This is a genomic window from Bittarella sp. HCP28S3_D9 (assembly GCF_052065655.1).
In the GTDB taxonomy this organism is placed as follows: domain Bacteria; phylum Bacillota; class Clostridia; order Oscillospirales; family Ruminococcaceae; genus Bittarella; species Bittarella massiliensis.
Genome location: NZ_JBQHTP010000002.1, coordinates 226,662 through 283,442 on the forward strand (window position 1 = coordinate 226,662; position 56,781 = coordinate 283,442).

A 56,781-nucleotide genomic window follows, 5' to 3' on the forward strand; every position below is an offset into this window, starting at 1 on the left:
CCAGGCGGGCGGTCTGGTTGCGGATGCTCTCGGTCCACTGGTTGGCCCCGCCCTCCAGCTCCAGCACTTCGGTGTTGGCCGAGATGACCGCCAGAGGGGTCTTGATTTCGTGTCCGGCGTCGGTGATGAACTGCTTTTGCTTCTCCAAACTCTCCATCACCGGGCGCACCGCCCGGCGGGAAAAGACGCTCACCAGCACCAGCACCACCAAGAAACTGGCCGCCGCCACCCCGCAGGAGACCGCCAGATAGAAAAGCCCGGTGCGCATCTGGCTGCTGCAGTCGACAAAGACCACCATGCTCCCGCCGCCGCTGGCGGTCTTCAGGTATTTGTAACTGCCCTTGTAGCCGCCCGTCCGCCCCGAGGCGAGCACCTCCTCTGCCAGGCTCCGGGCCTCCTGGGAGGAGAGTGCGGCAATGTGGCTGGTGTCCAGCTGGGAGACCTGCCCCACCCCGTCGGCCCACACCACAAAATAGCGGGTCTCAAAGGGGGTCTCCTCGGTCATGCCGGGGCCCAACAGCCCCTCTTTCAGGGGCTTCTCTCCCCGGTGGGGCTCCTTCCCCCCTGCCGGGAACCCGCCCCCATTTTGGGAGATCAGCTCCAGCAGCCGGTCCGCTCGCCGGTCCATCTGCACAAAGTTCACGGCGTTGATGGCCCCCACCAACACCACCATCACCGCCAGAAGGGAGCCCATGGCGATGAGGACGAACTTGCGCTGCAGCCGCTTGATCATCCCCTCTCCTCCAACCGGTAGCCGATGCCGCGGGCCGCCTGGATCTGCACCCGACTCTCCAGGGCCGCCAGTTTCTTGCGCAGCCCCGAGAGGGTGACCCAGACCACGTTGACCTCGGCCTCCGCGTCAAACCCCCAGACGTGCTCCATCAACTGCTCGGTGGAGAGGTAGCGCCTGGGGTTTTGCAGCAGCATTTCAAGCATCTGAAACTCCTTGTTGGCCAACCGCTGGGCCCGCCCTCCACAGCGCACCTCAAAGCGCTCCCTGTCCAGGGAGAGATCGCCAAAGGTAAGGGTGTTGGGGGCGTATACCTCCCGGCGGCGGGTCATGGCGCGGATGCGGGCCAACAGCTCCCCCATGGCGAAGGGCTTGCTCAGGTAGTCGTCGGCCCCGCCGTCCAGCCCGGCAATGCGGTCCTCGATCTCGGCGCGGGCGGTGAGGAGGAGCACCGGCGTCGAGACCCCCTGCTCCCGCAGCCGGGCCAGCACCTGCAAACCGTCCATCTTCGGCATCATGATGTCCAGGACAATGCCGTCGTACTGGCCGCTCTCGCCATAGGCCAGGGCGTCCTCCCCGTCGTAGACGGCGTCCACCTCGTAGCGGTTGTGGCGCAAAATGGCCACCAGGGCGGCAGAGAGCTCCCGCTCGTCCTCGGCCAGCAGCAATCGCACAGCGCCTCTCCCCTCTCCTCTCACCGCCCCGGCCGGCAGCCCCTCTCTCCTGTCGGGTGCCCCCGGGGGACATCTCCCCCCGCCCGCGGCGTTTTTCCCATTATACCCCGGCGGCGGGGAAAACCCAAGGCCGCGGCAATCGATTTTTTCTTTTCATCCTACCACCCCCACCTAAAATCAACTTAAAAAAAATGCCCGTTCTCATCCCTTGTCTTCCCTTGTCTTCCCTTGCCCTCCCTTGCCCTCCCTTGCCCTCCCTTGCCCTCGTCCCCCGCGCCGGGTATAATGGAGAAAACAAAAGTTTGCCCACACGGCACAGAGGAGGGAGAGCCGCTTGAAACAGCAGAGCTTTTTTGATTCCCGCACCCAGTCGCAGCCCCTGGCCGCCCGCCTGCGGCCGGAGACGCTGGAGGAGTTCGCGGGCCAGCGCCACCTATTGGGGAAGGGGAAGATCCTGCGCCAGCTCATCGACCAGGATTTGATTTCTTCCATGATCTTCTGGGGGCCGCCGGGGGTGGGCAAGACCACCCTGGCCCGCATCATCGCCCGCCGCACCCAGGCGGAATTTGTGGATTTCAGCGCCGTCACCAGCGGCATCAAGGAGATCAAAGAGGTGATGGCGGCGGCCGAGCGCAGCCGGATGATGGGGGACCGGACCATCCTCTTTGTAGACGAGATCCACCGCTTCAACAAGGCCCAGCAGGACGCCTTTCTCCCCTATGTGGAGCGGGGGAGCATCACCCTCATCGGCGCCACCACCGAAAACCCCTCCTTTGAAATCAACTCGGCCCTCCTCTCCCGCTGCAAGGTCTTTGTGCTCCAACCCCTAAAGGAGGAGGAGATCGCCGAACTGCTCCGCCGCGCCCTGACGGACGAGCGGGGCTTTGGCAAGTTGCAGGTGGAGATGGCCGACGAACTGGTGCGGGCGGTGGCCGCCTTTGCAAACGGCGACGCTCGTACCGCCCTGGGCACCCTGGAGATGGCCGTCCTCAACGGAGAGCGGCAGGGAGAGCGGACGGTGGTCACCCGGGAGAGCCTGGAGCAGTGCATCAGCAAAAAGTCCCTCCTCTACGACAAGGGGGGCGAGGAGCACTACAACCTGATTTCGGCCCTGCACAAGTCGATGCGCAACAGCGACCCCTCGGCGGCCATCTACTGGCTGGCGCGGATGTTGGAGGCCGGGGAGGACCCCCTCTACGTGGCCCGGCGGCTCATCCGCTTTGCCAGCGAAGATGTGGGGATGGCCGACAGCCGCGCCCTGGAGGTGGCGGTGGCCGCCTACCAGGCCAGCCACTTCATCGGCATGCCCGAGTGCTCGGTCAACCTGGCCCACGCGGTGACCTACCTCTCGCTGGCCCCCAAATCAAACGCCCTCTACGCCGGGTACGAGAGCGCCAAGAAGGACGCCCTGGGGATGTTGGCCGAGCCGGTGCCCCTGCAGATCCGCAACGCCCCCACCCGCCTGATGAAGGAGCTGCACTACGGCGAGGGGTACGAGTACGCCCACGACGCCGACGAGAAGGTGACCGCCATGCAGTGCCTGCCCGACTCCCTGCTGGGCAAGCGATACTACCAGCCCACCGACCAGGGCTCGGAAAAGCGCTACCGGGAGCGGCTGGAGCAGATCGAGCGGTGGAAGCGGGAACACGGCTGGAAGGGATGACCCCCTCCCCCCCTGCAAAATCTCTGTCATTTTTCTCCCCGATCGGTTGCCATTTCGGGCAGCTGTGGTAGGATAGGGGTGACCCCGTGCTGGGCGGCCCACCTGGCGTCGCCCCCGGCGCCCGTCTGGAAAGAGGCGTCTCAACAATGACCCACTGGCAGATCGCCCTGGTCTGTGCCACGGGCGCCCTGGCCCTGCTGGGCGGCGTCCACACCGCCTTTGCGGCGAGGGGCCGCGGCCCCATCCTTTCAAACACCTATCTCTGAAAGGGGAAAGCGGAGCGGCGCCGGGCGGACAAACGGGGCGAATACCGCCTGGTGGCGGTGATTTTTGGCGGGCCGACCGCCTTTTTCGCCCTGGAGACCGTCCCCATCCTCACCCTGTCAAAAATCCCCTTCCTCTGCGCCCTGGGCTTTGACATGGTCTAAGCCGTCGCCGACGCGGGGAAGAGCGGGAAAAAATAGCTGGCCGCAGCTCTGCGCGGCGAAAAAAGGAGTGCTGTCGTCTTGAAGACCATTTTGCTTGTATTGCTCGACCGGTGGGCCGACTGGGAGGGCGCCTATCTCGCCTCCGCCCTGGGAATGCTGGCCCCCGGCAAATACGCCGTCAAAACCGTCTCTTTGACCGGGGAGCCCGTCTCCTCCATCGGCGGGGTGCGGGCGCTGCCCGACTTCTCTGTGGACGGGGCGCCGGAGGAGTACGAGGCCCTCTTTTTGATCGGCGGCCTCTCCTGGCGGGAGGAGAGCGCCCGCCGGGTGACCCCCCTGGTGAAGGACTGTCTGGCCAAAGGGCGGGTGCTGGGCGGCATCTGCGACGCCGCGGGCTTCCTTGGGACCGTCGGGGCCCTCAACCAGGTGCGCCACACCGCCAACGACCTGGGGGACTTGAAGCGCTGGGCAGGGGATGCCTACACCGGGGAGGAGCGCTACCTCACCCGGCAGGCCGTGCGGGACCAAAACATCGTCACCGCCAACGGCACCGCCGCCCTGGAATTTGCCAAAGAGGCCCTGTTGGCCCTTGACGCCGCCCCCGAGCCCCTCATTCAGGAGTGGTTTGCCTTTCACAAGCTGGGCTACTACAACGCCCCCCTGTCGACCATGTCGTGATCGACCCGGCCCGCCAAAGGCGGCGGCCGCCTTTCCCCCCGCAAAAAATGAGAGAGAGACGAGGGTATCGCAATGGGACTGTTAAAGGGTTACAGCAAAGAGGAAAAGAGCTGGATGATGTACGACTGGGCCAACTCGGCCCACAGCGTGGTGGTGGTCACCGTGCTGCCCATCTTCTACGGCACCGTGGCCGGCTTCACCCGGGACTCCGCCAGCAGCATGGCCACCTGGGGGTACTGCACCAGCATCGCCATGTTGCTGGTGGCCCTGTTGGCCCCCATCCTGGGGGCGCTGGGCGACTTCTGGGGCTGGCGCAAGCGGCTGTTCTGCATCTTTTTGGCGGTGGGGGTCCTCTCCTGTGCCGGGCTGGCCATCACCCCCCTCACCGGCTTTACCGACACCGCCGTGGCCGAGCGGGTGGGCCTCTGGATCTTGGGGCTCTACGTTGTCAGCCAGGTGGGCTTCGCCGGGGCCAATCTCTACTATGACAGCTTCCTCGTCGACGTCACCTCCCCCGAGCGGATGGACCAGGTCTCCCTGCTGGGATACGGGCTGGGCTACATCGGGGGGAGTACCATCCCCCTACTCCTCTTCCTCCTCCTCAACTTGGTGGGGGTGGAGATGATCTACTGCCTGAGCTTTGCCTTTGGCTTCACCGCCCTTTGGTGGCTCTGTTTCAGCTGGCCGCTGCTCAAAAATGTCCGCCAGAAAAGCGGTGCGCCCTACCGCCCCGGGGCGGTGGGACAGGCCCTGAAGGGGCTGGGCAAAACGGTGAAGGAAATTGTTCGCCACCGGCAGATGCTGGTCTTCCTGCTGGCCTATTTCTTCTATATCGACGGGGTGAACACCATCATCCACATGTCCACCAGCTACGGCGACACCCTGGGCCTGGGCTCCACCGAAATGCTGTTGGCCCTGCTGCTGGTGCAATTGCTGGGGCTGCCCTTCGCCCTGCTCTACCAAAAACTGGCCGGCCGCTTCGGCGCCCGGACCATGGTGGGGGTCGGCATCGGCATCTACATGTGCATCTGTGTCTTCGGCTTCTTCATCCGCTCCATCTGGCAGTTCTGGGTGCTGGCCATCCTGGTGGCCACCAGCCAGGGGGGCATCCAGGCCCTCAGCCGCAGCCTCTTCGGAAAGATGATCCCCGACCGCTCCCGCTCGGGCGAATTCTTCGGCTTCTACGACATCTTCGGCAAATTCTCGGCCATCATCGGCCCCAGCGTGGTGGCCCTGGCCTCCTCGGTGGCGGCCTCGGTCATCCGCTCCTCCCGGGGGATCGCCGCCGACGCCCCGGCCGCCGTGCTGGAAGGGGTCGCCCAGGAGGCCGCCCCCTGGGGGGTGCTCAGCATCCTGCTGATCTTCCTGGTGGGGGCGACCCTCTACTTTGTCGTCCTCCCCCGCTGCGAGAAGCGGTCGGCCGCCCCCTCCCCCCTCCCCGCCGAGGCGGGGGAGCCGACCCCCTGACCCCGCGCCTCGCTGGGCGCTGGACGGCAGCTCCAAAAGGGCATCGTACGAGCTCAGCCGCTCAGGGCGCAGCAGGGTCTCACGGCCGCATTCACCCGCCGCCAGACCGGCGATCCCGGACACCACTTCGCGCCACCCCCTCCCCAAAATCGCCTTCTTTTCCACCCCTCCAACACCCTTTCAGAAAAGGCTTCCGCCAAATCGATTTGACTCCCCCGGTAAAATCGGGGGGCGCGAAGCGACAAAAAGAGGGCCGCGAGAGAGATCCTCTCGCGGCCCTCTTTCTCTGCGAGGCCGGCTTTTAGGCGGGGGGCAGGGCGATCCAGTAGCGCTGGGTCACACCGCCGTCCTCCCGCTCCCGCTCGTCCTCCAGCACCCCGCCGCAGGCGAGGATGGTCCTCGCCGAGGCGCGGTTATCCCGGTCGCAGGTGACGAGCACCCGCACAAGCCCCATCTCCCGGCAGCGCACCAGCCCCTGGCGGAGCATCTCCTTGGCGTACCTCCGCCGCCGCTGGGAGGGGCGGACGCTGTACCCGATGTGGCCGCCAAACTGCAGCAGGTAGTCGTTGAGCCGGTGGCGGATGTCGATCATCCCCACCAGCCGCCCGTCCTCCGACCGCACCGCCAGCAGGGTGGTGGCGGGCACCATGCCGGGGAGAGCGGTCTCCTCCCGCCGGTTGCGGCGCACCGCGGCCAGCCAGGCGGCAAAGCTGCCCGCCTCGGCAAGACCGGCGGTGCCGGCCAGGCTGTTGTCGCCCGCCTCCAAACATTCGGCGCGGTAGCAGAGCACCTGGTCGCCCCACTCCTCGCTGGGAAACACAAGCTGTAACGCCATCAAAAGCCCTCCTCTTTCCTCCGCCGGGCGGCGGGTGTTTGGGGCATCATACCATCTGCCCACGGGGCTGTCAAGACCGCGGCACCTCCTCCCCGCCCCGGCGGGCGACGGTGCTGCGGTTTTCGGTGCCGGCCAGCTTGTCGTAGGGCAGCCGGTGCTGCCGGGTGAGCCCGGCGGCAAAGAGGGAGAAGACGAAGAAGGCCGAGACCAGCCCCAGCAGGGAAAAGAGGACCAGCACCGGCAAAGTGAGCCCCTGGGAGAGGGCGGCGCGCCGCTCAAAGAGCCGCAGGGCCACCACCGGCGCGGGGAGAAAGACCAGGTAGAGCATCCCCTGCCTGACCAGGATCTGCCAGAACCGGGGGCGCTCTCCCCCCTCCCCGGCGAGTTTGAGCCCCACCAGGGCCTTGCCCAGGGTGCGCCCGCCGGTGAGCCAGGGCAGCGCCACAAAGTAGAGGAGCACCAGCCCCAGGTAGAGCAGGGCCGCCCCCCAGCTGCGCAGCCCCAGCAGGTCGCGCAGGCCGGGCCAGCCCGATCCCCGGTGGGCCAGGGTGACAAGGCCCGCCAGCAGCCCCCAGTCGAGGCAGAAAGCCACCAGCCGCTGGGGGTAGGAGACCCGCCGCCCCTTGCGGTAGGAGAGGGTGTCCAGCTGCTGCCGGGTGGGGAGCAGCCAACTGAGGGCCGGGGTGAGCCAAAAGCCCAACATCCCCCCCAGGGTGTTGAGAAAGAGGTCGTCCACGTCAAACACCCGGTAGGGCCGGGGGTAGATGCCAAAGAGGGCCGAGTACTGGATGAGCTCAAAGCAGAGGGTCACGGAAAAGACCAGCAGCAGGGTGGAGGCCCAGCCCCGCTTGAAGTAGTAGCGCAGGTAGACCCCCAGGGGGAAGAGGAGGAGCAGGTTGAAGGCCGGTTGGTAAAAACAGCCCTGGCGCAGGGCGGGCAGCCAGGTGGAGGGGTCGCCGGGCACCAGGCAGCTCTCCTGCAAAAACACCTGTACAAAGTGAAAGGGGTGCAGCTGGCGGATGGGGGTGGTCATCTTCGCCACCTGGGAGATGGGCGGCAGGGGGAGGGCGGTGAGGAAAAAGGCGCACATCAGATAGAGGATGAGGGAGTAGACGACGAGCACCCGAAAGAGCAGCAGCGCCCCGTACCGCCGGTACTGGGCCACCACATAGGGCAGGGAGAAGAGGGCGGCCAACACCGGGAAGAGGAGGAAGGCCGCCTGGATGGGGACGAGGTAGGAGCGCACAAAAAACACCGCCTTGCTGCGTGTACATTGGAAAACATCACTGCCCTATCTTTGCACACCTGTAGCGCCAAATCAAGGCGCAATTTTTAAAGTTCCAAAACCCCACCAAAACAGCAGGCAAAAATTTGCCAAAACTGTGCAGTCTGCGCCCTCTTGCCCCCCATTTTGCAACCTGCATAAAAGGGGCACAAGTCGCCGCCCGATCGGGCGGTCCGCCGTAAAAATTGCGATCTGCCGCTTGACAACCGTCCAAATCGGGATATAATAACCTCATTCACAACAGAGAAAGGTGACGACGGGAAGAGTAGCCCCGCAGTCCGACGCGACAGAGAGCCGGGAGAGGTGAGAGCCGGTGCAGAGGAAGCGGGGGGAAGAACATCCCCGAGCCGCTGACCGAACCCGGCGCTGCCGGCAGTAGGCTCAGACGCGGGCGGCGCGTTACAGCCGCAGACCATAGGCCGAGAGGGAGCGGATCTCTCCCCTTTCGGACACAGTGTGTGACGAGTGGGCCGCAAGGGCGCGGCTTATTTGGGTGGTACCGCGGAAAGTGAAGAGAGCTTTTCGTCCCAATTTGCGGGGCGGAGGGCTCTCTTTTTCCATCCTCTGCCCGGCGGCATTTGAAGCGCCAAGCGCAAAAGGAGGAGCGATCGTTGTGAAGCGAACCGATTACTGCGGCGCCCTGCGGGAGCGGGACACCGGCCGCACCGTCACCGCCGCCGGCTGGGTACAGACCAAGCGGGACATGGGCGGGGTCATCTTTGTGGACCTGCGGGACAGGGAGGGCATCTTACAGGTGGTCTTTGACGCCCGCAACCTCAGCCCCGCGGGCTTTGCGGTGGCCGACCGGCTGAAGAGCGAGTCGGTCATCGCCGTGCGGGGGGACATCCGCATCCGCGGGGAGGAGACCTACAACCCCAAGCTGGAGACCGGCACCATCGAACTGGCGGCGCGGGAGATCGAACTGCTCTCCCAGGCCGAAACCCTCCCCTTTTCCCTGGAGGAGGGGGAGCGGGTGCGGGAGAGCGTGCGGATGAAGTACCGCTACCTGGACATCCGCCGCCCCCAGCTGCAGAAAAACCTCCGCTTTCGCCACCGGGTGGTGCGGGCGGTGGAGGATTTCTTGGACGGGGCGGGCTTTCTGCGGGTGGAGACCCCGATGCTCACCAGATCCACCCCCGAGGGGGCGCGGGACTACCTGGTCCCCAGCCGGGTACACCCCGGCTCCTTCTACGCCCTGCCCCAATCCCCCCAAATTTTCAAGCAGCTGCTGATGGTGGGCGGGGTGGACCGGTACTACCAAATCGCCCGCTGCTTTCGGGACGAGGACCTGCGGGCGGACCGCCAGCCCGAGTTCACCCAGGTGGATATGGAGCTCTCCTTTGTCGACCAGGAGGACATCTTGCAGCACCTAGAGCGGCTCTTCAAAGCCCTCTTCTCCCAGGTGCTGGGGGTGCAGATGGAGGAACCCTTCCCCCGCCTGACCTGGCGCCAGGCCATGGACCGCTACGGCACCGACAAGCCCGACCTCCGCTTCGGCCTCCCCATCGTGGAGCTAAGCGACCTGGCGGCCGGCTGCGGCTTCTCGGTCTTTGCCCGGGCGGTGGCGGCAGGCGGCCTGGTGCGGGGCATCAACCTGCCCGGCGGGGCCTCCCTCACCCGCTCCCAGATCGAGGAGCTGACCCGCCGCGCCCTGGGTTACGGCGCCAAGGGGATGGCCTGGATCGCCGTCCGCCCCAACGGGGAGATCAACTCCATCCTCACCAAGTACTTCACCGCCGCCCAGCTGGACGCCATCCTGCAGCGGGCGGGCACCCGGCCGGGGGATCTTCTCCTCTTCTGCGCCGACTCCTTCGCCACCGTCTGCCGCACCCTGGGCGGCCTGCGGTTGGATTTGGCCCAGATGTTGGATCTGCGGCGGGAGGGGGACTACCGCTTCTGCCTGGTGACCGACTTCCCCGAATTTGAGTGGTCGCAGGAGGAGGGGCGCTACCTGGCCACCCACCACCCCTTCACCATGCCCTATCCCGAGGACCTGCCCTATCTGCAGAGCGACCCCGCCCGGGTGCGGGCCCAGGCCTACGACGTGGTGCTCAACGGGGTGGAGCTGGGGAGCGGCAGCATCCGCATCCACCAGCCCGAGGTGCAGCGGCAGATGTTTGCCGCCCTGGGCTTCTCCCCCGCGGAGGTCGAGGAGCGCTTTGGCTTTTTGGTGCGGGCCTTCTCCTACGGGACCCCGCCCCACGGGGGCTTTGCCTTCGGTCTGGACCGGCTGGTGATGCTGATGCTGGGCGCCCCCTCCCTGCGGGAGGTCATCGCCTTTCCCAAAAACAAAGACGCGATCTGTCCCCTCACCGAAGCCCCCTCACCGGTGGACCAAGGGCAGCTGGCCGAGCTGGGGCTGGACGCCCTCCTCCGCCCCGGCAGCCGGGGGGAGGGGGCGCGGCCCGCCCCTCAAATCGACGTGGAGGCGGTGGCCGAACTGTCGAAACTGCGCATCGCCGAGGGGGAGCGGACCTCCCTCGCCCGGGAGATGGAGGGGATGATCGCCTTCGCCGACGCCCTCGCCCAGGTGGACACCGAGGGGGTGGCGATCACCTCCCACGTGGTGCCGCTGGAAAATGTCTTTCGGGCTGGGGGGCCTCGCCCCTCCACCGGCCGGAAAAAACTGCTGCAAAACGCGCCCGAGGCACAAGACGGCTACCTCTTTGTGCCCTCGGCGGTAGAATAGGAGGAGCGCGCCGTGAAAGAGTTGACAGAATACACCGCCTGGGCCCTGGCCGAGGGGATTCGGGCCGGGACCTTCACCGCCCAGGAGGTCGCCCGGGCCCACCTGGCACAGATCGCCGCAGCCGAGCCCCAGGTGGCCGCCTTCCTGACCGTCACCGCCGAGCGGGCCCTGGCCGCCGCCGGGCAGATAGACGCAAGGCGGGCCGCCGGCGACCCCCTTCCCCCCCTGGCCGGGGTGCCCATGGGGGTTAAGGACAACCTCTGCACCGAGGGGGTCGCCACCACCTGCGCCTCCAAGATGCTCGAGACCTTCGTTCCCCCCTACACCGCCACCGCTGTCGAGCGGGCCGAGGGGGCCGGGGCGGTAAGTCTGGGCAAACTGAACATGGACGAGTTCGCCATGGGCTCCTCCACCGAGAACTCCCACTTTCAAATCACCCGCAACCCGCGGGATTTGAGCCGGGTGCCGGGGGGGTCCTCCGGCGGGGCGGCGGCTGCCGTGGCCGCCGGGGAATGCGCCTTTGCCCTGGGCTCGGACACCGGCGGCTCCATCCGCCAGCCAGCGGCCTTTTGCGGGGTGGTGGGGATGAAGCCCACCTACGGCGCAGTCTCCCGCTACGGGCTGGTGGCCTTCGCCTCCTCCCTCGACCAGGTGGGACCGCTGACGCGCACGGTGCGGGACAACGCCCTGGTGCTAAACGCCCTGGCGGGAAAGGACAGCCGCGACGCCACCAGCTTGGACCGGGACTGGGGCGACTTCACCGCCCAGCTCGACGGCGGTGTCAAGGGGATGCGCATCGCCCTGCCGCGGGAGTATTTCGGCCGGGGCCTCGCCCCCGAAATTGCCGCCGCCATCCGCGGGGCAGCCGACACCTTTGCCCGCCTGGGCGCCCAGGTGGAAGAGGTCTCCCTCCCCACCCTGGAATACGCCCTGCCGGCCTATTACGTCATCTCCTCGGCCGAGGCCTCCTCCAACCTGGCCCGCTTCGACGGGGTGAAGTACGGCTACCGCTCCCCCCACTACAGCGACCTGGACAGTCTCTACAAGAACACCCGCACCGAGGGGTTTGGGCGGGAGGTCAAGCGGCGGATCCTGCTGGGCAGCTTCGTCCTCTCCTCGGGCTACTACGACGCCTACTACAAAAAGGCCCAGCAGGTGCGCACCCTGGTGAAGGGGGACTTCGACCGGATCCTCCGGGACTTCGACTGCATCCTCTCCCCGGTGGCCCCCACCACCGCCTACAAAATCGGCGAAAAGACCGCCGACCCGCTGCAGATGTATCTGGGAGACGTCTACACCGTGCCCGTCAACATCGCCGGGGTGCCGGCCCTCGCCCTGCCCTGTGGGGCGGACAGCCAGGGCCTGCCCATCGGGATGCAGCTCATCGGCCGCCCCTTTGGCGAGGGGGACCTCTACCGGGCCGGACAGGCCTTTGAACAGGAGCGAGAGGGGGAGAAATCATGCATGTGAACACCTATAAAGGGTATGAGATGGTCATCGGGCTGGAGGTGCACGTCGAACTCAAGACGGCCGCCAAGATCTTCTGCGACTGCCCCACGACCTTCGGCGCCCCGCCCAACACCCAGTGCTGCCCTGTCTGCATGGGGATGCCCGGCACCCTGCCGGTGCTCAACAGCCAGGTGGTGGAGTTCGCGATAAAGGCGGGGCTGGCCACCGGCTGCCGCGTCTCCCCCCGCTCCCGGCAGGACCGAAAAAACTACTTCTACCCCGACCTGCCCAAGGCCTATCAGATTTCCCAGTACGACCTCCCCCTCTGCGAGGGGGGCGCCCTGTCCATCGAGACCGAGGGGGGGCAGAAGACCGTCGGCATCACCCGCATCCACATCGAGGAGGACGCGGGAAAGCTGGTGCACCTGCCCGGGGGCGGCACTCTCATCGACTGCAACCGCTGCGGGGTGCCCCTCATCGAAATCGTCTCCGAGCCGGACATCCGCTCGGCCGAAGAGGCCAAGGCCTACCTGCAAAAGCTGCGGGCGGTCATCCTCTACACCGGCATCTCCGACTGCAAGATGCAGGAGGGCTCCCTGCGCTGCGACGTAAACCTCTCGGTCCGCCCGGCGGGGGAGGAGGCCCTCGGCACCCGAACCGAGATGAAAAACCTCAACAGCTTTCAGTCGGTCACCCGGGCCATCGAATACGAGTTTCGCCGCCAGGTGGACGCTCTCGAGGCCGGGGAGGCCATTGTCCAGGAGACCCGCCGCTTTGACCAGAACAGCGGCAAGACCCTCTCCATGCGGCGCAAGGAAAATGCCAACGACTACCGCTACTTCCCCGACCCCGACCTGCCGCCGATCCGAGTCGACGAGGCCTATTTGGCCCGGCTGCAGGGGGAGATCCCCGCCCTGCCGGACGCGCGCAAGGCCGACTATGTGGCCCGGTTCGGCCTCACCCCCTACGCGGCCGAACAGCTGACCGCCCGGCGGGAGGTGGCCGATTACTTCGAGGCGGCCGCTGTCCGCTGTCGCTACCCCGCGCTGGCGGCCAACCTGATCCTGGGCGAGGTCCTCTCCCTGCTGGGGGAGGACGGGGGCGAGATCCCCCTCTCCCCCGCCCATCTGGCCGCCCTCTGCGAGCTCTGGGGGGAGGGAAAAATCAACAGCTCCACCTGCCGCCGGGCGCTGGAAGCCCTCTGGCGGCAAGACGGCCCGCCCGAGGAGTGGATCGAAACCCAGGGGCTGTGGCAGATCACAGACGAAACCGCCCTCGCCCAACTGGCCCAAGAGGCGGTGCGGGCGGCCCCCCGCTCGGCATCCGACTACCGCCGGGGCAAAAAGGCCGCCCTGCAGGCCCTGGTGGGGCGGGTGATGAAGGCCACCCAGGGCCGCGCCGACCCCGCGCGCACCCAGGACATCCTGCGCCGCCTGCTGGACCGCTGACCCCGCAGAGACCTGCCCCAAAAAGCCGCCGCCAGAGAGCTCTCCGGCGGCGGCTTTTTTTAGGGGGAAACGATCTCCTCCCTATTTGAGGTGGGCCATGTCGGGCACATCGCACCAGCGCACCGGATAGCCCGCCCCCCTGGCGCAAAAGACCGAACCGGGCGGGTTTTCCAGATCGCGCTCCGGGTCGTAACCGGCGGCAGCCACCACCTCGTCGGCGTTGTGGCAGGGCCGATACCCGCCGTAGACCGCCGAAAAGTGCCCCCGCCCGTGGGTGAAGGCGGGCAGTTCGGCCGCGTAGTGGAGGAAGGTGGCGACCGGTCCGCTGCCGCTCACCACCGCCGTGTCCCCGGCGATCTCAGTGGGCGAAAAGCTGCCCTGTAACCGCTGGATGTCGGCCAGCACCCGGCCCAGCTGGTCGGCGGGGAGGGTGGCGGTGAAGTCGTACCACGGCTCCAAAAGAACGCTCTTGGCCCCGCAGAGGCCCTGGCGGATGGCCCGGTAGACCGCCTGGCGAAAATCGCCCCCCTCGGTGTGTTTGAGGTGGGCCCTCCCCTTTAAAAGCACCACCCGCACGTCGCAGAGGGGGGCGCCGGTCAGCACCCCCCGGTGCTCCTTCTCCAAAACGTGGGTCTCGATGAGGGATTGCCAGTTGTGGGCGAGCGCGTCGGTGGAGCACTCGCTGGCAAAGGTGACCCCGCTGCCCGGCGCCCCCGGCTCCAGCCGCAGCCAGACCTCGGCGTAGTGGCGCAGGGGCTCAAAGTGGCCGATCCCCACCGCCGGGGCGGCAATGGTCTCGCGGTAGCAGATCTGCGCCGGGCCAAAGGCGACCCCCAGCCCAAAACGGCGCTCCATCAGCTCCTGCAGCACCTCCAACTGGATCTCCCCCATCACCCGCAGCTGCAGGTCCCGCAGGGTCTCGTCCCAGCGGACTTCAAGGGCCGGGTCCTCCTCCTGCAGCGCCAAAAAGGCGTCTCGCACCTGGCCCGGCGGCTGCTCCCCCCAGCAGGCCGACACCTGCAGCACCGGCTGCAGCGCCGGGGCGGGCAGGTCGCCCACCGCCCCCAGGCCGCCGCCCGGCAGGGGGCGGCGCAGCCCTGTCACCCCGCAGACCTCCCCCGCCAAGGCGCGAGGGGCCTGGGTGTAGCGCTCCCCCTCGTAAAAGCGGATCTCGTTGACCTTTTCGCCCCCCACTTCCCCCTTGACTTCCAGGGACCCGGAGAGGATCTTGAGAAAGGTGACCCGCCCGCCGCCGGGGTCCCGCCGCACCCCAAAGACCCGGGCGGCAAAGGGGGCCTCCCGGCGCTCCTCATAATCGGTGGGGAGAAGGGCCCCCAGCCCGGCCAGCAGGCCCTCTAACCCCTGCCCGGTGAGACCTGACCCGGCAAAGACCGGAAACAGTTCCCCCCGCGTCGCCAACTGCGCCGCCCGCCGCAGCCAGAGGGCGGGGTCGTATCCCCCGTCCAGATACCGCTCCAACAGCTCGTCGTCCCACTCGGCCAGGCTCTCCACCGCCGCCGCGGGCAGTTCCCCCGCAAAGCCGCCGCTCAAGTCCAGCAGCCGGGGCGAGAGGCGGGCGCGCAGCTGGGCGAGAGCGGCGGGGAGATCGGCCTCTTTCCGGTCGCACTTGCCCACAAAGAAAAAGGTGGGCACCCCCCGCTGCCGCAGCAGCCGCCAGATCAGCTGGGTGTGACCCTGCACCCCCTCGGTCCCGTCCACCAAGAGGACGGCCCCGTCCAAAACCGAGAGGGCCCTCTCCATCTCGGCGGCAAAGTCGGCGTGGCCCGGGGTGTCGATGAGGGCGTACTCGTCCCCCCCAAAGGAAAAGTGGGCCTGCCCGGAAAAGACGGTGATTCCCCGCGCCCGCTCAATGGCGTCGCAGTCCAGGAGGGAGGTCCCCTCTTCCACCCCGCCCCGGCGGCGGGTGGCCCCCGCCAGGTGGAGAAGCCCCTCCGCGAGGGTGGTCTTTCCCGCATCCACATGCGCCAAAATGCCAATGGTCTTTTTCACGCTATACGCCCCCTGTCCCCGCGGCGATTTCCCGCCGCACAAGAGCTATTTTACCACACCCCGCCCCGCTGCAAAACCCCTTGCGCCCCGCCCGGCGCGAGGGGTATACTGGCAGTGGAGGTGAGCTGCCATGACCGTTATGGAAGCCATTGAGAAGAGAAAGAGCATTCGCGCCTACCTGGACCGCCCCATCCCCCCCGCCGCGCTGGAGGCGGTGCTGCAGGCCGGCCAGCTGGCCCCCTCGGCCCGCAACCAGCAGGCCTGGAAATTCGTGGTCGCCACCGAGCCGGCCCTGCGGGAACAGCTGGCCGAGGCCTGCTGCGGCCAACCGTTTGTGGCCCAGGCCCCGGCGGTGCTGGTCCTCTGCGCCGACCAGGCCGCCCAGATGCGCTGCGGCCAGCCCGCGCGGACGGTGGACTGCTCCATCGCCCTCTCCTTTATGATGCTGGAGGCCGCCGAGCAGGGCTTGGGGACCTGCTGGCTGGGCGCTTTCGAGCAGGAGGGGGTGCGCCGGGCGCTGCACATCCCGCCGCAGTACGACATCGTCGCCGTGAGCCCCCTGGGCTACCCCGCCGAAGAGGGGCGGCCCCGCAGCCGCAAGCCCCTGGAGGAGCTGGTGGTGCGGGAGCGCTGGGCCGACTAGGCAGAAGAGGGCCGGGGCAAAGCGGTTGCCCCGGCCCTCTTTTTTTGCACACTTCGCCCGTTTAGTCGAGCTTGCCCGCCTGCCAGCAGTTGTAGCACATCCCGATGTAGGCGTCGTTGCCGCCGATGAGGATCTGCTCCCCCTCCTTGACCACCCTGCCGTCCTTGATGCGGGCGTTGACCTCGGCCTTGCGCCCGCAGCGGCAGACCGACTTGATCTCGGTCAGGCTGTCGGCGATCTCGAACAGGCGCTTGGAGCCCTCGAACATATAGGTGCGAAAATCGGTTTTCAGCCCAAAACAGAGCACCGGCACAAACTCCATGGCAATGTCCTTGAGCTGTTCGACCTGGGCGGCGGTGAGGAACTGGGCCTCGTCGATGACCAGCACGTCGTAGCGGTTTTGCAAAAACCAGTCGTAGAGGTCCAGGTCGTTTGAGATGACGATCCCCCGCCCTTCCAGCCCGATGCGCGAGCGGATGACGTCCGCCCCGTCCCGGTCGTCGGTGGCGGGCTTCATCAGCCCCACGGTGTAGCCCTTCTCCTCGTAGTTGAACTTGGTCATCAGGGCCTGGGCCGTCTTGGAACTGCCCATGGCGCCGTACTTGAAATAGAGTTTTGGCATGCCTTCTCCCCCCGCAAAAAAGGGGCTGCCCGCAGGCGGCCCCGGCTGTCTTTCAGTATACCGCCTCCCCCTCGGTTTGAAAAGACCCGCGCGCTGGAAATTGATGAAATGGACAATTTTTCAAAAGAGGGGTTGTACAACTCGCTCATTTTCCTCGAAACAATTGCCATCCCCCCAACATCAGTGGTATACTGCAGACGAAATAAAAACGTTTTTATAGAGGGCTCACCGAGCTCTCTGCAGCGAGAAAGGTAGGCGCATCAACATGGTCAAACACGAATTTTACGACACCTGGTCCAGCCAGAAGACCCGTCACGGCTTCGTCGCTGACGAGGTGATCTCCGCCCTGCAAAAGGAGATCCGCCGGGGAAACGAGGACAACGCCATCCGCCTGGGGTACGAGATGTACTGCACCAGCAAAGAGATGGAAAACCTGCTCTGGATGCGCCTGGCGGTGATTTCGGTGGAGGACATCTGCTTTGGGGAGCCCAACGCCCCCCTGATGATCGACGCCCTGGACCACCTGCGCCAGAAGTTTGACTACACCCCCGGCGGCAGCCGCGCCCTCTTCCCCATCCACGCCATCCGCTACCTCTGCAAGTGCAAGAAGGAGCGCTCCAGCGACATCCTCAAAAACATCATCTTCCGCGAGTTCGACGAGGGCATCTACCCCACCATCCCCGACTACGCCATCGACATGCACACCCAGAGGGGGCGGGAGCTGGGCCTGGGCTTCGAGCAGTTCCTCGACCCTGAGGGCCCCGGCAAGGTGGAGCCCCACATGGACCTCTACGACAAGGAGCTCAAGCCCATCTTGATGGAGATGCTCGCCAGAGAGGACGACGAGGCCAAAAAGGCCTTTGTCAAAAAACAGCTGGGCAAATAGCGTTTTTCACGCTCCATTTTCACCCCTGTTCTCACAGCAAAAAGGCCGGGACGGCGTCTGCCGCTCCGGCCTTTTTGCGCCCTTTTTAAAGGGCTTCCCCCCGCGGCCCGGCCCGGTGGAGCAGGGTGTGGCAGCTGGCGTCCATCCCCAGGGCCCCCAGCGGCGCGGTGAGGAGGATGGAGAGGACGGCCACCGAGAGGACGATGTTGCCGCAGGGCAGCCCCAGGGCCAGGGGGACCGAGCCGATGGCCGCCTGCACGGTGGCCTTGGGCAGGTAGGCGATGGCGCAGAAGAGCCTCTCTTTTTTGTCGAGCGGCGTGCCCAGCAGGCAGAGAAAGACCCCCGCCGAGCGAAAAAGGAGCCCCAGGGCGATCAGCCCCACCGCCGCCAGTCCGGCCCCCAGGGTGTAGCGGATGTCCACCGCCGCCCCCACCAGCACGAAGAGGATGACCTCTGCCGCCAGCCAGAGCTTGCCGAACTTCTCGGCGAGGCGGCGGCCCACCAGTGGGTCGCTCTCCCGCTGCAGCACACAGGCCATGGCCATCACCGCCAACAGCCCCGAGAGGGGGAGGACCCCCGCCAGCCATCCCTCCGCCGCCACCAGCAAGAAAGAGACCCCCAGCACCACGATCACCTTGAGACTGCCCCGCACCAGGTGGCCGCGGGCAAAGGCGCCCTCGAAAAACCGGGCCAACAGCCAGCCTGCGGCGGCCCCCAGGGCGATGCCGGCGAAGATGGAGAGGGGGATGCCGGCGAAGTCCCAGGCCGAGGCGGAGCCGCCCTGGGCCATCCCCACAAAGGTGGTGAAGAGGACGATGACAAAGACGTCGTCCAGGGATGCCCCGGCGAGGATGAGCTGGGGGATGCGCTTGTCGGTGCCCAGCCCCTCCTCCATCAGCTGCACCATCTTGGGGACCACCACCGCCGGGGAGACCGCGCCCAGCACCGCCCCTATCAGGGCCGCCTCCAGCCGGGTGACGCCCAGCAGCCGGGGGGCAAAGAGGGTGACGGCGCCGATTTCAAAGAGGGCGGGGAGAAAGGAGAGGAGGAGGGCCGGTCGCCCCACCGCCTTCAAATCCCTTAGGTCCAGGGAGAGGCCGGCCTTGATGAGGATGACGATCAACGCCATCTGCCGCAAATCGGCGGAGACGGCGAGGATCGAGCCGTCGAGGAGGGCCAGGGCATAGGGCCCCAACAGAACGCCGGTGAGCAGCATCCCGATGATGCGGGGCAGGTGCAGCCGCTGGCAGATGGCGGCCAGCGCCAGGCCGGCCAAAAAGATGAACGCGAGGGAGGTGAGCATAAAAAAGTCTCCTTTTTGCGCAGAAAAAGCCGATGGCCCTCTGCGACGGTAAAATCACAGAAGTCATCAGCTCGTAAAAGCGGTTTCGGTTGCCCGGGGGAGCACTTCATTCCCCAATCTTCTCTTTGCACACAAGCATACCAGGTCCGTCGGCGGCTGTCAACCGCCGACGAACGGCTTTTCGCCGAAGACCTCCCAACCGGCCCCCGCCAGCACCGCCAGCACATCGCATAGGGGCCCTCGCTTGGCCAGGATGGGGAGAGGGCGATGAGAGCGATCCCCGCCCCCGCCGACAGGGAGAAAATGGGGACGGGGATCCCCGCCGGGGGAAAATCCGATCTCCCTGCGATTCGAAAGGCCCGCCAGCCGTCCTCCCGGGCGAAGGCGGGTCCCGGCGCGCCCCCGGTGGAGCAGATTGACGAACACTCCTCGCCGGCTTTCTAGATAAAGCAAAAGGGCCACCACCCATCCACCGCCGAAAGGCCGCCGCTTGGCACCTCGACCGCCCTCTCTCCAGCTCTCTTGCCTCGGCGTGTAAACCCGCCCCTCCCCCCTGCCATCATCCCATCCGCCCGCGCCGATTGCCGGCAAAACCGGGCCGCGCCATTAGCCTGCGCTAAAGAATTCCCACCCTGACCTGCTACAATAAAAATATCCCCCTCCCCCCAGGGGAGGCGGGCGATTTTGTGTGCTGGGAGGCAATGCACTATGGCGGATTACGACGTTGCAATTGTCGGCTGCGGCCCTGCCGGAATGACGGCGGCCATCTACGCGGCCCGGGCCAACATGAAGGTACTGCTGCTGGACAAACTGGCCCCAGGCGGCCAGATCGTCAACACCTTTGAAATCGGCAACTACCCGGGAATGGAAAAAGTCGGCGGGGCCGACCTGGCCATCTCGATGTTTGAGCACACCCAGAAGCTGGGGGTGGCCTTTGACTACGCCACGGTGGAGGAGATCCTCGACGAGGGGGAGGAGAAGATCCTCTCCTGCAAAGAGGGGCAGCGCATCTCCTGCAGGACGGTCATCCTGGCCACCGGCACCCGGCCGCGGATGCTGGGGGTCCCCCACGAGCTCGACTTTGCCGGCAGCGGCATCAGCTGGTGCGCCGTCTGCGACGGGGCCAACTACCGGGACCGGGACGTGCTGGTGCTGGGCGGCGGCAACTCGGCGGTGGAGGAGTCGCTCTACCTGGCCGAACTGGCCCGCCGCCTGACGGTGGTGACCCTCTTTGATTTGACGGCCGACCCCTCGGCCTGCGACAAGCTGCGGGCCCTGCCCAATGTGGAGGTCCACGAGTTTTACGACATCAAGGAATTTCTGCCCGGCGAGCACTTCACCGGCCTGCGGGCGGTCTCCACCAAGACGGGGGAGGAGTTGGTGGTGCACGCCGACGGCGCCTTTGAGTACATCGGGCTGCAGCCCACCACCGAGCCCTTCGGCTCCCTGGGGATCTTGAACGACCACGGCTACATCCAGGCCGACCGGGAGATGAAGACCGCCCGTCCGGGCATCTTCGCCGCCGGCGACGCCATCGAAAAGGGGCTGCGGCAGATCGTCACCGCCGAGAGCGACGGGGCCATCGCCGCTGAGAGCGCCGCCCGCTATGTGCGCGCCCTCACCCGATAAACGCTTTTCAGGGGGGCGACGGCCCCTCTGTTTGCAGGAATCGAACAGGGGCCCTTGCGCCCCGACCGACAAAGGGAGGAATTTTTATGGCAGTCACTGTGAAAGAGATGGACGGCGCCGAACTAGAGCGCCTGATTGAAACCGGCGCCAAGGTGCTGGCGGACTTCTACTCCAAGACCTGCGGGCCCTGCAAGATGCTGGGCTTCGTCCTGGGCGACGTGGCCAAAGAGGTCGACGGGGTGGAGATCATAAAGGTCTGCTTTGAGGAAAACCCCGAGGCCGTCAAGGCCCACGGGGTCGAGGGCTACCCCACCATGATCCTCTTTGAGGGCGGGGCGGAGAAGGCCCGCCTCAAGGGGCTGCAGCAAAAGCCCCTCATCGTCTCTACCATCGCCGGATAGCCCAAACACATCCCAAACGGCCGACCGCTCATTTTTCTTCCGCGGCTATGCTATAATGAAGAGAGATGAGAACGCCCGCAAAGGAGAGAGAGCCATGATGATGCTGGAAGACCTGATCGCCCAAAACCCCGCCCTTTTCAAAAAGGAGTACAACCACTTCTACCGGCGGGGGAGTTACCTCCTCCACCAGGGGGAGCCGCTGCAATCCCTCTTTTTCATCCTCAAGGGCTCGGGGATCGTGGGCTGCGTGGACGAGGACGGCGGGGAGCGGGTGCTCCACTACTTTCACCGGGGGGACTGCGCCGGCAAGGCCGCCCTCTACCGGGAGCGGGGCAACTCCCCCATCTTCGAGGGGGCCAGCATCGTCGCCATGACCGACTGCCTGTGCTACAAGGTGCCCCTGGAGGAGTGCGTGAATTACGCCCAGCAGCACTCCGGGGTCTTTCGCTACCTGATGGAGGTGCTGGGCCGGGAGGTCGGCCGGCTGGAGGAGAACCTGATGCTGCTGCGGGAGAACAAGACCGCCGCTGTCCTCTGCCGCTTCTTTCAGGACAACGCCTACGACCAAAAGGGGGTGCTGGCCCTGGACCGGTGGTTCAACTACGAGGAGCTCTCCCGCATCCTGGGCATCCACAGCGTCACCATCTCGCGGATGGTGCGGCGGCTGATGGAGGAGGGGGTGGTCGCCCGGGAGCCCCACCGCTTTTTGATTTTGCGGCCCGCCGCGCTGGAGAGTTACGCCGCGGGAAAGCAGCCCCTCCACTACCTGTAAACCCCAAAGAAACATCCATACCCCGCCCGCTGGGCGGTTTCAGGAGGCAGATCACAATGGAAAAGACCATTTCCTACACCCGGCAGGAACACATCATCACCCGCCAGGCCCGGGCCGAGGAGGCCCTTCTCTCCCAGCTGGACGCCGGGGACTACACCCCCGAGCACCCGCTGGTCCAGCTCAACCCCTACTTCTTCGCGCCCCTGTGCGCCCTGGTCCTCTTTCACACCGTGACCCCCTGCGAGGTGACGGTGCGGGTCCTGGGCAAGGAGCCCGCGGGGGACATGGTGCACCGCTTCCCCCGCGAGACCCGCCACGTGCTGCCGGTCTACGGCCTCTACCCCGACTGGGACAATCAGGTGGAGATCACCCTGGAAAACGGGGAGAAGAGCCGTCTCTCCATCCCCACCGACCCGCTGCCCGACGAGGTGCCGCAGGCCACCTCCATCGACACCACCGCCGCCTACATGGGGGACAACGTGATGGTCCTCACCGCCGCCATGGCCGCCACCCCGGTGGCCTTTGACTACCGGGGGGACATCCGCTGGTACTCCACCGAAAAGCTCAACTTCGACCTCAAGCGGCGCCCCAATGGCCACCTGCTGGTGGGGACCGAGCGCTTGGTGGGGATGCCCTACTACACCACCGGCGTCTACGAGATGGCCTTCTCCGGCAAGATCTTCAAGGAGTACCGGGTGCCCGGGGGCTACCATCACGACCACTTCCCCATGGAGGACGGCAACCTGCTGATTTTGACCCAGCAGCCCGAGGCCGCCACCGTGGAGGACTGCTGCGTGCTGGTGGACAAGGACACCGGGGCGATCCTCAAGATCTGGGACTACAAAAAGGTCCTGCCCCAGGACAAGGGCGGTTCCGGCAGCCAGGACGAGCACGACTGGTTCCACAACAACGCCGTCTGGTACGACAAAAAGACCAACTCCCTGACCTTCTCGGGCCGCCACCAGGACGCCATCATCAACCTGGACTACGACACCGGCGACCTCAACTGGATCATCGGCGACCCCCAGGGCTGGCCGGAGGAGATGCAGCGCTACTTCTTCACCCCGGTGGGGGAGGACTTTGAGTGGCAGTACGAGCAGCACGCCTGCATGGTGCTGCCCGACGGGGACATCATGTGCCTGGACAACGGCCACTACCGCTCCAAAGACCCGGCGCACTACCAAAAGGCGGCGGACAGCTATACCCGCGGGGTGCGCTACCGCATCGACACCGAGAAGATGACCATCCGCCAGGTCTGGCAGTACGGCAAGGAGCGGGGGGCGGAGTTCTTCTCCTGCTACATCTCCAATGTGGAGTACTATAAAGACGGCCACTACCTGGTGCACTCCGGCGGCATCGGCACCCTGGACGGGGCCCCCTGCGAGGGGATCCCCGCCCAGATGAAACAGGGCCCCGACGGGGACCGGGTGCAGCTTGGCTCCATCACCTGCGAGCTGGTGGACGACCAGCTGGTCTACGAGCTGCACGTCCCGGCCAACTGCTACCGGGCGGAGAAACTGCCCCTCTACTACGCCGGCGAACAGGCGGAGCTGGGGGCGGGCAAGGTGCTGGGCAGCCTGGGGGTCACCGGCGAGTTCGACACCGCCATCCCCGCCGAAGAGACCGGCGAACTGGTGCCCGAGCACTACAGCGCCCGCCTGGTGGAGGAGGACGACCGCTTCACCTTCAGCGCCACCTACGAAAAGGGAGAGCTGGTGCAGCTGCTCCTCTGCGGGGAGGACGGCAGCACCCACCGCTACTTCATCAACACCGCCAAACAGTCCTTTAAGGCCATGTGCGTGGGGACCTTCCAGAAGGCAGACCCCCGGGACGTGGACAAGGTCATCAGCAAAGAGGGCCTTTCGGGGCGCTACCAGGTCAAGCTCGTCTGCGACGACAAGCTCTACGAGACCGGCGTCACCATCACCGCCTAGCGGGGGCTTTCGCAAACAGGGCGGGGCAGCGATTGGCTGCCCCGCCCTGTTTTTTTTGCACACCGGCGGCAGAGGGCGGCAGGGCAAGCCTCGCGCCTTGTCATTTATTGTGATTTCCAAGAGCGGGGGATATGGTATAATGGATTTCATTCTACCGGCCGGCGAGGGGGCCGTCCCCTTCCGTTCAAAGGCCGCCCACGCCCCTCTCGCGCCGCCGCGAACAGATGCCGTCTTCACAAACCCGCGGGGCCCCGCCCGAAGGGAGGGCAACCCGCCAAAAGCAGATGGGGGGATCTTCTGCATGTACCGACTGCTCGCCGTCGACGACGACCCGGCTGTCTGCCGGGCCCTCTTCGACTACTTTTCCAGCCGCGGCTTCTTCGTGGCCACCGCCCGCAGCGCCGAGGAGGCGCTGCGCCTGTCCCAAACGCCCCCTCCCTTTGACTGCGCCGTGGTCGACGTGCTGCTGCCCGACCAGAGCGGGCTCAAGCTCTGCCAGGCCATCAAGGAGACCGGGGCGGCCGTCGTCTTTCTCTCGGCGCTGGGGAGCGAGGACGACCGGGTGCAGGGCTTTCTCTCCGGCGGGGACGACTACCTCTGCAAGCCCTACAGCCTGGCCGAACTGGAACAGCGGGTGCTGGCCCGCACCCGCGCCCGGCAGGGCACCAGGGCCCAGCGGGACCTGCGCTTCGGCCCTGTCTGCATCCGCCTGGACCGACGCCAGGTGGAGGTGGAGGGCCGGCCGCTAGAGCTGACCTGCAGCGAATTCGACATCCTGGTCTTCCTCGCCCAGCACCGGGACGCCCCCTACACCCAGGACGCCATCTACCGGGCCATCTGGAACCAGCCGGGGCTGGACGGCACCCACACCGTGCAGGTACACGTGGCCCAACTGCGCAAAAAGCTGGCTGCAGCGCTGCCCGGGCACTCCCTGATCCAGACCGTCTGGGGGAAGGGCTACCGGTTTTCCCCGCCGCCCACAGCGTAAAAAAGAGGGGGGATCGGCCCGCAAGGCCGGTCCCCCCTCTCTCGCCCTATTTGCGCCGGGCTCGTCGCAACAGCAGGATGGCCGCTGTCGCCGCCCCACAGGCAGCGGCGGCCCCCGCCACCGGCCAGAGCCAACTGCCGGCAGGGCGCTCCTCCCCCGCGGGGGAAAAGACGGGCGCGGCCGCACCCTCTCCCTCCGGGGGGGCCGTCCCGCCGCTGTGTCCCTCGCCTTCCTCACCTACACCGGGTCCAGCGAGCTGCGGGGCCACCTGCCCCTCCGGGCGGGTCGAGCCGGAGACAGTGGGGCTGCTGGGGGCTGTCTCCTCCTTTGGGTCGGGGCTGGGCAGCGGGGTTTCGGGGTCCTGCCGGCCCCCGCCGCCCCGGTTCCCGTCAATGTCCTCATGCTCTTCCTCCTCCGGCTCCCCGCTGGGCGGAAGGGGATTTCCGTCGGGAGGCAGGGGTCCCTCGTCGGGGAAGAGGGCCGCCCTGTCCCAGGTAAAGCGGCAGGTGTTGCTGACCCCCGCCCGGGGAGAGCGGGTGATCCGCACCCGAAACTGCCACTCCCCCTCCTCCAGATCGCAGAGGTCGATGGCCAGCCTCGACTCGCCCTCTGCCGGGTAGGCGACGGCCCGCTCCTCTTCCCAGGTGAGACCCCCGTCCCGGGAGGATTGCAGGTAGATGCCCCCAAAGGTGAGGGGGTTTGTCAGCAAGAGGACGGGGGAATCTTTCTCCCTCTCCGGCGGGCGGACGCAGAGGTCGCCGATGGGGGCCGCGCCGGTCACCTCCACCTCGGCAGTGACGGCTACGGCGCCCCCCGGCAGCAGGCCGTCCATCCCCGGCAGTTCCACCGCACCGGAAAGGGTAAAGCTGCCGCCCGTCGCCTGCCCGTTCCAGTAGGCGTTTTCATCCCAGCGCACCGGGAAGCGGGGGGACTGATAGTTGTCCTCCTCCTCGCAGAAAAGGTCGACCGGGACCGCGGTGGGCAGCCCGCTCTCGGCCAAGCTGGCCCCGGGGAGGACCGACGCCGGGCGGCATTCCGGCGGCCCCAACAGCTGCCAGGCCCGGCGGACGACCTGCTGGCCGGAGAGGGCGGGGTCGGGCCGGGCGCTGCTGCCGCTGAGGGTGATCTCCCCCTGGCAGACGACCGACTGGGCCCCCTCCCCCTGGGCGGCAAAGGTGCAAAACTGGGCGCAGACCGGGAAGGCGGACCGCAGGGCGGCGCTGTCTCTGCCCTGAACGGACAGCTCGGCCTGAAAGAGGTCCAGCTGCCCCTCGGCCCCCTCCCCCGCCCAGAGAAGGGCGGTGGCGCCCTCGCCCCGGGACGAGATGCGGGTGGGCCCGCTGCCGGAGCCGATGAACACCCAGGCGGGGGCCCCCTGCCAGATGGCCACCCCGCTCTCGGCGGCGACCTCGACGCCGTACAGGCTGAAAACGCTGTCCTCCACCCGGATCATCCCGTCGGGCCGGCCCTCCCCCACAATGCGCAGCCCGCCGCCGCTCTGGCGCAGGTAGGCCGACTGGACGGGGTCGTCCATCAAGATCTGGTGGGGGCCGCAGTCGATAGTGATCTCCCCCACCAAATCGGCGGTGTCCAGGTACCACTCCCCCTCCTCCAAGAGCAAGTCCCCCCGCAGGGCAAAGGTGCCGCCGTCCACCCGGTGCTCCTCGTACCACGCCTGAAACCGCTCGTACTCCCCCTCGGCCGGCGCGGCGGCGGACGCCGTCAGCCCCCCCGCCGGGAGGAGGAACATCAGGGCCGCCATCAGGCCGGACAATCCCCTCTTTTTCATTTCCTCTGTCTCTCCCTCTTCTCAAACACTCTGAAAGGCGGTGACACCGTGTCCCCTTCTCGCCGCGGCGCCCTCGCAAGCGCCGCCCTTCTGCTGGCCCTGGCGCTGGTGGGCGGGCTGTTCGCCCTGGCCTACCGCTTTGACAACAAGTACACCGCCCCCCTGGCCACCGGCAGAGTGCAGGGGGCACAGCCGCTGGATTCCGCCGCCCTGCAGGCGGGGGAGCTGGCGGTCCTGGCCGGCGGCTGGGAGCTCTATGACGGGCTCTACACCCCGCAGGAGCTGGCCGACGGTCGGGGAGGGGCCCCGGAGCAGACCTATATCGGCCAGTACCCCGACTTCTCCCGCCGGCAGGCGGAGCGCAGCCCGTATGGGGCCGCCACCTACCGGCTGGTGCTCACCGGCGCCCAGTCGCTGCCCGCCCTCTCCCTGCAGGTGCAGGAGGTCTTTTCGGCCAGCCGCATCTGGGTGGACGGGGTGCTGCTCTGGCAGCAGGGCCGGCCCGAGGCAGAGGGCTACCGCCCCGGGGTGCAAAACGCCCTGCTCACCTTCTCGCCGGGGGCGCGCACCGAAATCGTGGTGGAGGCGGCCAACTACAGCCACTATTACAGCGGCCTCTACTATCCGCCCCTGCTGGGGACACCGGAGGCCCTCTCCTCGGCCCTGGCCGGGCAGCTGCTCTTTTACGGGGCGATCTCCCTGGGCGCCGTGACCCTGGCCCTCTTCTCCCTGGCCGTCTGGGCGGTGGACCGGCGGGAGCGCCACTATCTCTCCTTCGGCGGGTTCTGCCTCCTCTTCGGCCTGCACGCGGCCTACCCCCTCTTCCACTGGCTGGGCGGGCTGGGTGGGCGCTGGCCCTATGTGCTGGAAGACGCGGCCTTCTTTGGGGCGGCCTTCTGCCTGTGCTCCCTGGTCTCCCGGCTGTCCCGCCTGGAAACGAGCCGGGCCCAGCGGTGGTTGGCCGAGCCCCTCACCCTCTTTTTCGCCCTCTTCTCGGCTGTCTGCAACGCCTTTGTGCTGCCGCGGGCGCCGGGCTTTCTCCCCCTCTACGGCGCACTGGTCGACCTCTGCCGCCTCGGAGTGGGAAGTTATCTCATTATAACATCCTTCCGGGGGGTCCGCAAACAGCGCCCCTCGGGCTGGCTGGTCTACCCCGGCTGCTGCTGTTACGGGGTCGCCCTCTGGCTGAGCGCGGTGCAGGCCAACCGCTTTGAGCCCATCCGCGGCGGCTGGCCGGTGGAGTACGGCGGCCTGGGACTGGTGGTGTTGCTGGCGGCGGCCATGGTGCGGGAAAATGTTCGGATCGCCCGCCAAAACCGCGCCCTCACCGCCCACCTGGAGGAGACGGTGGCCCAGCGCACCCGTCAGCTCACCGAGCTGCAAAACCAGCGGCGGCGCTTTCTGGCCGACCTGGCCCACGACATCAAGGGCCCAGCGGCGGCCATTGCCACCTATGTCTCCCTCATCCGCCAGGGCGAGGGGGGCGACGACCGGGAGCTGGGCGAGTACCTGGACATCATCGGCCAGAAGAGCGGCGAGGTGGCCCAGCGGCTGGGATACCTGCAGCGCTACACCGCCCAGGAACTGACCTCCGGCGGGCGGCAGCGGGTGGAGTTGGCCCCCTTCCTGCGGCGGCTCCACCGATCCCTGCTGCCGGACACCGACGCCTCGGCCATCCATTTCACCCTCGTCCCGCCGCCGGAAGGGGTCTCTGTGCTGGCCTTCCCCGACCGGCTGACCCGGGCGCTGGAAAACCTGGTCTACAATGCCATCGACTTCACCCCGGCGGAGGGGGAAATCGCCCTTCGCGCCGGGGTGCGGGGGAAAAGCGCCTGGATCGAGGTGATCGACAGCGGCCAGGGGGTGGAGGGGGACGACCTGCCCCGCCTCTTCGAGCGGCACTTCTCCACCCGGCAGGATAAAGACAGCCGGGGGCTGGGCCTCTTCATCGCCCGGGAGGCGCTACTTGAAATGGGGGGCGACCTCACCGCCTCCTCCCGCCCGGGGGAGGGGGCCACCTTTACCCTGACCCTCCCCCTCTGGCAGCCGCCAGAATAGGGCGGCCTTCAGGCCCGATCAGGCTCTCCCTCCCCCAATGCCCGTCATCCCCTCGCGGCAGTTCCCTTTTTAGCAGGGGCACTCCGGGGCAAAAAGTGCTCCAGGACAGGGGTGCACCAAGGCAGGGGGCGCGTCGGTGCAGGGGTGTGCCAGGGCAGAAGCGAGCCAAGACAGGGGGCGCGTCGAAGTAAGAGGCATGCCAGGGCAGAAGCGGGCCAGAGCAGAAACCGCTTCGGTACAGAGGCCCACCAGAATAGACGCGCGCCGGAGCAGGGGCACGCCACAACAGGGGCGTGCCGGGGACAAATCCGCACCGAGGCAGGGGCGCGCCGGAGTATTGATATGCCGAGTCAGGGGCACGTCGAGACAGAGGCGCATCGAAACGGGAGGCACTGGGGCAGGTAGGCACGCCGAAGCAGGAGCACGCCGGGGCAGAGACCCGTCAGAACAGGAGCGCGTCGAGACAGAGACCCATTCAGAACAGGAGTGCATCGAGACAGAGGTGCGTCAGGGCAGGGATACGCCAGAGCAGGAGCGCGCCGGGGATAGAGCGCCCGCCCGGTTGTCGCCGTCCCCCTCGCACGGGGCAAAGTTTTCCCTCCACTCCCCCTCTCTGCATCCCTGCGCAAAAGGGACAAACAAATCGGGGGTCCCCGGCAAAGCCGGGGGCTTGAAAAAGCCCTAGAAGGGCAGAATGCCGGCAAGCCTCTCAAGAGGCACCGAAAATCCCTCCACCTGTATCGCCTTCCCCTTCCCCCTGCCCCACAGCCCGTAAAGAGGCAATTGCACACAAAGAAAGTGTTTTGATATCGTGAGATCCCCCTTCATTTCTCGCTCCGCTTGGCGCTTGCATCTAGCGCCGCTTTCCCCTCCCCGGCTTAGCCGCGGGTCGTCATTTCACGAAATCGTAGGAGTGGCAGAGACGCCGCCGCACGGCAAATCGGGGGGCGCCGTCTCTTTGTTTGGGGTGCTGTTTTCGATCGGGTGCTGTCCTGGGGGTGGGGCCCTCCCGCGCCGGGGTGCCCTTTTGGGCCGAAATAGGGCGCATGCAGAAGCGCCATCGGCACTTCGTCCGCCCGCCACAGCAGTACACGGGCACAGCTCGCACCCTTCATCGGTGTATAGCCGTGTTTCGCTGCGCCTATATTGGCGAGCAGGCGTGGGCGCGGGCAAAACAAACTGTTTGGGAAGGCGGAAAAGTTCGCCACCACCCCCCTACACATCCGTCCGCAACCGGGCCCAAAGACCCTTTTACAGCGGATTCAAGGTCCTTCCCAGAGAGTAGGGGGAACCCTCTCGCCGTCGCCCGCGGCGCGTGCCTCGGCCAGCAAGTTCCGGTAAAAGGCGGCGGCAGCGGCGCGGCGCTGGGCGGCCAGGGCCCGCCCGCGCGGGGTGTAGAGCCTGTCGCCGAGCCCCTCCAGCTTGCGGCGGTACTCGCGAAAAAAAGAGGGGGCCTTCTCCCCCTGCCCGTCGGAGATGTGGCCGTCCGGCCGCAGGGTGTAGAGGGGTTGCCCCATCTGCCCCTGGTAGAGCAGGGTGCGGGCCACCCCCATGGCCCCAGAGCTGTCGATTTTGTCGGCGTCGAAGAGGATCTTGGCCTCCAGGCTCTCGGGCGGAGCGCTGCTGCGAAAGCGGTGGGTGCGAATGCAGTCCCCCACCCGCCCGGCAAAGGCGGGTGAAAAGCCGTTTTCCCGCAAAAAGCAGGCGGCCTGCACCGCACCGGCGTCGGCGTGGTCGACCCGGCTGTCGGCAAACTGCGCCGGCCGGCCGATGTCGTGCAACAGACAGGCGGCCGCCAACACCTCCCGATCGCAGCCCGGCTCGGTGGCGGCGATTTCCAGGGCCAGGTGCAGCACCCGGTAGATGTGCTCCCTGTCGTGGGCGCTGTCCTCTGTGCAGGCGAGCATCTTCCCCTCTATCAGGTCGTACTGCGCGCGCGTCAAACGCCTTTCCCCCCTCACAGCCCCCGCAGGTGGCGGTAGATGGCCTCCTCGCCCCCCAGGTCGTCGTAGTCGCCGGTGAGGGCGCCCGGGTGGTGGTAGCGCATCCCCGCCCGCTCATCCGCCTCGAGGCGCTCCAGAAGGGCCGCCTCTCCCCGGTCCTTGAGGAAGCGGAGAAAGGCCCTGTTGCGGGGCCTCTGCAACATCAGCTCCCCGCAGGGAAACTGCTCGCACTGCCAGCAGCCGGCCAGCCCCCTGTCCAGACAGCACCGGCGAAGGGTGCAGTCCGTCTCCTGTGGGCAGCCCTCTCCCCGGCAGCCGCGGCAGTCCCCCACCTCGCAGAGGCAGCAGGCCAGCCCACAGCAGGCAAACGACTTTTCTCTCTCCATCCCTCTTCCCCTCTCTCATTCAAAAAGGGGTGCAGCCGCCAAGCCACACCCCCATCTCCCCCCTCCCGAGAAGGGGGAGCGCTTCCTCTTTGCCAGCTTTTACGCAGCGCTGCCCCTGCTGCGGGGGGCCAGCTGGGGCCGAAACGCGCCCCCTGCCGACCGGGCGGCGGGCTGGGGACGGCGGGCAGGACGGCAGCGGCGAGCCGGGCGCAGCAGGCTGCTCCAGCAGAGGACGGCGACCGAGGCCAGGCAGGTGATGAAGGCCTGTCCCACCGAGAAGAACCCGGCGTCAAGGGCGCCGGCGGCAAAGAAGAGGGCGGCGATGGCCAGCCCGGTGAAGATGGATCTATATGTTTTCATACGTCTCTCTCCTTCTTGTAAGCAAAGGGCATGTACAAGTTTCTTGTGTGACCTCAGTGTACCGCAAGAAACTTGTGTTGTCAATAGAAAAATCAAATTTCTTGTACTTTTTCCTTGACCGCGGCTGGAGCGCATGTTAGAATATGAACAAAAGGAGGGCTTAACAGTGGGCATTGGCAAACAGATACGGGCCGGGCGGGAGCGCCTCGGCCTCACCCAGGGCGAACTGGCCAAACAGCTTGGCATCACCAAATCTGCCGTGGGGAACTACGAAAATGAAGTCAGCCACCCCAAGGAACCTGTACTCTACAAGCTGTTTCAGGTCCTGGGGTGCGACGCCAACTACCTCTTTGCCGGGCACTACCCCGCCGGTCCCGCAGGGGTGCAGGCAGCCCTCACCGCGGAGGAGGAGGCCCTGCTCAGCGGCTACCGCCAGCTGGACGACTACAGCCGCGAACTGGTGGAGACCATCCTGCAAAAGGAGGTGGAGCGCTGCCGCCGGGCCAAAACCGCCGCCCGCCGGGCCAGCACCAAGATCATCCCCTTTTACGCCCTGCCGGTCTCGGCCGGCACCGGCGTCTACCTGGACTCCAGCGATACCGAGGACCTGGAGGTCCCCCTGACCCCCGCCTCGGCCCGGGCCGACTTTGCCCTGCGGGTCTGCGGCGACAGCATGATGCCCGACTACCTGGACGGCGACATCCTGCTGGTGCGCCAGCAGGAGGCGGTGCCGGTGGGGGAGCTGGGGGTCTTCACCCTGGACGGCGAGGGCTACTTCAAGCGCTTTGGGGGCGACCGGCTGATCTCCCTCAACCCCGCCTACCCGGACATCCCCCTGGCCCGGTTCGAGCAGGTCTCCTGCAGCGGCCAGGTGGTGGGGAAGCTCTGATTTTCCCCTTCTGCAAAAAAAGAGAGAGCGCCTGTCCTTTTCCCCCTCTCTGGGAAAAGGACAGGCGCTCTTTTTTGCGCTCTCTACCGCCCGTCTCGCCGCACGTAGGGCACCAACTTCTGCAGTCGGGGCCAGGCGTACTCCAAAAACCGGCGGGTGGCGGCGCACCAGCGGTATTCCCCCAAGCCGCCCGGGGTCTCCCGCTCCCGGCGGCAACCGCCCCCGCAGAGGGGCCGCCAGCGGCAGCCGCCGCAGCGGGGCGACAGGGGCAGCGGGGCGGTGAACTCGCCCGAGCGGGGAGACTGCAGCAGGTCGGAGAGGTCGTCTTCGCCGATCTCCCCCAACTTCCACTGGGGGAGAACGTAGAAGTCGCAGGGGTAGACCGACCCGTCGGACTCCACCACCAGCTGGTTGGCGCAGCGCCCGCAGAGGCCGCACTCCTCTGGCGGGCGGCCGGCGGCCAGTCCCAGCAGGTTTTCAAAGTAGCGCACATTGACGTACCGCCCCCGCCGCAGGTCGCTGTGCCAGCGGTCGAAGATGCGGCAGAGAAAGTCGCCGTACTGCTTTTGGGTCAGGGCCTGGGGGCCGGCGGCCGGCTGTCCCAGGGGGGCCATACAGGGGATGAACTGCAGGTAGTCAAACCCCTGTTCCCGGTAAAAGTCCCAGACCCTGTCGGCCTGGCGGGCCACCGCCGGGGTCACCACCGTCAGGATATTCACCTCGGCCCCCGCCTCGCACAGCAGCTTGTGGGCGGCCAGCACCCGGCGAAAGGTGCCCTCTCCCCGGCTGTCCCGGCGAAAGGCGTCGTGGCTGGCGCGGGTGCCGTCGAGGGAGAGGCCCACCAAAAACCGCTCCCGGGCCAAAAAGGCGGCCCACTCGGCGTCGATGGAGCAGCCGTTGGTCTGAATGGCGTTCTCCACCCGCAGCCCCTCTCGCGAAAACTCCCTCTGCAGGGCCACCGCCCGGCGGAAGAAGTCCAGCCCGGCCAGGGTGGGCTCCCCCCCCTGAAAGGCAAAGCGGCAGGCCCCCTCGGCGGCGGCCATCCCCTTTTGGATGATTGCCGCCAGGGTCTCTTCCGACATCCGCTTGCCGCTGGGGCAGCCCCCCTTTTCGGCCAAATCGGCGTAAAAGCAGTAGCTGCAGCGCAGGTCGCAGGTGTCGGAGGCGGGCTTGATGAGCATACTCACAGCGGGCACGGCGCGCTTCCCCCTCTCTCTAAAGAACGCCCCGCCAAGGGGCCACGTCGCTCCCGCCGGGCGGGAACGGGTTTTCTGTCTTGCCGCCGGGCCCCCTCGCCCCGCCGCCGTCTGCCCGGACATCCGGGGCACAGGCGGCCGAGAGGCGGCCACGGCTTTTGCCCTTTATTATAGCGGATTCTCCCTCCGCTGAAAACGACAGCTGTCTATTTTTTCTCTTTCAAATTATTTTTGCAAAGTATGCTTGACATATTTTGCAAAGCATACTATACTAAAAATGCAAAGCAAACTTTGCTAACAAAAAGGGAGGGATGCCTGTGAAGAGCATCATCCGCCAGCTGCGCCGGGAGCGCAAACTCTCGCAGGAGGAGTTGGCCGCCGCCGTGGGCACCACCCGGCAGACCATCACCTCCATCGAGGTGGGGAAGTACACCGCCTCTCTGCCGCTGGCCTATAAAATTGCCCACTACTTTGGGCTGACCATCGAAGAAGTTTTCGACTTTTCAGATTGGGAGGAGAATTGAAATGGAAAAGAAACTCGAACGGATGCGCGCCACTCTGCGCCGCCGGCTGGCCTTTTTTGCCATGGGCAGCGGCTGCATCCTGCTGCTGGCCGTGCTGGCGGCGACCCGGACCCTGTCGCCCCTCGTCGGCGACACCCACTACGCCGACTTCTTTGCCGGCTTTCAGACGGGCATGATCTTTGGGCTGGAGGCGGTGGCCATCTTCTTTGTGGTGCGTTACCTCCTCGCCCTGCGCGACGACGCCCGGCTCACCGCCCTCCTGCTGGAAGAGCAGGACGAGCGCACCCAGTACGTGGAGCAGATGGCCGGCCGGTACAGCTGGCGGTGGATGACCATCCTGCTGCTGGCGGCAGCGGTGGTGGCGGGCTATTTCAGCATCGGGGCCTTTGTGGCCCTGGTCTGTGCCGCCCTGGCCGAGGCCCTGCTCACCGGCATCCTGCGCTTTCACTTCAACCGGCAGACCGGCGGGACCGACTGATCCTCGGCCGCCGCACAAAACAAACAAAAAAAGAGGGGATCGGGGCTGACAGCCCCGGTCCCCTCTCGCCGTTTTCCCATCTCAAAAGGTCGGCTCTAGTAGTTGCCCTGCTCTTTGGCCCGCTCCATCAGCGCGTCGATGCGCTCTTCGGAGTAGCCCGCCCGCTGCAGGATGTCGCGGGTGTGGTTGAGGCTCAACTTGACGGTGGGCTCCTTCTCAATGGCCCAGAGCACCTCGTCGAGCATGTCGTTGAGGGCCTCTTTCTCCCCCTCTTTGACCAGCATCTTCACAAAGTTGGGGAAGTTCTCCTCCCAGTAGAGGATCGGCTGGTAGCGGGGGCGCTTCTCAAAGTCGCCGTTCACAATGCCGCCCTTCAGCCCGTAGCGCGCCTCGTAGCGGATCAGCCGCTGGCGCAGCCGGTCAGCCACCGCCCGCATCTCGGGGGTGCCGCCGCCATATAGGAGGTTCTCGGTCTCCTGCGGGTCGGCCACCATGTCAAAGAGCTGCTCGTCGTCGCCGTAGGAATAGACGTACTTGTACCGCTCGTCCCGCAGCATGCACCAGCGCTTGCTGTCCCTCTGGTGCTCCACATACTGGTAGCGCCGGTCCTTGACCCCCTCGCCAAGGACGCTCTCCCCCGGCAGGTCGTAGACGTCGGGGTACTCGGCCCCGGCGGCGTCCAGGAAGGTGGGCAGCACGTCGTTGAGGTCGACAAAGCGGGGATCCCTCTCTCCCGCCCCCACCTGTTTGGGCCAGTGGACGATGAAGGGGATCTTGCAGGAGGGGTCGTAGGGGAGGAATTTCTGGTAGGTGCCCAGGTCCCCCAGCATCTCGCCGTGGTCGCTGGTGAAGAGGATCAGGGTGTCGTCGTAGAGGTCCAACTCCTTGAGTTTCTCCACGATCCGCCCCACCTGGAAGTCCACGTAGGAGATGGCCGCCGCGTACATCTCCCGCATCCGCTGCACCGCCTCGGGGGTGGGCAGGTCGCCCAGGGTCTTGTTCTCCTCGGCCAGCAGGCCCAGGGGGGTCTTGGGGACAGAGGGAGCCGGCAGCTTGCCCTTGTACATCTCGGCCCACTCGTCGGGGATGTGCAGGGGGGGATGGGGGTGGATGAACCCGGTCCAGAGGAGGAAGGGCCGCCGGCCCCGCTGCTCGTCCAGATACTGGATCGAGCGGTCGGCCACCCAGTGGGAGCCGTGCAGCTCTTCGGGCATCAGGGCCCGCTGGGGCTGCATGTAGAGGCAGTGGCGCACCCCGTTGATGCTCTGCAGGTTGCCGTAGCCCTTCTCCTTCAAAAAGAGCATGTAGTCGTCGGCCTCCCTGTCGGGGGGGACCTCGTCCATGTTGAAGAAGTGGTCAAAGCCGTTCATCCGCCGCTCGGGCTGAAAGTGCATCTTCCCCACGGCGCAGGTGTCGTAGCCGTTGTCCGAGAGGATCTGGGGGAAGGTGGGCAGGTAGTAGGGCAGGGGCTTGGCCTCGTCCCCGAAGTAGTTGTCGTCAAAGCCATGGTGGCGGTCGGTGAGCCCGGTGAGCAGGTTGTGCCGGGCGGGGATACAGACCGGGTTGGGGGAGTAGGCGTTTTCATACACCCTTCCCTCGGCGGCCAGGGCGTCGATGTTGGGCGTCTGCATGAAGTCGGCCCCGTAGCAGCCCAGGTAGTCGCTGCGCAGCTGATCGCAGGTGATGAGGAGGATGTTGGGACGCCGGTCCTCCTGGTTGACTCGGTAACGCATGGTAACCATCCTTTCCATTGATTCAGATCCGCTGGCCGGGCCGGGTGGGCGCGGAGAGGCGGTCTTCGCGGGAAGTGGGCGGGGCGGCATACCGCCCCAGCTTTGCCTCCATTATAGCTTCCAGCCCCCGGTCGGAAAACGACACCTGTCATCTTTGCCGCAAAAATTTGCCCGACGCCCGGGGCAGATCGCCTGTCAAAAGCGGGGAATTTGCCCGGTATTTCTTGTATAAATCGGCCGCCTGTGCTAATCTGGTGGGGAGAGAAACACCTTAATAAAAGGCGGTGATAGAGATGGGCGAACCACTGGAGCGCTGGCCCTGGGCGGCCAACCTCTTCTCCCTCCTCCCCCCCGAGGAGAAAGAGAAGATCACCCTGGTGGAGCAGGCCGCCCGCCAGACCCTGATCGAAAAGGACAGCTTTGCCCCGCCCGACCTGTTTTTGGTGGTCAAAGGGGTGTGCGAACTGTACAGCGCCTTCTCCCTGGCGGGGGACAACGACCTGGGCTACCGCATCTGCGCCAACCAGTTCATCGGCCTGTCGGAAATCGTCAGCCCCGTCCCCATGAAGCGGACGGCGGCGGTGGTGGCCAAGACCCCCCTCTGCGCCCTGCGCATCCGGGGGGAGGACTTTCTGCGCTGGAGCCAGGCCTGCCTGCCGGTCTACAACGCCGTGATTTTTGAGAGCTTGGAGCAAAAGCACCGCCTGCAGACGCTCTACCGCAACTGCTCGGTCACCGACTCGGTGCTGGCCGGGGCCTATTACCTAGACTACCTCTACGGGGTCTACCTGGGCTGCTATCCCGAGGGCTACCAGGGCCCGGTGCGGCTGTGGGAGACCCAGTCCGAGATCGCCCAGTCCATCCGCCGGGACCCCCGCTCGGTGGCCCGCATCATCCAAAAGTTGCGGGAAGCCGGCTGCGTGGGGGTGGAGCGGGGAAAGGTGGTCATCACCCCCGCCCAGCGAAAGACCCTGCGCCGCTTTATCGAGGAGCGCTCCCTCTAAAACCGGGGGAGCGCCCCTTTTTGCAAAAAAGCCGACAGCTGTCCTATTTTTTAAAGGGCAGCTCTGCTACACTGAAAAAAATGCCCGCGGGCAGACCAGCGAAAGGAGTGCGACGGCAACATGACCCTCTTTGAAGAGATCGCCCAGAGCCGGGGCAAACGGCTGTTGGTGGGGGGCCACCGGGGACACCTCTCCCAGGTGCGGGAAAACACCCTCGAAAACTTTGCGGAGGTGGCAGGGCTGGGCCTCTCCCACATCGAGATCGACGTCCAGCTCTCCAAGGACCAGGTGGCCATGGTCTACCACGACCTGGACCTGAGCGAGCGCTCCCCCCTGCCGGGGCGGGTGGCCGACTACACCGCAGCCGAGCTGAAGGCGGCCTTCTCCATCAACACCTTGGACGAGTGCCTGGCCTGGTGCCGGGCGCGGGAGCTGCCCGCCGCCCTGGAAATCAAGTGCGAGCTGCTGCAGATGGCCCCCACCATGCCCCGCCTGGCCGAGGAGATCGCCCGCTCGGTCGAGGCGCACGACTTTGCCGAGTACAGCTTCGTCTTTGGCACCGACTACCGCACCCTGCGCCAAATCAAGCAGCTGCTGCCAAAGGCCCATCTGGGGCTGATCGTCCCCTTTGTCCCCGCCGACCCGGTGCGGCTGATGGCGGAGATGGAGGCCGAGATCTACCTCTGCTACATCGACAACCTCTGCCCCGCGCTGGTGGCGCAGCTGCACCGGGCGGGCTACCTGGTGGACGGCTCGGTCATCAACAGCGAGGGGCGGCTGCGCCAGGCCCTGGCCCTGGGGGTCGACCTAATTGAATCGGACCACCCGGAGGAGATGCTCCCCCTCTGCCGGCAGCTGGAAGCGCAGGCAGACAGATAAAGAAAGCGGGCCCCATTGTCGGTGGGCCCGCTTTCTTAACAGAGAGGGCAGGCCAACTCTCCCAGAAACCGGAAAACCGCCAATGTAGGCGCTTCGCCCCTCCCCTTTTCTTTTGCAAAATAGACATTTGTCATATTTCCCCTCAAAATCGCCGTGCTATACTAAATCCAGTAGCAGCCGGATAGACCCGCTCGCCAGAGGGGACGCCGGCTTTGGATACGACTTTTAAAAGGAGTGTGTATGATGAAAAAGATTGGAGCCGTTTCGCTGGCCTGCCTGTTGGCGGCCTCCGCCCTCCTCTCCGGTTGCGGCAAGTCCGACGACAAGGGGGACGCCACCTCCAGTGGCGGCAGCGAGTACAAGAGCATCGGTTACGTCTGCAGCGCCCTGGGCGACAAGTCCTTCACCGACCTGTCCTGGTCGGGCATTCAGCGGACCGCCAGCGACCTGGGGATGACCGCCAAGGCCATCGAGTGGGGGACCGACAAGTCCAAGATGGAGCCCTGCATCCGCGACGCCGCCGAGAGCTATGACATCGTCCTCTTCAACGGCAACGAGTACGTGGAGATCCTGCAGCGCATCCACACCGACTACCCCGACGTGAAGTTTATCGCCACCGACATGACCCCGACCCTGGAGTGGGACATCCCCAACCTCTTCGGCGTCAACTCCAAACAGCACCAGGGCGACTTCCTGGCCGGGGCCCTGGCCCAGAAGATGTCCAAGACCGGCACCATCGGCCTGGTTGCGGGCACCGACACCGTCTCGATCAACGACTTTATCATCGGCTACGTGCAGGGGTCCCTGCAGGCCAACCCCAGCGGCAAGGTGGCCCACTCCTTCATCGGCAGCTACACCGACACCGCCAAAGCCAAAGAGCTGGCCCTGGTGCAGATCAACCAGTCCAAGGCCGACATCATCCACCAGGTGGCCGGCGGCGCCGGGCTGGGCGTCTTTGAGGCCTGCAAGGACAACGGCATCTGGGGCATCGGCGTGGACGCCGACCAGCGCGAGTTCTTCATCGACAGCAAGGCCGATCTGGCCGACGTCATCCTCACCTCGATGATGAAGCGCAACGACATGTCCATGGAAAAGGCCATCCGCGACACCGTGGCCGGCACCGCCGAGTACGGCAAGCTGAACATGTGGGGCGTGGCCGAGGGCGTCACCGTCCTGGCCAAGAACGACTTCTACAAGGCCAATGTCCCCCAGGAGACCCAGGACTACATCGACGATCTGGAAAAGAAGATCGCCTCGGGCGAGCTGGTGGTCAAGACCGTCTACGGCATGGAGCAGGACGAGTTCGTCTCCATCCGCGACAGCGTCAAGCCGTAAACCCCCTCTGAAACCTCCCCTTCACCCATAAAAAAAGGACTTCGGATTTTTTCCGAAGTCCTTTTTCTCTGTGCAATGTCAGCCGTTGCCCTGCGCCTTGGCCCGCTCCATCAGCGCGTCGACCCGCTCTTCGGCGTAGCCCGCCCGCAGCAGGATGTCCCGGGCGTGGGTCTGTGCCGGTTTGGAGGTGGGCTCCTTTTGGATGGCCCAGAGCACCTCGTCGAGCATGTCGTCCAGCTCCTCTCTCTCCCCCTCCCTGACCAGGGAGCGGACAAAGGGGGGAAAGTTCTCCTCCCAGTAGAGGGACGGCTGGTAGCGGGGGCGCTTCTCAAAGTCGCCGTTCACAATGCCGCCCTTCAGCCCGTAGCGCGCCTCGTAGCGGATCAGCCGCCGGCGCAGCTTGTCAGCCACCGCCCGCATCTCAGGGGTGCCGTCGCCATACAGGAGGTTCTCGGTCTCCTGCGGGTCGGCCGCCATGTCAAAGAGCTGCTCGTCGTCTCCGTAGGAGTAGACGTACTTGTACCGCTCGTCCCGCAGCATGCACCAGCGCTTGCTCCCCTGCTGGTGTTCGGCGTACTGGTAGCGCCGATCCTTGACCCCCTCGCCAAAGACGCTCTCCCCCGGCAGGTCGTAGACGTCGGGGTACTCGGCCCCGGCGGCGTCCAAAAAGGTGGGGAGGATGTCGTAGAGGTCGACAAAGCGGGGATCCCTCTCCCCGGCCCCCACCCGCTGCGGCCAGCGCAGGACAAACGGGACCTTGCAGGAGGCGTCGTAGGGGAGGAATTTCTGGTAGGTGCCCAGGTCCCCCAGCATCTCGCCGTGGTCGCTGGTGAAGAGGATCAGGGTGTCGTCGTAGAGGTCTAGCTCTTTCAGTTTCTCCACGATCCGCCCCACCTGGTGGTCGCAGTAGGAGACGCAGGCCGCGTAGAGCTCCCGCATCCGCTGGAGGGAGGCGTCGTCGGCCAGGTCGCCCAGGGTCTTGTTCTCCTCGGCCAGCAGGCCCAGGGGGGTCTTGGGGACCGCCGGGGCGGGCAGCTTGCCGGCGTACATCTCGGCCCACTCGTCGGGCGCGTCAAAGGGCGGGTGGGGGTGGATAAAGCTGGTCCAGAGGAGGAAGGGCCGCCGGCCCCGCTGCTCGTCCAGGTACTGGATCGAGCGGTCGGCCACCCAGCGGGAGCCGTGCAGCGCCTCGGGCAGCAGGCTGCGCTGGGGCTGCATGTAGAGGCAGTGGCGCACCCCGTGAACACTCTGCACCCGGCCGTAGCCCTGCTCTTTGAGAAATTGCAGATAGCTGTCCGCCTCTCGGGAGGAGGGGCCCTCCTCCATGGCGAAGAAGTGGTCGAACCCGCTGGCCCGCCGCTCGGGCTGAAAGTGCATCTTCCCCACGGCGCAGGTGTCGTAGCCGCTGTCCGAGAGGATCTGGGGGAAGGTGGGCAGCTTGTAGGAGAGGGGCGGGGCGTCGGGGGCCCAGCGGTTGTCGTAAAACTGGTGGTGCCGGCAGCCCAGCCCGGTGAGCAGCCCCATGCGGGCGGGGATGCAGACCGGGTTGGGGGAGTAGGCGTTTTCATACACCCTTCCCTCGGCGGCCAGGGCGTCGATATGGGGCGTCTGCATGAAGTCGGCCCCGTAGCAGCCCAGGTAGTCGCTGCGCAGCTGGTCGCAGGTGATGAGGAGGATATTGGGGCGCCGGTCCTCCCGGTTGACGCGAAAGCGCATGAAGGTTCATCCTTTCCATTGTATTGACCCGCCGCCTGTGCTATCCTAAAAGACAGGGATACAGGAGAACGGAGGCGGTGATCGGTGACACATTTGCTGGAGCAGTGGCCCCAGGCGGCCCCCTTTTTTGAGGGGCTGCCCCAGGAGGAGCAGGAGAAGATCGAGCTGTGCCAGATCGGCCCGGGGGAGCTCCTCATCGAGAAGGACAGCTTTGCCCCGCCCGACCTGTTCTTTCTGGTCCGGGGGGTGTGCGAGCACTTTCGCGCCTTCGCCGAGAGCGGCGACAACGACCTGACGGGCATCCGCCTCTTTGCCGGACAGTTCATCGGGGTGGCGGAGATCCTCTCCCCCCAGCCCATGAAGCGGCGCAACCAGGTGCGGGCCAAGACCCAGGTCTCGGCCCTGCGCATCCGGGGGGAGGACTTTCTGCGCTGGAGCCAGATCTGCCTGCCGGTCTACAACGCCATCCTCCTCTACATCATCGAGCAAAAGCACGACGACCAGCGCCTCTACCGGGAGTGCAACGTCAACAACTCCCTGCTGGCGGGGGCCCGCTATCTCAGCTTCCTCTACTCCATCTACCGCGACTGCTGCGAGCCCGACGAGGAGGGGGCCATCCGCATCCTCGAGACCCGCTCGGAGATCGGCCGCTACATCGGCCGCGACCCCCGCTCGGTGGACCGCATCATCCAAAAGCTGCGGGAAAAGGGGTATGTGGGGGGCTCCCACCGCAAGATCACCGTCACCGAGGAGCAGCACCAGCGGCTTCTCGATCTGGTGGAGGAGCTGACCCTCTGATGGGACACCCCCATTATAGCCGCCTCCAGAAGGGGGGAAAACGACAGCTGTCGCATTCTCCTCCACCGGCAAGACAGGGGCGGTGGAGGGGCTCATTTTTCCAAATCGGGCAAAAGAGGGACAGATGGCAGCGTTTTGCCTGGGCGATTTCACCGAAAAATCGAAAACCCGTTTGTTTTTTTGGGGGAAGCGACAATTGTCGTTTCCCCCCTTTTGCGGCCATGCTACACTGTTTGCAGCAACTGGGGACACAGGATTCGCCGACAGGGCCCGTCTGGCGAGCGCTCGCCCCCTCCGCCAATCGAATACTTTGAGACATGAGAAAAAGGAGCGACATCGCAATGAAAAAGACTGGAGCCATCGCCCTGGCGTGCCTATTGACCGCCTCTGCCCTGCTCACCGGCTGCGGCCAGTCCGGCGAGGGCGGAGACGCCTCTTCCGCCAGCGGCAGCGAGTACAAAAGCGTGGGCTACATCTGCGCCCAGCTGGGCGACAAATCCTTCAACGACCTCTCCTGGTCGGGGGTGCAGAAGGCCGCTCAGGAAATCGACCTGAACGCCAAGTGCATCGAGTACGGCACCGACAAGTCCAAGATGGAGCCGTCCGTCCGCGACGCGGCCGAGGGCTACGACATTGTGGTGATGAACGGCAACGAGTTCTATGAGATCCTCGACCGCATCTACACCGAGTACCCCGACACCAAGTTCATCGTCACCGATCTGACCCCCACCACCGAGGTGAACATCCCCAACGTCTTCGCCGTCATGAGCAAGCAGCACGAGGGCGAATACCTGGCCGGCGCCCTGGCCCAGAAGATGTCCAAGACCGGCACCATCGGCCTGGTGGCCGGCGCCGACACCGTGCCCATCAACAACTTCATCATCGGCTACATCCAGGGCTCGCTGGAGGCCAACCCCAGCGGCAAGGTGGCCAACTCCTTCATCGGCGGCTTCACCGACACCGCCAAGGCCAAAGAGCTGGCCCTGGTGCAGGCCAACCAGATGAGGGCCGACGTCATCCACCAGGTGGCCGGCGGCGCCGGGCTGGGCGTCTTTGAGGCCTGCAAGGACAAGGGCCTCTGGGGCATCGGCGTGGACGCCGACCAGCGCGAGTTCTTCATCGACACCAAGCCGGAAATCGCCGACGTCATCCTCACCTCTATGACCAAGCGCAACGACATCACCATGGCCAAGGCCATCAAAGACACCGTCGAGGGCACCGCCGAGTACGGCAAGCTCTACAAGTGGGGCCTCAAAGAGGGGATCACCGTCCTCGCCGAGAACGACTACTACAAGGCCCAGGTCCCCCAGGAGACCCAGGACTACATCGGCGGCCTCTCCGCCAAGATCGCCTCGGGCGAGATCGAGGTGAAGATGGTCTACGGAATGGACCAGGACGAGTACGTCACCTTCCGCGACAGCGTCAAGCCGTAAATCCCCCTTTCAACTGCTTTCCCCAAAAATCCATAGAGGGCGGCGGCGCTCGGCTTCCTCAAGGCCGGGCGCCGCCGCTTGCCGTCTCCCCCGGCGAGAGGGGGAAACCCAAACTCCCCCGGCCGGCGATTGCGGCGCGGGGGAGAATGTGTTAAAATACCTTTATAAGCGGCCTCGCGCCGCCCCCGGCCGCCTTCTGCCCGGGGCCATCTCTCCGCCCTGCGGGCGGACCTTTGGGAGGTGCACCGTGAAACTGCAAGAGTCGGGTGAAAACTATCTGGAGACCATCCTTCTCCTCCGCCAGCGGCAGGGGCACGTCCGCTCCATCGACGTGGCCACCGAACTGGGCTTCTCCAAGCCCAGCATCAGCCGGGCCATCGGCATCCTCAAATCCGCCGGCTACGTGCAGGTGGGGGAAGGGGGCAACATCCTCCTCACCGAGGCGGGGCAGCAAAAGGCCGAGGCGGTCTATGAGCGCCACCGGCTGATCTCCCGCTACCTGGTCCTCACCCTCGGCGTCCCGGCGGAGATCGCCGACGCCGACGCCTGTCGCATCGAGCACATCATCAGCCAGGAGTCCTTCGACCAAATCAAGGCCTTCGTCGCCCGGGAGGACGGCGAGGGGCGTTGACTTCCTCTACACCCACAGATAGGGGGCCCTTTCCCGGCGGGAAAGGGCCCCCTATCTTTTTTTCCGCCGGGTCTTACCCGGCCAGTCCCCTGGCCCGGTAGAGCTCCTGCAGGGCCGCAATGGCCTGACAGGTCTCCTCGCGGCTGCCAAAGCCGGTGAGGCGAAAATACCCCTCGCCGTTTCTGCCAAACCCGGCGCCGGGCACCCCGGCCACCCCGGCCTCGCGCAGGAGCAGGTCAAAAAACTCCCAGGAGCCCATCCCCTCCGGGCAGGCCATCCAGATGTAGGGGGAGCAGACCCCGCCGGTAAACCAGACCCCCAACTCCCGCAGGGCGGCGGCGATCAGGGCGGCGTTCTCCCGGTAAAAGGCGGTGGCCTCGCCGGTCTGCCGCCGCCCCTCGGGGGTGAAGACCGCGGCCGCCCCCCGCTGCACCACATAGGAGACGCCGTTAAATTTGGTGGTCTGGCGGCGCAGCCACATCCGGTTGAGGGACATCCCCTCCCGCTCCAGGGTCCGGGGCACCACGGTGTAGCCGCAGCGCATCCCGGTAAAACCGGCGGTCTTGGAGAGGGAGCTGATTTCGATGGCGCACTCCTTGGCCCCCTCCACCTCGTAGATGCTGTGGGGCAGGTCCCCCATCACAAAGCTCTCATAGGCCGCGTCGAAAAGAATGACGGCCCCCCGCGCCCGGGCGTAGTCCACCCAGCTCTGCAGCATCGCGCGGGTGTAGACCGCGCCGGTGGGGTTGCCCGGGGAGCAGAGGTAGATGAGGTCGGCCTTCACCGAGGGGTCGGGCAGGGGGAGGAAGTCGTTTTCCTCCCCCCCATCCATAAAGAGGACTTTGCGGCCATCCATGGTGTTGGTGTCCAAGTAGACTGGGTAGACCGGGTCGGGGATGAGGGCGGTGTTCTCTTTAGAGAAGAGGTCGAGGATGTTCCCCAAATCGCTGTTGGCCCCATCGCTGACAAAAATCTCCTCCAGGTCCAGGGAGACCCCGAACGCGGCGTAGTACTGCTGAATCCTCTCCCGCAAAAAGTCATACCCCTGCTCGGGCCCATACCCGCGAAAGGTCTCGGCCGCCGACATCTCCTCCACCGCTTTGCCGAGGGCGCCGATGACCGCCGGGCAGAGAGGCAGGGTCACATCCCCCACCCCCAGGCGGTAGATGGGTTTGCCCGGGTGGCGCCTCCTCTCTTCCGCCACCCTTTTGGTGACGGTGGAAAAGAGGTAGTTTGGCTGTAAGTTGCGGTAGTTTCCGTTGATTTGCAATGGTGTTCCCCCCTGTCGGTACAGCGCGGCATTCAAACCGCCCTCCGGTCGCTTTCTCTCTCCTGTTGGCCTATTTGTCCCCTCTCCCCCGCTCCATGGCGGCCCCCACAAAGGCGCAGAAGGCGGGGTGGGGGCGGTTGGGCCGGCTCTTGAACTCGGGGTGATACTGCACCCCCACAAAGAAGCGGTTGTGGGGGATCTCCACCGCCTCCACCAGGCGGCCGTCGGGCGAGGTGCCGACGACCCGCATCCCCCCCTCTTCAAAGGCGGCGCGGAAGCGGGAATTGAACTCGTAACGGTGGCGGTGGCGCTCCGAAACAGCGGCTTCGCCGTAAGCCTCCCGCAGGAGCGACCCCTCGGCCAGGGCGCAGGGATAGGCCCCCAGCCGCATGGTCCCCCCCTTGGAGACGACCCCCTGTTGATCGGGCATCAGGTCGATGACCGGGTAGGGGGTATCGGGGGCAAACTCGCTGGAATTAGCCCCCGCCCAGCCCAGGGCGTGGCGGGCAAACTCGATGACCGCCACCTGCATCCCCAGGCAGATGCCCAGGTAGGGGATGTCGTTCTCCCGGGCGTAGCGGCAGGCGGCGATCTTGCCCTCCACCCCCCGGTCGCCAAATCCGCCGGGCACCAGCACCCCGCTGCAACCGCCCAACAGGGCCTCGGCAGTGTCGTCGGTCACCTCTTCGGCCTCCACCCAGCGAATGGTCACCTCCACCCCGTGGGCGCAGCCCGCGTGGCGCAGCGCCTCCGCCACCGAGAGGTAGGCGTCGTGCAGCCGGACGTATTTGCCCACCAGGGCGATCTCCACCTCGCCCCGGCAGGCGCCGATCCGGCGCAGCATCTCGTCCCACTCCGCCAGGTCGCAAGGGGGCAGTTCCTCCAGCCCCAGCCCCCGCAGCACGATGTCGGAGAAGTGCTGTTCCTCCAGCATCTTGGGGGCCTGATAGAGCACCGGCAGGGTGATGTTTTCAATGATGCAGTCGGGCTCCACATTGCAAAAGAGGGCGATCTTCTCCCGCACCTCTTCGCCGATGGGCCCGTCGGAGCGGGTGACGATGATGTCGGGGCGGATGCCCAGGCTCATCAGCTCCTTTACCGAGTGCTGGGTGGGCTTTGACTTGTACTCCTCCGACCCGGGGATATAGGGCACCAAGGTCACGTGGATGAAGAGGCAGTTCCCCGGCCCCTGTTCCTGGTCCACCTGGCGGATGGCCTCCAAAAAGGGCAGGCTCTCGATGTCGCCGGTGGTGCCGCCGATCTCGGTGATCACCACGTCGGCGTCGTCGCGCTCCCCCACCGAGTAGATAAAGTCCTTAATCTCGCCGGTGATGTGGGGGATGACCTGCACCGTCTCGCCCAGATACTCCCCCCGCCGCTCCTTTTGCAGCACGTTCCAGTAGACCTTGCCGGTGGTGAGGTTGGAAAATCGGTTGAGATTCTCGTCGATAAAGCGCTCGTAGTGGCCCAGGTCCAGGTCGGTCTCGGCCCCGTCCTCGGTGACAAAGACCTCGCCGTGTTGGTAGGGGCTCATGGTGCCGGGGTCCACGTTGATGTAGGGGTCCAACTTCTGGGCCATGACCTTGAGCCCCCGGCTCTTGAGCAACCTACCCAGAGAGGCGGCCGTGATCCCCTTGCCCAGCCCGGACACCACCCCGCCGGTGACAAATACGTACTTTCTCTTCTTCTGTTGCATCTCTCTTCCTCCCCACTCGCTCTCCGAGTCCTCTGTTTACCACTCCAGCTGGCCGCAGAAAACCGTCTCCGCCGGGCCGCTCAAATAGCACTCCCTCTCTCCCCAGCGGACTTGCAGCTGTCCCCCGGGCAGCGAGACGGCGATCTCCTCTTCCCGGCGGCAACGGCCGGCGGCGATGGCGGCCACCGCCGCCGCGCAGGCCCCGGTGCCGCAGGCCAAGGTCTCGCCGCTGCCCCGCTCGTAGACCCGCATCTTGATGGCCCGCTCCCCCAGCGGCTGTACAAACTCCGCGTTTATCCCCTCGGGGAAGAGGCCGCTCCCCGCAAACAGGGGCCCCAGGACCGTCAGGTCCAGTTCGTCCACACAGTCGACAAAGACCACACAGTGGGGGTTGCCCATGCTCACACAGGTGATCTGCCAGCGCTGTCCCCCGATCTTGACCGGCGCATTTACCACCCGCTCCCCCTGCAGCAGCACCGGCACCGCCGCCGGGCGCAGATCGGGCGGGCCCATCCCCACGGTGGCCCGGCGCGCAACGCCCCCCGCCACCTCCAGCTGCAACGCCTTGATGCCGCTGCCGGTCTCGACGCGCAGCGCGGTCTTTTTGCAGCGCCCGCTGTCGTAGAGGTATTTTCCCACACAGCGCACCCCGTTGCCGCACATCTTCCCCTCGCTGCCGTCAGCGTTGAAGATGCGCATCCGCGCGTCGGCCACCTCGCTGGGGAGGATGAGGATGACCCCGTCGCTCCCCACCCCAAAATGCCGGTCGGAAAAGCGTCGGGCAAGTCCCGCCGGGTCGGTGACCGGCTGGGCAAAACAGTCAAAGTAGAGGTAGTCGTTGCCGCACCCCTGCATCTTGGTAAAGCGGTATGTCACCGTCGGTCCCCCCAATCCCTCACTCTTTCTCGTAAGTCTGCAACACACTGCGGGCCACCTCAGCCCGGGTGAGGCGCATGTCCATGGCCTGCTTTTCGAGGTAGCGGTGGGCCTGGGGCTCGCTCATCTGCAAATACTGGATCAGGGCGCACTTGGCCCGGTCCACCAGCCGGATCTCGTCGATTTTCTTCTGCAGCTCGACATTCTCCCGCCGCAGGGTGTAGAGCCGCTGCCGGGCGATCTGGGCCATCCGCACCGCCTGGAAAAACAGCGGCTGGCTCATGGGTTTTGACACGGTGAACACCCCGCAGTGGCCCACCCGCTCCCCCACCTCGCCGGCGCGCTCCCTCCCCACAATCAGCACCACCCCGGCGTCGGTCCTGGCGGCGCAGTCGCAGCAAAATGGCTCCCCCGTCTCGTCCTGCAGGGGGGCGTTGCAGAGGATCAAGTCAAAGGTCTGCCGGGCGACGAGCTGCCGGGCCCGCGCCCCTGAACAGGCGCTCACCACCTGGCCATAGCCCGCCTGTTTCAGCAGGTCCGGCAGCGGTCCGCCGTCGCTGGCGCGCTGCACCAACAGGGCCGTCATCATCGCTCACTCCCCCTTTCCCGCACACGGCCGCCCCTTTAGCGGGGCTGCTGGCCGCCAAGCAGACTGTCCACGACCCCCTGGGGGAGCGCTGCCCGCACAAAGGCGCTCTCCCTGGCCAGCTGCGCAGCGGCGGCAAAGTCCTTGGGCAGGGGGCGCACCCCCCGCAAAATTTCTTTCGGGGCGGTGTAGAGGTTGTGATCGCAGGGGGGGCAGAGGGCCTTTTTCTCCCGCACCCCCTCGGCCCCGGCGCGCAGCAACAGGGCAAAGGCCAGGTAGGGGTTGCAGGCCGGGTCGGGGGAGCGCAGCTCCATGCGGGCATAGGGGCCGGCCGCCGCCGGAATGCGGATGAGCTGGGAGCGATTCTGGTGGGACCAGGAGAGGTATCCCGGCGCCTCGCAGCGGCCCAGCCGCTCGTAGGACTGGGACAGAGGGTTTAAAAAGGCGGTGATCTCCTCCACCCGGTTGAGGATCCCGGCGAGAAAGGCCTCCGCCTCTCGGCTGTGCCCCTGGCCCTGGGCCCGAAAGAGATTGACCCCGTCCCGGTGCAGCGAGAGGTTGACGTGCAGCCCGCTGCCGCTGGCGTCGGGCAGGGGTTTGGGGTCAAAGCTGGCGCAGAGGCCATTTTGCGCCGCCACCACCCGCACCACCGAGCGAAAGGTGGTGAGGTCATCGGCCGCCCGCAGGGGATCGGCGTACTTAAAGTCCACCTCATTTTGCCCCGGCCCCTGCTCGTGGTGGGAGCTCTCGGGGAGGATGCCCATTTCCTCCAGCGTCAGACAGATCTCCCGGCGAATATTTTCCCCCCGGTCGAGGGGCGCCATATCCAGGTAGCCCGCCCGGTCAAAGGGGATCTTGGTGGGCGCGCCGTCCTCCCCCTGCAAAAAGAGGTAGAACTCGCACTCGGCTCCCACCTTGGCAGTGTAGCCCATCTCGGCCAGCGCCCCTTCAGCTTGGCGGAGGAGGTAGCGCCCATCCCCGGCAAAGGGCCGCCCGTCCGGATGGCGGATATGGCAGAAAAACCGCACCACCCGCCCCTGCTGCGGCCGCCATGGCAGAATGGCCATCGTCCCCGGGTCGGGGAAGAGGAAGAGATCCGACTCCTCCACCTGCAAAAAGCCCCGCACCGCCGAGGCGTCAAAGGAGATGCCGGAGGAAAAGGCCCTCTCCAATTGGTCGGCCATGATGGCGATGTTTTTCGGCCGCCCAAAGACGTCGCAAAACGCCAGCCGAATGAACTTGACGTCGTTTTCCTCCACAAATTGGAGGATCTCTCCCACGGTGTAATCCACTGCTACTCCGTCCTTTCCCTGTTTGGCGGGCCCTGTCCCGCCCATCTTGCCCTGTGTCCGCCCTCTCCTCGGCCACAACCAAAAAAAGCGTCCACCGGAGAAGGGCCCTCGTCCCTTCCACGGTGAACGCCTTTGTTCACTTACTGGTGCAAGTATAGCCGATGAAAAAGCCGGTTGTCAACCCATTTTTTGGGCCGATCTGCCCACTGGATAAATTTTTTTTTGCGCCCCCACCAAAGCCCCTATATCGGTCGGGCCCCTCCGTTTGCCCCGCCCTCCCGCCGAAAAAAGGGCGGGCGGGGTGTTGACAACCGCCCCGGCCAGGGGTATACTGGCCGGCATAGAGAAACAGCAAAGGCGCTGCAGGCCCCGACGGGCCGGCAGCGCTTTTTTTGTCTGGGTCTCGAAAAAGCAGGCGCCAGGGCGGGGCCTCTCGCCCTGCCCGGCCGACCTGAGACAGCACCCCACTGCCCGCCGCTGCCCCCGCTCGAGGTGCGCGGTGGCAGGCAAAAAGAGAAAGCAGGGCGGAAAGCACCGCCCAGACGAGGAGGGATCGACTGTGAACACTGTGAGAGAGGTTTTTGGCAGCATGGTCTTTGGCGACGAGGTGATGCGAGAGCGGCTCCCCCGGGAGACCTATCTGGCCCTGCGGCGCACCATTCGGGAGGGGCGCAGCCTGGGGCGGGAAAACCAGGCGCTGGCCGACGTGGTGGCCAGCGCCATGAAGGACTGGGCCGTCGAGAAGGGGGCCACCCACTACACCCACTGGTTTCAGCCCATGACCGGCATCACCGCCGAAAAGCACGAGAGCTTTCTCGCCCCCACCGGGGAGGGGGCGGCCATCCTGGAGTTTTCAGGCAAGGAGCTGATCCGGGGAGAGCCCGACGCCTCCAGCTTCCCCTCTGGGGGGCTGCGGGCCACCTTTGAGGCCCGCGGCTACACCGCTTGGGACCCCACCTCCTACGCCTTTATCAAGGACGACACCCTCTGCATCCCCACGGCCTTCTGCTCCTACGGGGGGGAGGCGCTGGACAAAAAGACCCCCCTGCTGCGCTCGATGGAGGCCCTCAGCCGCCAGGCGGTGCGGGTGTTGCGGCTCTTCGGCGACCAGACCACCCAGCGGGTGAGCACCTCGGTCGGGGTGGAGCAGGAGTACTTTCTGGTGGACGAGCGGCTCTACGACCGGCGGCCCGACCTCAAGTACACCGGCCGCACCCTCTTTGGCGCCAAGGCCCCCAAGGGGCAGGAGCTGGACGACCACTACTTCGGCGCCCTCAAGGCCCGGGTCAAGGGCTTTATGGAGGAGCTGAACACCGAGCTCTGGAAGCTGGGGGTCTACGCCAAGACCGAGCACAACGAGGTGGCCCCCTCCCAGCACGAGCTGGCGCCGATCTACACCACCGCCAACATTGCCGCCGACCACAACCAGCTGACCATGGAGACCATGAAGAAGGTGGCCCGCCGCCACGGCTTTGTCTGCCTGCTGCACGAAAAGCCCTATGCCGGGGTCAACGGCTCGGGCAAGCACAACAACTGGTCCCTCCGCACCGACGGCGGGCAAAACCTGTTGGACCCCGGCGACACCCCGCGGGAAAACGCCCAGTTTCTCCTCTTTCTCTGCGCGGTCATCAAGGGGGTGGACGACTATCAGGACCTGCTGCGGGCCTCGGTGGCCACGGCGGGCAACGACCACCGGCTTGGCGCCAGCGAGGCGCCGCCGTCCATCCTCTCCATCTTCCTGGGCGACGAGCTCACCGCCGTGCTGCAGGCCATTGAAAGGGGGGAGCGCTACGACGGGGGCGGCCGGGGCGAACTGAAGGTGGGGGTGCACGTGCTGCCCAGGATCCCCCTGGACAACACCGACCGCAACCGCACCTCCCCCTTTGCCTTCACCGGCAACAAGTTTGAATTTCGCATGCCCGGCAGCGCCCTCTCCATCTCGGGGCCCAACACCATCTTAAACGCCATCGTCACCGAGAGCCTCGCCCAGTTCGCCGACGAGCTGGAGGGGGCCGAAGACTTTGACCAGGCCTTGGCCGAGCTGTTGGCGCGCACCGTCAAGGAGCACCGGCGGATCCTCTTCTCGGGCAACGGCTACAGCGACGACTGGGTGGAAGAGGCCCAGCGCCGGGGGCTGGCCAACCTGCCCTCAGCGGCCGACGCCATCCCCTGCTTTTTGCGGGAGAAAAACATCTCCCTGCTGGCCAAACACAAAATTTACAGCGAGGTGGAGCTGCGCTCCCGGGTGGATATCCTGCTGGAAAACTACGCCAAGGTGCTCTCCATCGAGGCCCAGACCATGTTGGAGATGGCCCGGCGGGACATCCTCCCCGCCGTCAGCCGCTACACCGGCCAGCTCTGCGCCGCAGTGAGCGCCAAGCGCGCCGTCTCCCCCGCCCTCTCCTGCCGCTGCGAGGAGAAGATCATCGACCGGCTGGCCGCCCTCAGCGGCTGCTTTGCAGAGGCCGTCGACACCCTAGAGGAGGCGCTGCTGGAGACCAAGAACTGCGCCGACTTGGAGGCCTGCGCCCGCCACTGCCGGGAAAAGGTCTTTCCCGCCATGCAGAAGTTGCGGGCCGTCACCGATGAGATGGAGACCCTCACCGCCGCCGACTGCTGGCCCTACCCCTCCTACGGGCAGCTGCTCTTCTCCGAGTAGCGCGCCCCTTCCCGCCTCTTCTGTTCCGGCGCTCTGCCCCACTTCCCTCCACGGGCGGTGAGCGGCGCCCACCCCATTCCAGCTGTCCCCGCCTTTCCCGACAGCTAGCAGCCAAGCACCCCGACAGGGCGGAGCGCCCCTCCCCCTCGCCGGGGTGTTTTTTGCCCTTTTTCCCCGGCAGGGGCGCCGAACAGCGGCAATTGTGCTATACTGAGGGGGAATTCAAACCGCCGTCGGGCCCCTGCGGCCCGCCGCGCCGTGAAAGGAGTGCTTTGCCGTGTATCCGACCCTGCTCACCCTCTCCCCCCTCACCGGGGACACCACTTCCACCCCCACCGGGCTCTACATCGCCCTGGGGGCGGCGGCCGTCCTCCTCATCGCCCTGGGGGTCTTTGCCGTCCTGCGCCGCCACCGGGACAAATAGCCCTTGACGCCCCCTTTGGGGTGCGGTATAATACTGCCGTATTGTGCATTTGCACAAAATAAATGTTTCAATCACTTTGCCGAAAGGGGGGGCTGCTGTGGCGCGCATCAAGAAGTGCAGAGAGGTCTGTTTCGTCCCCCGGTGCAGCCAGTTCTCCCCGCCCCATCCCCAGGGGAGCGTCCGCCTCAGCGTCGAGGAGTTGGAGGCGCTCCGCCTGTCGGATCTGGAGGGGCTCGACCAGCAGCTCGCCGCCGCACAGATGGGCGTCTCCCGCGGCACCTATCAGCGCATCCTCACCGCCGCCAGGCGGCAGGTGGCCGAGGCGGTGGTGGGGGGAAAGGCCCTGCTCATCGGCGGCGGCAGCTACCGGCTGCGCTGCCGGGCACTGGAGGGCCAGCCCCACCCCTGTTGCCAGCTGTGCGGCAAAACGGCAAAAGAAGATGGAGAGGAATGATTTGATGGCAGAGCAATGCACCCACGACTGCAGCAGCTGTTCCCAGTCCTGCTCCTCGAGAGAGCAGGCGGGTCCCGCCAGCTTTTTGGAGAAGCCCCACGAGCTGTCCTCGGTCAAACACGTAGTGGCGGTGGCCAGCGGCAAGGGGGGCGTGGGCAAGTCCTTCGTCACCTCGATGCTGGCCGTCGGCCTGGCCCGGCGCGGCTACAAGACCGCCGTGCTGGACGCCGACATCACCGGCCCCTCGATCCCCAAACTCTTTGGCATCCACGAGCAGGCCCAGTCCGACGGGTTGGGCATCTATCCCGCCCTCACCGGCCAGGGCACCCAGGTGATCTCCATCAACATGATGCTGGACACCGAGACCACGCCGGTCATCTGGCGGGGGCCGGTCATCGCCGGGGTGGTCAAACAGTTCTGGACCGACGTCATCTGGCGGGACGTGGACTTTCTCTTTGTGGACATGCCTCCGGGCACCGGCGACGTGCCCCTGACGGTCTTTCAGTCCCTGCCGGTGGACGGCTGCCTGGTGGTCTCCACCCCCCAGGACCTGGTGTCGATGATCGTCTCCAAGGCGGTGAACATGACGTCCGCCATGCACATCCCGGTGCTGGGCCTGCTGGAAAACATGAGCTACCTCGCCTGCCCCGACTGCGGCAAGCAGATCGAGCTGTTCGGCCACAGCAAGGCCGAGGCGGTGGCGAACCAGTTCTCCCTGCCCTTCCTGGGCCGGCTGCCCATCGACCCGGCGGTGGCCGCCCTCTGCGACGAGGGCCGCATCGAAGAGGTGCAGCTCCCGGCGCTGGACATCGCCTGCGACGCCGTCGAGGCCCTGATGGGAGGCGAGGAGAAGTGATCATCGCCATCCCCACCCTGGACGGACAGGTCTCCCACCACTTCGGCAAGACCCGCGACTTCACCCTCTTCACCGTCGAAGAGGGGAAGGTCGTCTCCACCCGGCAGATCCAAAACCTCATTCACAGCCACGACCTGCTGGGCGACCTGCTCAAGGAAAACGGAGTTGAGCTGGTCCTCTGCGGCGGCATGGGCCAGGGTGCCCAGAACAAGCTGACGGCCGAGGGCATCGCCTTTATCGGCGGCTGCGAGGGCCCCGTTGAGGCGGTCGTACAGCGCTACCTCGACGGGCAACTGCAGTTCGCCCCCCTCCCCTCCTGCGGCTGCGGCGGCCACCACGAAAAAGACGGTCACCACGACAGCTGCCAGGGCGAAATGGGCGGCTGCCAGGGCGGTTGCCACCACTAGTCTTTTTTCTGCACACAGACAAAAAACTCCCCGTGCTCTCTGGCACAGGGAGTTTTTATTTGCTGTATCGGGAAAACTAGATGCCCAGCTCCTTGGCGGCAGCCTGTGCATTCTCGCAGAAGGCGCGCACCTTGTCGATGTCCTTCTTGCCGATGTGGCTCTTCTCGCAGTTGGTCTTGGTCAGGGAGTCGACCCCCCAGGGCTTGACGGCGCGGACGGCGTCGGCCACGTTGTCGGGCCCCAGGCCGCCGGCGATGATGACCGGGCAGGAGGCCCGCTCGACAATGGCTCTATCCCAAGCCCAGTCGTGGGTGATGCCGGCGGCCCCGGTGCCGATAACCCCGGGCACCACCGAGTCGAGGATCAGCATGTCGCAGAACTTGCTGAAGGCGACCGCCCGCTCAATGGCCTCGGGCCCGCTCATGGGAACGGCCTGCATGATCTTCAGCCAGGGGTATTTGGCCTTCCAGGCAGCCACCTGCTCGGGGGTGGCGTCGTCCTCGGCGCCGGAGACGTGCAGCACGTCGGGGTGCAGCTTCTCGATGATCTCGATCTGCTCCTCCGGGGTGTCGTCGATGGTCAGGGCCACCTTGACGGCCCGGTCGCCCACGGCGTCAAAGATGGCCTTGCACTTGGCCATGGCCTCGTCTTTGCTCATGCCGGAATTCTTGGCGGTGGGGTTGACACCGATGTGGTCGGCGCCGGCCTCGACACAGGCCAGGGCCTCTTCAGGGGTCTGCATGGAATAAATTTGGGTGATCATGGGGCGTTCCTCCTTCAACTCTCGAACGGATGGCGGTTCTCGCTTGTTGCCTCTATTGTACCACCGGGCAAACGGCCTTTGCAATCCGCTTTCTGCCGAAATTGGAGGGCGCAAAGGGGCAAAAAAGGCCGGTCATATCGCCAGTTTCTCCATCTTGCCGGACAAATCGCGACCTTTTGAGAAAACTGCCAAAAGAGGGGCTGTTTTCCCCCGCAAAATGCACCAGCTGCGCTGCTTGCCCCCTCCTTTTGGGGGATTCGGCCAATTTGTGGGGGCAAAATCGTTTTTCCGGCCAAACTGTGGTATAATAACCGCAACGCGGTCATTGTTCCGAGAGGGCCGGGCAGAGGGCGCAATCCCTGTTTGCCCCCTGCCCCACAGCCAAATCCCCCGCGCGCTTTGCGCCCGGGAAAGCACGACCGCAAACGGCCGGAGCGCCGCGGCGGCGGGCAGCTTTTGTCCGCCCCGCTCCCCGCCCCTGCCGGCCGATCTCACCCGCTCCGCCGGCACTATCCAGCGCCGGCGCCGCCCGTCACCTTGCAAAGGAGGTTCTCTGCTCATGATCTACGCTGTGGGATGGCTGGTCGCCATCGCCGTCTTCGCCATTGCCGAGGCGGCGACCGTGGCCCTGGTGTCCATCTGGTTTGCCGCCGGCGGGGTGGCCGGCCTCATCACCTCCCTGTTCACCGAGTCCCTGTGGGTGCAGTTGCTGGTCTTTTTCGTGGTCAGTGGGCTGCTGCTGGCCGCCACCCGCCCCCTGTGCAAAAAGTTCTTGAGCGGCCGGTCCCAGCGGACCAATGCCGACATGGTCATCGGCAAAGAGGGGACCATCACCCAGGCCGTGGACAACCTGGCCCCCAGCGGGCGGGTCTTTGTCTGCGGGCAGAGCTGGGCCGCCCGCAGCGAGGGGGGCGAGACCATCCCCCAGGGCGCGGTGGTGCAAGTCTGCCGCATTGAAGGGGTCCGGCTCTTTGTCCGCCCCGCCGACGAGAAACCCCAATAACCAAAACGAGGAGGAGTCACAATGCAATACATCCTGCTGGCGCTTGTCGCCCTGGTCCTGATCATCCTGGTCGCCAACATCCGGGTGGTGCCCCAGGCCAACGCCTATGTCGTCGAGCGCATCGGCGCCTATCGGGAGACCTGGGCCACCGGCCTGCACTTCAAGATCCCCTTTGTGGACCGGGTCGCCAAGAGGGTCTCCCTGAAAGAGAAGGTGGTGGACTTTGCCCCCCAGGCGGTCATCACCAAGGACAACGTCACCATGCAGATCGACACGGTGGTCTTCTTCCAGGTCACCGACCCCAAGCTGTTCACCTACGGCGTCGACAACCCCATGGCCGCCATTGAGTTTTTGACCGCCACCACCCTGCGCAACATCATCGGCGACCTGGAACTGGACAACACCCTCACCTCCCGCGACGTCATCAACACCCGCATCACCACCATCCTCGACGAGGCCACCGACAAGTGGGGCATCAAGGTCAACCGGGTGGAGGTCAAGAACATCGTGCCCCCGGCCGAGATCCAGGACGCCATGGAGAAACAGATGAAGGCCGAGCGCCAGCGCCGCGAGTCCATCCTGCGGGCCGAGGGCGAGAAGCGCAGCCAGATCCTGGTGGCCGAGGGCGAGAAGGAGTCGGCCATCCTGCGGGCCGAGGCGGTCAAGGAACAGAAGATCCACGAGGCCGAGGGCGAGGCCGAAGCCATCCTGATGGTGCAGCGGGCCTATGCGGACAGCCTGCGCCTGCTCAACGAGGCCAATCCCGGCGACAAGGTCATTGCCCTCAAGAGCCTGGAGGCCTTTGAGAA

51 protein-coding genes and 1 riboswitch (2 of these 52 running past the window's edge) are annotated in these 56,781 nt (G+C 65.9%); of the genes, 30 read left to right on the plus strand and 21 right to left on the minus strand.

The genetic code is table 11. The annotated features are described in order from the left end of the window. A protein-coding gene (locus ACTNAU_RS02480) for a sensor histidine kinase (RefSeq protein ID WP_441097447.1) crosses the window boundary here: on the minus strand, window positions 1-733 show its 5' portion. Its footprint begins 542 nt before the window's first position; only the first 733 of its 1,275 coding nucleotides appear in the window; its start codon is at window positions 731-733; its stop codon lies off the left edge, out of view. Then, on the minus strand, window positions 730-1,404 hold the full coding sequence (locus ACTNAU_RS02485) for a response regulator transcription factor (protein ID WP_441097448.1): 675 nt from the start codon (window positions 1,402-1,404) through the stop codon (window positions 730-732). Before ACTNAU_RS02485 ends, ACTNAU_RS02480 begins: the two co-directional genes overlap by 4 nt. 334 nt (window positions 1,405-1,738) lie before the next feature. Between ACTNAU_RS02485 and ACTNAU_RS02490 the strand changes: the two genes are divergently transcribed. The 3 genes from ACTNAU_RS02490 (at window position 1,739) to ACTNAU_RS02500 (ending at window position 5,640) form a co-directional block, all read left to right on the plus strand. Continuing rightward, a complete protein-coding gene (locus tag ACTNAU_RS02490) occupies window positions 1,739-3,067 on the plus strand; it encodes a replication-associated recombination protein A (protein WP_441097449.1) in 1,329 nt (442 codons plus the stop codon). Window positions 3,068-3,573: 506 nt separating this feature from the next. Then, window positions 3,574-4,173 carry a DJ-1/PfpI family protein gene (locus ACTNAU_RS02495; RefSeq protein WP_185915641.1) on the plus strand — a complete coding sequence of 200 codons (600 nt, stop codon included), beginning with the start codon at window positions 3,574-3,576 and terminating at the stop codon, window positions 4,171-4,173. Window positions 4,174-4,245: 72 nt separating this feature from the next. Beyond that, window positions 4,246-5,640 carry an MFS transporter gene (locus ACTNAU_RS02500; protein WP_441097450.1) on the plus strand — a complete coding sequence of 465 codons (1,395 nt, stop codon included), beginning with the start codon at window positions 4,246-4,248 and terminating at the stop codon, window positions 5,638-5,640. A 301-nt stretch (window positions 5,641-5,941) separates the two neighbouring features. On the opposite strand, the gene ACTNAU_RS02505 is transcribed toward ACTNAU_RS02500, so the two are convergent. Together ACTNAU_RS02505 and ACTNAU_RS02510 are read right to left on the minus strand one after the other, a co-directional pair. Then, window positions 5,942-6,475 carry a GNAT family N-acetyltransferase gene (locus ACTNAU_RS02505; RefSeq protein ID WP_441097451.1) on the minus strand — a complete coding sequence of 178 codons (534 nt, stop codon included), beginning with the start codon at window positions 6,473-6,475 and terminating at the stop codon, window positions 5,942-5,944. Window positions 6,476-6,545: 70 nt separating this feature from the next. Continuing rightward, on the minus strand, window positions 6,546-7,721 hold the full coding sequence (locus ACTNAU_RS02510) for a VanZ family protein (protein ID WP_441097452.1): 1,176 nt from the start codon (window positions 7,719-7,721) through the stop codon (window positions 6,546-6,548). Window positions 7,722-8,373: 652 nt separating this feature from the next. Here ACTNAU_RS02510 and aspS point away from each other — a divergent pair. From aspS to gatB, 3 genes are read left to right on the plus strand one after another with little or no spacing between them, the layout of a single operon-like run. Continuing rightward, a complete protein-coding gene (aspS, locus tag ACTNAU_RS02515; protein ID WP_441097453.1) occupies window positions 8,374-10,449 on the plus strand; it encodes an aspartate--tRNA ligase in 2,076 nt (691 codons plus the stop codon). A 12-nt stretch (window positions 10,450-10,461) separates the two neighbouring features. Next, window positions 10,462-11,919: an Asp-tRNA(Asn)/Glu-tRNA(Gln) amidotransferase subunit GatA gene (gene gatA, locus ACTNAU_RS02520; RefSeq protein WP_216400858.1), complete on the plus strand. Its 1,458-nt coding sequence runs from the start codon at window positions 10,462-10,464 to the stop codon at window positions 11,917-11,919. 20 nt (window positions 11,920-11,939) lie between these two features. Next, on the plus strand, window positions 11,940-13,346 hold the full coding sequence (gatB, locus tag ACTNAU_RS02525; protein ID WP_441097482.1) for an Asp-tRNA(Asn)/Glu-tRNA(Gln) amidotransferase subunit GatB: 1,407 nt from the start codon (window positions 11,940-11,942) through the stop codon (window positions 13,344-13,346). 81 nt (window positions 13,347-13,427) lie between these two features. Here gatB and ACTNAU_RS02530 read toward each other — a convergent pair whose 3' ends face one another. Further along, window positions 13,428-15,356 (minus strand): GTP-binding protein, encoded by a 1,929-nt coding sequence (locus ACTNAU_RS02530; RefSeq protein WP_441097454.1) that lies wholly within the window; start codon window positions 15,354-15,356, stop codon window positions 13,428-13,430. A 130-nt stretch (window positions 15,357-15,486) separates the two neighbouring features. On the opposite strand from ACTNAU_RS02530, the gene ACTNAU_RS02535 reads away from it, so the two are divergent. Continuing rightward, entirely contained in the window at window positions 15,487-15,999 is a 513-nt protein-coding gene (locus tag ACTNAU_RS02535; RefSeq protein ID WP_216400856.1) for a nitroreductase family protein, read from the plus strand. A 61-nt stretch (window positions 16,000-16,060) separates the two neighbouring features. Here ACTNAU_RS02535 and ACTNAU_RS02540 read toward each other — a convergent pair whose 3' ends face one another. Then, on the minus strand, window positions 16,061-16,621 hold the full coding sequence (locus ACTNAU_RS02540) for a thymidine kinase (RefSeq protein ID WP_185915633.1): 561 nt from the start codon (window positions 16,619-16,621) through the stop codon (window positions 16,061-16,063). 265 nt (window positions 16,622-16,886) lie between these two features. Here ACTNAU_RS02540 and ACTNAU_RS02545 point away from each other — a divergent pair, with 265 nt between their 5' ends. Beyond that, window positions 16,887-17,507, plus strand: coding sequence for a hypothetical protein (locus ACTNAU_RS02545; protein ID WP_185915632.1), 621 nt, complete (start codon window positions 16,887-16,889; stop codon window positions 17,505-17,507). An 85-nt stretch (window positions 17,508-17,592) separates the two neighbouring features. On the opposite strand, the gene ACTNAU_RS02550 is transcribed toward ACTNAU_RS02545, so the two are convergent. Beyond that, window positions 17,593-18,810, minus strand: coding sequence for a cation:proton antiporter (locus ACTNAU_RS02550; protein ID WP_441097455.1), 1,218 nt, complete (start codon window positions 18,808-18,810; stop codon window positions 17,593-17,595). Between the two features lie 50 nt (window positions 18,811-18,860). After that, a riboswitch (Fluoride riboswitch) is annotated at window positions 18,861-18,933 on the minus strand. Window positions 18,934-19,518: 585 nt separating this feature from the next. On the opposite strand from ACTNAU_RS02550, the gene ACTNAU_RS02555 reads away from it, so the two are divergent. The 5 genes from ACTNAU_RS02555 (at window position 19,519) to ACTNAU_RS02575 (ending at window position 24,534) form a co-directional block, all read left to right on the plus strand. After that, entirely contained in the window at window positions 19,519-20,439 is a 921-nt protein-coding gene (locus tag ACTNAU_RS02555; protein WP_441097456.1) for an NAD(P)/FAD-dependent oxidoreductase, read from the plus strand. Between the two features lie 86 nt (window positions 20,440-20,525). Then, on the plus strand, window positions 20,526-20,840 hold the full coding sequence (locus tag ACTNAU_RS02560) for a thioredoxin family protein (RefSeq protein WP_185915629.1): 315 nt from the start codon (window positions 20,526-20,528) through the stop codon (window positions 20,838-20,840). A gap of 94 nt (window positions 20,841-20,934) precedes the next feature. Next, window positions 20,935-21,612 carry a Crp/Fnr family transcriptional regulator gene (locus tag ACTNAU_RS02565; protein WP_441097457.1) on the plus strand — a complete coding sequence of 226 codons (678 nt, stop codon included), beginning with the start codon at window positions 20,935-20,937 and terminating at the stop codon, window positions 21,610-21,612. Window positions 21,613-21,668: 56 nt separating this feature from the next. Continuing rightward, entirely contained in the window at window positions 21,669-23,546 is a 1,878-nt protein-coding gene (locus ACTNAU_RS02570) for an aryl-sulfate sulfotransferase (protein WP_441097458.1), read from the plus strand. A gap of 301 nt (window positions 23,547-23,847) precedes the next feature. Continuing rightward, on the plus strand, window positions 23,848-24,534 hold the full coding sequence (locus ACTNAU_RS02575; protein ID WP_441097459.1) for a response regulator transcription factor: 687 nt from the start codon (window positions 23,848-23,850) through the stop codon (window positions 24,532-24,534). Window positions 24,535-24,580: 46 nt separating this feature from the next. Here the strand turns inward: ACTNAU_RS02575 and ACTNAU_RS02580 are convergent, their stop codons facing one another. Further along, the gene (locus ACTNAU_RS02580) at window positions 24,581-26,323 is read right to left on the minus strand and encodes a hypothetical protein (protein ID WP_441097460.1); all 1,743 of its coding nucleotides are present in this window, start codon (window positions 26,321-26,323) and stop codon (window positions 24,581-24,583) included. A 48-nt stretch (window positions 26,324-26,371) separates the two neighbouring features. Between ACTNAU_RS02580 and ACTNAU_RS02585 the strand changes: the two genes are divergently transcribed. Beyond that, window positions 26,372-28,381 (plus strand): ATP-binding protein, encoded by a 2,010-nt coding sequence (locus ACTNAU_RS02585; protein WP_441097461.1) that lies wholly within the window; start codon window positions 26,372-26,374, stop codon window positions 28,379-28,381. Window positions 28,382-29,643: 1,262 nt separating this feature from the next. Here the strand turns inward: ACTNAU_RS02585 and ACTNAU_RS02590 are convergent. The 3 genes from ACTNAU_RS02590 to ACTNAU_RS02600 all read right to left on the minus strand — a co-directional run bounded on the left by ACTNAU_RS02590 (window position 29,644) and on the right by ACTNAU_RS02600 (window position 31,070). Beyond that, window positions 29,644-30,324, minus strand: a complete 681-nt coding sequence (locus tag ACTNAU_RS02590; RefSeq protein WP_441097462.1) for an HD domain-containing protein — start codon at window positions 30,322-30,324, stop codon at window positions 29,644-29,646. A 14-nt stretch (window positions 30,325-30,338) separates the two neighbouring features. Continuing rightward, window positions 30,339-30,710, minus strand: a complete 372-nt coding sequence (locus ACTNAU_RS02595; protein WP_185915623.1) for a DUF3795 domain-containing protein — start codon at window positions 30,708-30,710, stop codon at window positions 30,339-30,341. Between the two features lie 99 nt (window positions 30,711-30,809). Continuing rightward, the gene (locus ACTNAU_RS02600; RefSeq protein ID WP_441097463.1) at window positions 30,810-31,070 is read right to left on the minus strand and encodes a hypothetical protein; all 261 of its coding nucleotides are present in this window, start codon (window positions 31,068-31,070) and stop codon (window positions 30,810-30,812) included. Window positions 31,071-31,236: 166 nt separating this feature from the next. Between ACTNAU_RS02600 and ACTNAU_RS02605 the strand changes: the two genes are divergently transcribed. Then, the gene (locus tag ACTNAU_RS02605; protein ID WP_441097464.1) at window positions 31,237-31,959 is read left to right on the plus strand and encodes a helix-turn-helix domain-containing protein; all 723 of its coding nucleotides are present in this window, start codon (window positions 31,237-31,239) and stop codon (window positions 31,957-31,959) included. An 83-nt stretch (window positions 31,960-32,042) separates the two neighbouring features. On the opposite strand, the gene ACTNAU_RS02610 is transcribed toward ACTNAU_RS02605, so the two are convergent. Beyond that, entirely contained in the window at window positions 32,043-33,155 is a 1,113-nt protein-coding gene (locus ACTNAU_RS02610) for an anaerobic sulfatase maturase (protein WP_441097466.1), read from the minus strand. Between the two features lie 317 nt (window positions 33,156-33,472). On the opposite strand from ACTNAU_RS02610, the gene ACTNAU_RS02615 reads away from it, so the two are divergent. Continuing rightward, complete coding sequence (locus ACTNAU_RS02615; protein WP_021658022.1) at window positions 33,473-33,679, plus strand: helix-turn-helix transcriptional regulator; 207 nt, start codon at window positions 33,473-33,475, stop codon at window positions 33,677-33,679. 1 nt (window position 33,680) lies between these two features. Continuing rightward, window positions 33,681-34,157, plus strand: coding sequence for a hypothetical protein (locus tag ACTNAU_RS02620; RefSeq protein ID WP_216400847.1), 477 nt, complete (start codon window positions 33,681-33,683; stop codon window positions 34,155-34,157). Window positions 34,158-34,252: 95 nt separating this feature from the next. Here ACTNAU_RS02620 and ACTNAU_RS02625 read toward each other — a convergent pair whose 3' ends face one another. Both ACTNAU_RS02625 and ACTNAU_RS02630 read right to left on the minus strand, forming a co-directional pair. Further along, complete coding sequence (locus ACTNAU_RS02625) at window positions 34,253-35,890, minus strand: sulfatase family protein (protein ID WP_441097467.1); 1,638 nt, start codon at window positions 35,888-35,890, stop codon at window positions 34,253-34,255. 22 nt (window positions 35,891-35,912) lie between these two features. After that, on the minus strand, window positions 35,913-36,035 hold the full coding sequence (locus tag ACTNAU_RS02630) for a hypothetical protein (protein WP_441097468.1): 123 nt from the start codon (window positions 36,033-36,035) through the stop codon (window positions 35,913-35,915). 148 nt (window positions 36,036-36,183) lie between these two features. Between ACTNAU_RS02630 and ACTNAU_RS02635 the strand changes: the two genes are divergently transcribed. The 3 genes from ACTNAU_RS02635 (at window position 36,184) to ACTNAU_RS02645 (ending at window position 39,108) form a co-directional block, all read left to right on the plus strand. After that, window positions 36,184-36,894 (plus strand): Crp/Fnr family transcriptional regulator, encoded by a 711-nt coding sequence (locus tag ACTNAU_RS02635; protein ID WP_441097469.1) that lies wholly within the window; start codon window positions 36,184-36,186, stop codon window positions 36,892-36,894. Between the two features lie 120 nt (window positions 36,895-37,014). Continuing rightward, the gene (locus ACTNAU_RS02640) at window positions 37,015-37,773 is read left to right on the plus strand and encodes a glycerophosphodiester phosphodiesterase (RefSeq protein ID WP_256135211.1); all 759 of its coding nucleotides are present in this window, start codon (window positions 37,015-37,017) and stop codon (window positions 37,771-37,773) included. A 243-nt stretch (window positions 37,774-38,016) separates the two neighbouring features. Continuing rightward, window positions 38,017-39,108 (plus strand): BMP family lipoprotein, encoded by a 1,092-nt coding sequence (locus ACTNAU_RS02645; protein ID WP_256135212.1) that lies wholly within the window; start codon window positions 38,017-38,019, stop codon window positions 39,106-39,108. A gap of 78 nt (window positions 39,109-39,186) precedes the next feature. Here the strand turns inward: ACTNAU_RS02645 and ACTNAU_RS02650 are convergent, their stop codons facing one another. Continuing rightward, on the minus strand, window positions 39,187-40,824 hold the full coding sequence (locus ACTNAU_RS02650; protein ID WP_441097470.1) for a sulfatase family protein: 1,638 nt from the start codon (window positions 40,822-40,824) through the stop codon (window positions 39,187-39,189). Between the two features lie 84 nt (window positions 40,825-40,908). Between ACTNAU_RS02650 and ACTNAU_RS02655 the strand changes: the two genes are divergently transcribed. The 3 genes from ACTNAU_RS02655 (at window position 40,909) to ACTNAU_RS02665 (ending at window position 43,686) form a co-directional block, all read left to right on the plus strand. Then, window positions 40,909-41,622: a Crp/Fnr family transcriptional regulator gene (locus ACTNAU_RS02655; RefSeq protein WP_185915614.1), complete on the plus strand. Its 714-nt coding sequence runs from the start codon at window positions 40,909-40,911 to the stop codon at window positions 41,620-41,622. Window positions 41,623-41,963: 341 nt separating this feature from the next. Beyond that, window positions 41,964-43,055 carry a BMP family lipoprotein gene (locus ACTNAU_RS02660; RefSeq protein WP_256135214.1) on the plus strand — a complete coding sequence of 364 codons (1,092 nt, stop codon included), beginning with the start codon at window positions 41,964-41,966 and terminating at the stop codon, window positions 43,053-43,055. 247 nt (window positions 43,056-43,302) lie between these two features. Next, the gene (locus tag ACTNAU_RS02665; RefSeq protein ID WP_353653886.1) at window positions 43,303-43,686 is read left to right on the plus strand and encodes a metal-dependent transcriptional regulator; all 384 of its coding nucleotides are present in this window, start codon (window positions 43,303-43,305) and stop codon (window positions 43,684-43,686) included. Window positions 43,687-43,759: 73 nt separating this feature from the next. On the opposite strand, the gene ACTNAU_RS02670 is transcribed toward ACTNAU_RS02665, so the two are convergent. From ACTNAU_RS02670 to ACTNAU_RS02690, 5 genes are all read right to left on the minus strand, one after another. Then, entirely contained in the window at window positions 43,760-44,956 is a 1,197-nt protein-coding gene (locus ACTNAU_RS02670; RefSeq protein WP_441097472.1) for an LL-diaminopimelate aminotransferase, read from the minus strand. Between the two features lie 70 nt (window positions 44,957-45,026). Then, complete coding sequence (locus tag ACTNAU_RS02675; protein WP_441097473.1) at window positions 45,027-46,652, minus strand: CTP synthase; 1,626 nt, start codon at window positions 46,650-46,652, stop codon at window positions 45,027-45,029. Window positions 46,653-46,688: 36 nt separating this feature from the next. After that, the gene (gene dapF, locus ACTNAU_RS02680) at window positions 46,689-47,528 is read right to left on the minus strand and encodes a diaminopimelate epimerase (RefSeq protein ID WP_441097474.1); all 840 of its coding nucleotides are present in this window, start codon (window positions 47,526-47,528) and stop codon (window positions 46,689-46,691) included. Between the two features lie 19 nt (window positions 47,529-47,547). Beyond that, the gene (locus ACTNAU_RS02685) at window positions 47,548-48,117 is read right to left on the minus strand and encodes an ANTAR domain-containing response regulator (protein WP_256135217.1); all 570 of its coding nucleotides are present in this window, start codon (window positions 48,115-48,117) and stop codon (window positions 47,548-47,550) included. Between the two features lie 35 nt (window positions 48,118-48,152). Next, on the minus strand, window positions 48,153-49,406 hold the full coding sequence (locus tag ACTNAU_RS02690) for a glutamine synthetase family protein (protein WP_441097475.1): 1,254 nt from the start codon (window positions 49,404-49,406) through the stop codon (window positions 48,153-48,155). Between the two features lie 559 nt (window positions 49,407-49,965). Between ACTNAU_RS02690 and ACTNAU_RS02695 the strand changes: the two genes are divergently transcribed. The 5 genes from ACTNAU_RS02695 to ACTNAU_RS02715 all read left to right on the plus strand — a co-directional run bounded on the left by ACTNAU_RS02695 (window position 49,966) and on the right by ACTNAU_RS02715 (window position 54,206). Next, window positions 49,966-52,065 carry a glutamine synthetase III family protein gene (locus tag ACTNAU_RS02695; RefSeq protein WP_441097476.1) on the plus strand — a complete coding sequence of 700 codons (2,100 nt, stop codon included), beginning with the start codon at window positions 49,966-49,968 and terminating at the stop codon, window positions 52,063-52,065. 277 nt (window positions 52,066-52,342) lie between these two features. After that, window positions 52,343-52,489, plus strand: a complete 147-nt coding sequence (locus tag ACTNAU_RS02700; protein WP_216400837.1) for a hypothetical protein — start codon at window positions 52,343-52,345, stop codon at window positions 52,487-52,489. 97 nt (window positions 52,490-52,586) lie between these two features. After that, window positions 52,587-52,943, plus strand: a complete 357-nt coding sequence (locus ACTNAU_RS02705) for a DUF134 domain-containing protein (RefSeq protein WP_059003460.1) — start codon at window positions 52,587-52,589, stop codon at window positions 52,941-52,943. A gap of 4 nt (window positions 52,944-52,947) precedes the next feature. Further along, window positions 52,948-53,799 (plus strand): Mrp/NBP35 family ATP-binding protein, encoded by an 852-nt coding sequence (locus ACTNAU_RS02710; protein ID WP_185915606.1) that lies wholly within the window; start codon window positions 52,948-52,950, stop codon window positions 53,797-53,799. Beyond that, a complete protein-coding gene (locus ACTNAU_RS02715) occupies window positions 53,796-54,206 on the plus strand; it encodes a NifB/NifX family molybdenum-iron cluster-binding protein (RefSeq protein ID WP_256135220.1) in 411 nt (136 codons plus the stop codon). Before ACTNAU_RS02710 ends, ACTNAU_RS02715 begins: the two co-directional genes overlap by 4 nt. Before the next feature lie 76 nt (window positions 54,207-54,282). Here ACTNAU_RS02715 and ACTNAU_RS02720 read toward each other — a convergent pair whose 3' ends face one another. Continuing rightward, window positions 54,283-54,969, minus strand: a complete 687-nt coding sequence (locus ACTNAU_RS02720) for a phosphoribosylanthranilate isomerase (protein ID WP_441097477.1) — start codon at window positions 54,967-54,969, stop codon at window positions 54,283-54,285. Window positions 54,970-55,528: 559 nt separating this feature from the next. On the opposite strand from ACTNAU_RS02720, the gene ACTNAU_RS02725 reads away from it, so the two are divergent. After that, entirely contained in the window at window positions 55,529-55,972 is a 444-nt protein-coding gene (locus ACTNAU_RS02725; protein WP_185915604.1) for an NfeD family protein, read from the plus strand. Between the two features lie 21 nt (window positions 55,973-55,993). After that, window positions 55,994-56,781, plus strand: the 5' portion of a protein-coding gene (locus ACTNAU_RS02730) for an SPFH domain-containing protein (protein WP_441097478.1). Its footprint extends 118 nt past the window's final position; only the first 788 of its 906 coding nucleotides appear in the window; its start codon is at window positions 55,994-55,996; its stop codon lies beyond the right edge, outside the window.

Coding starts and splice junctions, on each gene's coding strand:
- ACTNAU_RS02725 (WP_185915604.1), top strand. CDS start 55,529: ATGATCTACGCTGTGGGATGGCTGGTCGCCATCGCCGTCTTCGCCATT.
- ACTNAU_RS02540 (WP_185915633.1), bottom strand. CDS start 16,621: ATGCCAAAACTCTATTTCAAGTACGGCGCCATGGGCAGTTCCAAGACG.
- ACTNAU_RS02565 (WP_441097457.1), top strand. CDS start 20,935: ATGATGATGCTGGAAGACCTGATCGCCCAAAACCCCGCCCTTTTCAAA.
- ACTNAU_RS02580 (WP_441097460.1), bottom strand. CDS start 26,323: ATGAAAAAGAGGGGATTGTCCGGCCTGATGGCGGCCCTGATGTTCCTC.
- ACTNAU_RS02505 (WP_441097451.1), bottom strand. CDS start 6,475: ATGGCGTTACAGCTTGTGTTTCCCAGCGAGGAGTGGGGCGACCAGGTG.
- ACTNAU_RS02575 (WP_441097459.1), top strand. CDS start 23,848: ATGTACCGACTGCTCGCCGTCGACGACGACCCGGCTGTCTGCCGGGCC.
- ACTNAU_RS02560 (WP_185915629.1), top strand. CDS start 20,526: ATGGCAGTCACTGTGAAAGAGATGGACGGCGCCGAACTAGAGCGCCTG.
- ACTNAU_RS02660 (WP_256135214.1), top strand. CDS start 41,964: ATGAAAAAGACTGGAGCCATCGCCCTGGCGTGCCTATTGACCGCCTCT.
- ACTNAU_RS02535 (WP_216400856.1), top strand. CDS start 15,487: ATGACCGTTATGGAAGCCATTGAGAAGAGAAAGAGCATTCGCGCCTAC.
- ACTNAU_RS02650 (WP_441097470.1), bottom strand. CDS start 40,824: ATGCGCTTTCGCGTCAACCGGGAGGACCGGCGCCCCAATATCCTCCTC.
- ACTNAU_RS02635 (WP_441097469.1), top strand. CDS start 36,184: ATGGGCGAACCACTGGAGCGCTGGCCCTGGGCGGCCAACCTCTTCTCC.
- ACTNAU_RS02625 (WP_441097467.1), bottom strand. CDS start 35,890: ATGCGTTACCGAGTCAACCAGGAGGACCGGCGTCCCAACATCCTCCTC.
- ACTNAU_RS02600 (WP_441097463.1), bottom strand. CDS start 31,070: ATGAAAACATATAGATCCATCTTCACCGGGCTGGCCATCGCCGCCCTC.
- ACTNAU_RS02570 (WP_441097458.1), top strand. CDS start 21,669: ATGGAAAAGACCATTTCCTACACCCGGCAGGAACACATCATCACCCGC.
- ACTNAU_RS02720 (WP_441097477.1), bottom strand. CDS start 54,969: ATGATCACCCAAATTTATTCCATGCAGACCCCTGAAGAGGCCCTGGCC.
- ACTNAU_RS02710 (WP_185915606.1), top strand. CDS start 52,948: ATGGCAGAGCAATGCACCCACGACTGCAGCAGCTGTTCCCAGTCCTGC.
- ACTNAU_RS02550 (WP_441097455.1), bottom strand. CDS start 18,810: ATGCTCACCTCCCTCGCGTTCATCTTTTTGGCCGGCCTGGCGCTGGCC.
- ACTNAU_RS02595 (WP_185915623.1), bottom strand. CDS start 30,710: ATGGAGAGAGAAAAGTCGTTTGCCTGCTGTGGGCTGGCCTGCTGCCTC.
- ACTNAU_RS02640 (WP_256135211.1), top strand. CDS start 37,015: ATGACCCTCTTTGAAGAGATCGCCCAGAGCCGGGGCAAACGGCTGTTG.
- ACTNAU_RS02620 (WP_216400847.1), top strand. CDS start 33,681: ATGGAAAAGAAACTCGAACGGATGCGCGCCACTCTGCGCCGCCGGCTG.
- ACTNAU_RS02500 (WP_441097450.1), top strand. CDS start 4,246: ATGGGACTGTTAAAGGGTTACAGCAAAGAGGAAAAGAGCTGGATGATG.
- ACTNAU_RS02685 (WP_256135217.1), bottom strand. CDS start 48,117: ATGATGACGGCCCTGTTGGTGCAGCGCGCCAGCGACGGCGGACCGCTG.
- ACTNAU_RS02545 (WP_185915632.1), top strand. CDS start 16,887: ATGGTCAAACACGAATTTTACGACACCTGGTCCAGCCAGAAGACCCGT.
- ACTNAU_RS02675 (WP_441097473.1), bottom strand. CDS start 46,652: ATGCAACAGAAGAAGAGAAAGTACGTATTTGTCACCGGCGGGGTGGTG.
- gatB (WP_441097482.1), top strand. CDS start 11,940: ATGGTCATCGGGCTGGAGGTGCACGTCGAACTCAAGACGGCCGCCAAG.
- ACTNAU_RS02645 (WP_256135212.1), top strand. CDS start 38,017: ATGAAAAAGATTGGAGCCGTTTCGCTGGCCTGCCTGTTGGCGGCCTCC.
- ACTNAU_RS02555 (WP_441097456.1), top strand. CDS start 19,519: ATGGCGGATTACGACGTTGCAATTGTCGGCTGCGGCCCTGCCGGAATG.